This window comes from Streptomyces sp. NPDC031554, assembly GCF_055580685.1.
Genome location: NZ_JBVIKX010000022.1, coordinates 1 through 57,322, shown reverse-complemented (window position 1 = coordinate 57,322; position 57,322 = coordinate 1). Strand labels below are relative to the sequence as shown.

Here is a 57,322-nt window from a genome sequence, read left to right as displayed (position 1 = left end):
CGGCCGCCGTCACGCCCGGTCACCCGGAACTCCTGACCACGCTCAGTCTGCTCCACCAGCTGCGGTTCGATCTGCACGGGACCCCGACCGACCTGGACCTTTCCGTAAAGCTGTGCGAACGGGCCGTACGGACGCCGGCCGGCGATCCGATCCTTCACACCGCCGGCCTGCTGGCCCTGGCGGAAGCGCTGCAGACCCGATTCGGGCATCTGGGGGCGGTGACGGACCTCGACCGCGCCATCCACGTGGGAGAACAAGCAGTCGCGAGCGTGCCCGCCGGTCACGCCCAGCACGCCCTGTGCACGGCCGGCCTCGGCCTGGCCCGACTCCTGCGGTTCGAACACCTCGGGTCACCGACCGACCTCGACCAGAGCATCGCTCTCCTCCACGGCGCGTTGACCGGCACGCCGTCCGGGCACTCCTCCCGCCCGGTGCTCCAGGGCAACCTCGGCCTCGCCCTGCAGCTGCGGTTCGAAGCCGTGGGCGCGGCCACCGACCTCGACGCGAGTATCGAGCTGCTCGAGGAAGCCGTCACAGCGCCCGGGACCGCGGAACACACCGACCGCCCGAAACATCTGACCAACCTCGGCCTCGCCCTGCAGCTGCGGTTCGAACGCCTCGAGGATCCGGCTGACCTGGACCGCGCCGTCGAGGCGGGAGAGCGCGCGGTGGAGGCGATGCCCGTGGGCCGGCCTGACCGCCCGGCGTGTCTGCTCGCCCTCGCAGGCGCTTTGAGCGCGCGGTACACGCACACGAGTACGGCATCCGATCTGGACCGGAGCATCACCCGACTGCGCGAAGCAGTCGAAGCGCTCCCCGCCGATGCCGCGGGGCGGCCCAAAATCCTGGACAACCTCGCCGTGGCGCTGCGCGCGAGGTTCCGACGCGACGGCAGGCCGGCCGACCTGGACCGGGCCGTCACCCTGGGGCAGGAAGCCCTGCCGACCGCGCGGACCGATGATCCAAGCCGTCACCGACACCTGCGCAACCTCGGCGCCTCCTTCCACTCGCGGTTCGAGAGCAGGGGCGCCCGAGCGGACCTGGAGGCTGCGGCCGCGTGTTTCACCGAGGCGTCCGAGGTGACGGTGGCGACACCTTCCGATCGCATCGGTGCGGCGAGGGTCGCCGCGAAGCTGTGGGCACAGGCGGGCTCCGTCAGGTCGGCGGCGGACGTGGCGGAGTCGGCGGTCCTGCTCCTGCCGCACGTCGCGCCGCGCCGCCTGGAGCGTCACGACCAACAGCGCATGATCGGCAAGTTCGCGGGGCTGGCCGGCGAAGCCGCCGCACTGGCGCTCGCCGTACCGGACGCCAGCGCGCCCGACCGGGCGGAACGCGCCCTGCGACTACTGGAGTCGGGGCGTGCCGTCCTGCACGGTCAAGCCCTGGAGAGCCGCGGCGATCTCACCGATCTCCGAGCCCGTCACCCCGCGCTGGCACTCCGCTTCACCGACCTCCGCCGACGGCTCGACCGCCCCTGGGCCTCCTCCGGCCCGACCGACCACATCGACGGCCCTGTCACGGCGGTACCGGAGTCGGACCACCTGCATGAGCACCGGCGCCTGCTGTCCGAACAGTTCGCCGCGCTTCTCGCGCAGATCCGCGCTCTCGACGGTTTCGCCACCTTCGCCCTGCCCCCCGATCCGGCCGAGTTGCTCGCCGAGGCCGCCGACGGCCCCCTCGTCGTCCTCAACGTCGCCGAGACACGCGGCGACGCCCTGATCGTGCGCCCCGACGGCGTCGTCGCGGTCCGTCTGCCCGGCCTCACCACACAGAGCGTCGCCGAGCAGGTCGCCGCCTTCCACCAGGCACTGGACCGCTGCGGGCGCAAGGAGGAGGTGCTGCCGGCACAACGCGACCTCGAACGCGTCCTCCAGTGGTTGTGGGACACGGCCGCGGGGCCGGTCCTCGATGCCCTGAAGGCACCCGCTTCGGACCGGGAGGGTCCCGCCCTCAGGGTCTGGTGGGTGCCTTGTGGCCTGCTCGCCCTGCTGCCCGTGCACGCGGCGGGCCACCACTTCGCCCCGTCCGGCACACGTGGTCGCCGTACGGTGCTCGACCGCGTGGTCTCCTCCTACACCCCCACCATCCGCGCTCTGCGCCACGCCAGGCAACGTGCCGGTGCGGCCGGCGCGCCCTCGGGCTCCGCCACGGCCTCCGCTCTGGTGGTGGCGATGCCGACCACGCCCGGTCTGCCCGCGCACAAGAACCTCGACGGAGTGTGGGAGGAGGTGGCCGCGATCCGCTCGGCCTGGCCTGACGCCGAGGTCCTCGTCGAAGCGGCGGCGGACGTGACGGGGTCCGGCACACCACCGACTCGGGACACGCTCCTGGCACGGCTGCCCCACCACCCGGTCGTCCACTTCGCCTGTCACGGCGCCAGTGATCCCCTCGACCCGTCGCAGAGCGGCCTGCTCCTCCACGACCACGACCAGGGCAGGCTCACCGTGGCCGCCCTGGGCTCGGTCGACCTCGACAAGGCCCGACTGGCCTACCTGTCCGCCTGTCACACGGCGATCACCGGGGCCACCGAGCTGACGGACGAGTCCATCCACCTCGTGTCGGCCATGCAGCTGGCCGGCTTCCCCGAGGTGATCGGTACCTTGTGGCAGGTCGACGACACTGTCGCGGCGGCGATGGCGGCCGAATTCTACAAAAAGCGGACCGAAGGCCCCGCCGCCGCGGTCCTGCACCGCGCGACCCGACGCATCCGTGCCCGCTACCCCCGGTTCCCCTACCTGTGGGCAGCGTATGTGCACAGCGGGAGCTGAGAGCCGTCCGCACCGTACCGAGCGCAAACCTCGTGGCCCCTCAACCCCCGTGCGCGGGCCCACCGGGCCCCGTGCCCGGGCCCCGGTGCCCGCCCGGCTACCTCCAGTCGCCCACGGCGATGAAAGCGCCCCAGTGGAAGAAGTGCCGGCGGTCGGGTGACCGGCCCGCCACCGCCCGCGCCGCGCGGTGCAGCGCGTCGGCGCTGCCGTACCCGGCGGCGAGCCCGCGGTGGAAGACGGAGAACAGGGCGGCGGCGGAGCCGTCGGCCACCCGCCACAGACCGGCGATCACCGTCCGGCTCCCGCCCAGCAGCAGGGCCCGGGTCAGGCCGACCGGTTCGTCGCCCGCCCGGTACTCGTTCACGCCGGTCTCGCAGCCGCTGAGCACCACCAGGCCCGCGGCCACACGCCTGCCGATCAGGTCGGAGGCGCGCAGGGTCCCGTCGGCGAGTTCCATGCCGTGCTCGAAGCCGTCACCGGTGGACAGGCGCCCGTGCCCGGCGACATGGACCACGGAACGAGAGCCCAGCGCGTCGAGGACGCGATCGCCGGTGACCTCCGCTCCCGTCCTCGCTTCGACCGACAACAGGCCGGCGACGGCCCGCGCCTCGCCGAGAGCCATCGGCCGGTCCCCCAGGGAGTCGCCGAAGACGGCCGCGCCACCGGTGCGTGCGGCGGGGCCGCGAGCACCGCGCTTGAGCAGTTCCAGCAGGGCGGCCCCGCTCGGGCTGTAGACCACGGGGTTACGGAGCAGCAGCGGTTCACCGGCGACCGCAAGGGTGTGCAGGGGGAGGTCGTGCAGGGCCCCGTGCGGCACGAGGCAGACGAGATCCCCCGGTGCCGTCCACGCGGACAGCGGTGCGACGAGCGGCGCGAAGGAGTCCCAGACGCGGGTGCCGGCGCCGTCGGGATCCTGCGCCGGCGCCCGCACGCCACCGGGCCGGTGGACGTACTGGCCGGCGAACCGGCAGAGCGCCCCGTGATCGAGCGGCACGGCCGTCACCTTGGGCTCGTCCCAGTCCTCGCGCAGCCCGAACACCAGCGTCTCGGCGGGCGTGCACCGGTACTCGGCCACCACGAGCCGGCGTCCCCCCGTGTGCCGCCGCTCCTCCCGCAGCGCCGCCCGCAGCGCCGCGTACTTCGGCGGCTCGGCCAGCCTGACCCGTGCGTAGGCATCCAGGGGGCCGCCCCGCAAAGACGCGAGCAGCTGATCGATCTCCTTGCGCAGAGCCATTTCCCCGCGGGCCGTGGCCGCTGGCCGCTGTTGCAGTTCCCGCTCGCGGACGAGTTCCGGTGTCCGCTGCCCGGCTGTCCGCGTCAGGGCGGCGAGGCCGTCCAGCAGGGTGCGGGCCTTGGCCCTCTCCAGCCAGCGCAGCGCCTCGGACGAATCGGCCCTGCGGTGCCAGTGCAGTTCGAAGCCGAGCCGGTACACCTCGCTCTTGCCGCCGCCGGAGGCCATGCGCGTGACCTGGGTGCGCAGTGCGGGGGTCTCCGCCGTGGCGGACGCGGCCCTGAGCCGGTCGATCTCCCGCGCCGCCGCGAGGAGAAAGGCGGCGGCGCGTCCCCACAGACGGTCGCGTTCCTCGGGCGAGGACGCATGACGGTCCCCGCACTCCAGGGCACAGACGCCACGGTGGAACAGCAGGCGCCAGATCTCTCCGCGGACGCCCGCCGCCGCGTACCTGGTCTGCGCCTCGGCCAGCCGCCGGTCCGCCTCCTGGTAGAGGTGCCCGCCGCCGGTGCGGGCGACCTCCATCAGCACCAGCGCCTGGTAGCTCAGGGTGTAAGCGAGCTGGAACCCCAGTCCCAGGCCGCGGGCCAGCTCCTCGGACCGGGTGAGCCAGTGTCCGCACCGTTCCCGGTCGCCGTCGAAGAAGGCGGCCTGCCCCCGCTGCTGGAAAACCGAGATCAGATGCTCACGCGCTTCGAGGGTGCGCAGGGGCAGCAGCAGTTCCACGGCACGGTCGAACTGGCCGTCGGACTCGGCAGGGGACAGGGCGGGAGCGCCCCCCTGCCTGCGGGCGAGCACGGACACCCAGGCGCGCATGGCGAGGCATCTGGCCTCGTCGGCGGGTTCCCCCAGAAGACGCGCTGCATCGGCCCCGCGCACCAGCTCCGCGTCGGCCGCGCTGCTGTCGGTACGGGCGAGCAGGTTGGCGAGGGAGAGCGACACCTGCGGCGACAGCGTGCTGGGGGAGGGGTGTCCGCGCAGCTCGCGTGCGACCTCGCGCAGGAGGGCGATGGCCTCCTCGGTGAGTTCCATGGTGGCCAGCACCGAGGCGCGTACCACGGCCTGGCCGGGGAACATGCGGTCGGTCACCAGGTCCGTGCCGGCGGTGAGGGCCTCGGCCCGGCCCTGCCCACCGCCGCGGAAGGCACGGTCCACGTCACCGATCGCGAGGGCCTCGTCCGCCAGCGGATGCCCGATGCGCTCGGTGAGCGCGGCGCATTCGTTGCGGGCCCGCTCCCTGGCGGAGGCGTCGCCCCGGCGCAGGTGCCAGACCTCCAGTGCCTGCCACACCGCCAACTCCTGTCCGGCGGCCAGGCCCTGGCGGAAGTGCCCGGCGGCCTCCCCGGCGAGCGGTACGCCCTCGGGCACGCCGTACTCCAGGCACAGCCGGGCCACCGCCCACAGGGCCCGGCCTTCGGCGAGGCGTCCGCCGGCCTCCGCGAGGCCGGCGGCCGCCCTCTCGAGGGCCTCGGTGAACGGCAGCGCGTCGGCCTCCCGCTCGCCGAAGTCCCGGGCGAACCACATCTCCAGCTCCAGTTCGGCCGATGAGAAGGCCGTCTCGGCGCGGGAGAGGGCGTCGCCTCGCCGTCCGGCTTCCCCCGCCGCGGCGGCAAGCAGCCGGCGGGCGTGCGGCACGTCGCTGCCGGGGCCGCGGGCGACGAAGGAAGCCGCGCGCCGCAGGACGCGGTCCGCCTCCGACGGCAGGCCGGCGCGGCGAAAGCCGGCGGCCGCCGCTTCCCACACTCCGGCCACCGGCCCGCCGAAGTCGGTGGGCCGGCCACGCAGGACGCAGGCCAGAGCCAGGGCCTGTGCCCGCAGGTGGGTCGCGGTCACGCCCGTGGGGGAGTGCTCGCCGGCCTCGGCCGTACGGTGCTCGCAGTGCCGCAGGAACGCGTCGAGCACCGGCGGGGTCGGCACGGCGTCCGTCGCGTGCAGGGCGGCGAACCGGCACCACAGGTCGGCGACCCCGGCTTCCGGGAACCGCCGCCGGCCCGTTTCCGCCAGGGCGAGGGCATCGCGTACGAGCCCTTGTTCGAGGCGGCAGCGCAGGAGCAGGGTCCAGGTCTCCTCGTCCGCGGTGTCCGGATCCACCGCCTCCAGCACGTCGGCGTACCGCTGCCGCTCCAGCAGCCGACGGATCCGCTCCGCGCCGGAAGCCACCCCGTGTGCCATCCTCCACCCCCGGTGGGAAGCCAAGCACACGGGCGGCGAGGGCAGACCGGGTTCACGGGTTTTCCGGACCCGCGCCGGGTGCCCGGCGCGGGTCCGGTGAGGGCCCGGACCGCCGCCACCAGATCCTCACGCCGCCCCGTGCGCCCCCTCCGCACGGACCGCCTCCGGGCCTTCCGTCTCCACCGGCGCCGGGTGAGCCCCTGCGCCGTGATCCGCCCTGTGCCGTGGTCTGCCCTGAAGGCGGCGATCCCGCGGGACCTGTGACACCGGTTCCCGCAGCTGCGAGGCTGGCGGGATGCAGACCCCTTCCTCCGTCGAGCAGTTCGCCCTCCTGGTGCTTCTGGTCCTCCCGGGGGTCACGTACCAGTACCTGCGCGAGCGGTGGCGAGGCCCGGTGCCCGGTGAACGCCAGCTCGGTGAGCGGATCTTGAGAGCCGTCACGGCGAGCGTGGCCCTGGACGCCGTGTACGCGGTGGTCATCGGCCCGCACCTCGTCGCCACGTTCCGCCCCGAGAAGGACGGCGGCTCGCCCTTCACGGCGTTCGCCGAGCAGCTGCGGACGGCCGGGCTGTGGGCGCTGCTGCTGTTCCTCGTCGTGCCCGCCGCCGGCGCCGCGGCCGTCTCCTGGTGGCAACGGCGCCGCACGACGGCCGCCTTCCGCCCGGCCCCCACCGCCTGGGACCACGTCTTCGGCCATTCGGGCAACGGCAGGCCCTGCTTCGTCCGCGCCCGGCTCAAGGACGGCACGTGGGTGGGCGGCTGGTACGACAGCCGTTCGTACGCGTCCGGCTACCCCAACGCCTCGGACCTGTTCCTCCAGTGGTCCTACGAGATGGGCGGCGACGGCAGCTTCGGACCCCCGGTCACGGGAACCTCCGGCGTGTACCTGCGCGTTGAGAACATCGACGTACTGGAGCTGGTCGACGCGCCGTAGCCGTCCGGCCGCCCGTCCGCCGCCCCGTCGAGGAGGAGACCCGCCCATGTCCGATGGACGCACGCCGGACGAGGAGCTGACCGCGCAGGAGCGCGCCTGGCTCGAGGCTCCGGGAGACGACCGTGGCTTCCAGCCGACCGGCCCCGCGGCCGGGACGGCCACCACCCCGCCGACGCCACCCAGCGGCAGGGCGGGCGCCTCGCCCAAGCCGGAGGCGGAAGCCGAGCCGACGCCGGGAACGCCCCCGGCGAACGGCTCCGACACCCCGGCCACTCCGGCCGGGGGCCAGGACTGAACCCTCGCCCACCCCGCCCCGTACCCGTGCGCCCGCGCCCCTTCTCCTTCCGGAGCCGGGCCGCGCGAGGCGGAGGGCTGTTCGTTCTCAGCTCCAGCACCGCGACGGTTCGTGCCGCGAAGGTCGGCCGGGTCCGTTGTCGGCGCCGTCATGAGCGGGGACCCCGCACCGCTGCCGGCCCTCCACGCTCCGAGGCCGTCCATGGCCCCGCGCCTCGTGGTGCTTCCGTTCCTCACGGCGCTCCCGGACCGTACGGGCCACGGACGCGGGGCCGGCACCCCCGACCGTCCGCTGCGTCCTTCCCGCTCGCCGTGCCCGCCTTCGTGCGGGGCGCTCAGGCGGTGAACTCCGCCGTCGCGGGACCCGGGGTGCTGCTCACCGCAGGCACGGGTGCCACGGCCGGCGCGGAGGCCGCCGGACGTTCCTTCTGACGGCCCGCCACCGCGCGGCCCGTGCCTCCGCGGCGAGCGCCGCCGTCATCTGCCTCTCCCCGTTCTCTCGGCGCCCGCCCAGGGTGCCGCCCGTCCCGGGCGACGAGCCAGGACCGGGGAGGGCTTGCTCCTGACCGCGCGCGGTCGATGGCCGGGCAGTCCGCCGGGAACGGGTGCGGTGTGCCTGCGCGGGTGGGTTCAGGGCTTCAGGTGGTCGGGGCACTCCAGACGCAGTTCGCTGTCGCCGAAGGCGTTGTCGACGAAGGCGCAGTGGTGGGGTTTGTCGCTGCCGGGGTGTGCCCGGGGGCGGAAGTAGGAGCATGTCAGGCACATGCGGGTGACGGGGACGGCCTGTTGGTCCTGCAGTGATCTGATCATGTTGCTGATGCCGCGGAGCATGGCTGCGAGGTCTTCCGCTTCCAGGGACGCCATGGCCTCGGCGAACTCCGCCGGCAACCGGGCGAGGCGCTCGGCCTCGGCTTCACCGGCCTGCGTGAGGCTCAGCGAGACGGCGCGCGCGTCGGAGACGTCACGTCGCCGTTCGACGAGCGCCTTCGTGGTGAGGGTCTTCACCGCGTCGCTGACCGTCGGCGGGGTCGAGGCGAGGGAAGCGGCCAGGTCGCCGATCCGGTGAGGCCGAGGAGCCCCGGCCAGCAGCACGATGATGTCGGCCTGCAGCGGAGAGAGCCGGTGGGGCCCCGCGTTGCGGTAGCTGCTGATGCGGAGCGCCTGTCCGAGGCGCGTGATGCCCACCATCAGCTGTTCCTGGGGCGGTGCGCCCGGGACGTCTTCCATAGCACTCTCCGGCAAGGGGTTCGTGCTTGCCATACTAGGCACTGCCAACTATGTTGGCAGTGCCAATAAATGTTGGTGCAAGGACCCTGCCAGGTAAGGACCACCCATGACCCGCCTTTCCGTCGTGGACCCGGCGACCGCCGAGCCCACCGCCAAGTCGCTGCTGAACAAGGTCGAACGCGCTCTCGGCGTGACGCCGAACATGATGCGCGCCATGGCCGTCTCGCCCGCCGTCCTCGACGCCTACCTCTCCCAGAGCGGTGCCCTCTCCAAGGGGGCCCTGCCCGGCGCGGTCCGTGAGCAGATCGCCCTCGTCGCCGCGGTGGAGAACTCCTGCGAGTACTGCTACGCCGCCCACCACGTTCTCGGCGAGCGCGCCGGTGTGAACGGTGACGACCTCAAGACCGCGGGCCAGGGCCAGGCCGCCGACCCCAGGACGCAGGCGGCCCTGAAGTTCGCCAGGACCGTCCTGCAGACCCGCGGGTTCGTCTCCGACCAGGACCTCGAAGAGGTTCGCGCCGCCGGTCACGACGACGGCGAGATCGGCGAGATCGTCGCCAACGTCGCCCTGAACGTCTTCACGAACTACTTCAACTCCGTCGCCCGCACGGACATCGACTTCCCCGTCGTCGCCCTGCCCGGCAAGTAGCCCCGCGGCCCGAAGACCCCCCGGGGCGTGCATCTGTCCCGCACTCCCCGGGGGCCACCGGTACCGCCTGCCTGCCTTCACCTCTGGCCGGACAACGCGAGGGCCGGACACTGTCGTTCATCCCGGTGGTCTCCACTTTCCACCGCCGATGGACGCGACCGTCGCCGAGCCGGCCACCGAGACGTTCCTCCCGGCCGACCCGGCGACGGTCAAGTACCGGCACGAAAGGGTGGGTTGATGTACGTCAGTGCTGCCGGGTCTTCAGCGCTGTCGAGTCTTCAGCGCCAGGTGCTGGAGAGCCGCGAAGCCGGCCACCGTCAGCGCCTGCAGCACCGTCCACACGGCACCCGCCGCGGTCGGTGACAGCCAGAAGACGAGAGCAACGCAACTGACAGCCGCCCAGGCGAGGTTGGCCTCGATCACCCCGCGCACGGGCAGGGTGGCCGGGCGGGCACGGGAGGCGAGCAGGCCGACGCCGGCCGCGTACGCCGCGAGGAACGCGCCGAGGGCGAGCAGCAGGCCCGGGTCGACGCCGAGGAGACGGCCGAGCGGGCCGGAGGCGGTGAGGTAGGCCAGGCCGTTGACGCCGGTGACCACGGCGTCCAAGGCCAGGAAACGGCGCAGCGCGGTGTGCGGCTCGGCGGTGCGGGCAAGGGCGGTGAGTGCGGTGGGCTGGGTGGCGGACATGAGGAATCACCCTCCGTCGAAGTAGGAACGCGGCCTGGACGACGGCTGCGGACCGGAGTGCGCCGGCCCGGAACCCGTCGCCCCCACGATCTCGTCCGTGGGAGGCCGGGTCGATTACTCCTGGGGTAATGCACGGCGTCCGCGCTCCCCGGCGGCGATTGCGGGGCCTGCCCGGCGGATCCCGCCGGGCAGGCCCCGGTGCCGGTGGCTGGCCGGGGGGCGGAACAGGGTGGGCTTTCCGGCGGGCCGGCCCTTGCCGCCCTGCGGAGCGGCTGCATCCGTGCCAGGATGCGCGTTCTCCACCGCTGCGGCCAGCAGCCCGACGGTGGAGTTCAGCTGCGGATGGCGGCCTTGTCATGCCGGGAGGTGGATCAGGTCCGGGAGAGTCGGCAACAGCGGGTGAGCGCGGGACAGGTCGAGTTGGCAGGCCTCGCAGAACACTACGGTGACCGGGCCGTCCTCTCCGCTCCGGTCGACGCTGTCGGAGGCCTAGGCGCGTGCCCACCGCACGTCGGAAAGGCCGCCGGGACAGATGCCGCGTCCGGCCGTGTCCCAGATGCACTGCGGTCCGGTCACCCTGACGAGTGGTCGAAGGGCGTCGCTCCGGGGCGTGTGCCCGTTTGCGCGGGTGCGGGAGAGATCCCCCTGTGGAGTGGTGCCGGCTCGGAAGAGGTGTGACGCAGGCCACGGGAACCCCGGCGGGACTGCGGAGAGTACATGGTGTGAGAGACACAGATCGAGATGATGAGCTACGTGCGCGCACAAGAGCCGGGGACCGCGACGCGTTCGGCACGTTGTACGACGCACACGCGCGTGCGGTGTACAACCATGGGCTGCGGCTGACCGGGGACTGGTCGCTGGCGGAGGACATCATGTCCGAGACGTTCCTCGCCGCGTGGCGGACCCGAGCTTCCCTGAACCCCGAGGGCGGGTCGCTCAGACCGTGGCTCCTGGGGATCGCCACTCACAAGGCGCACAATGCCGCACGCCGCCTGCGCCGACAGCGCCTGTTCCTCTCACGCCAACCGGCTCCACCCGCGGTGACGGACTTCGCCGAGGAGAGCGCGGGCCGCATCGACGACGCCCGCAGGCTGGCCGTGGTCCGCAGCGCCCTGAGCGGACTGCGCAGTCAGGACCGTGAAGTTCTCGTCCTGTGCGTGTGGTCCGGCCTCACCTACCAGGAATGCGCCGAGGCACTGGACATTCCCCTGGGCACCGTGCGCTCCCGGCTCGCGCGCGCCCGCCGACGGCTCGATCGGCTCAGTGCGAAAAACCTGGAACCGCACGGCCCCCGCGGAGAGGTAAAGAAGCAGGCCGCATTCGCGGCCGCGTGCTCACAGGAGGAAAACCGATGACTGCCTCAAACCGCCATGACGGTTCCGGCGACGACGCCGCACACCTGCGCGGGCTGTTGCCGGACGCACCCGAATGGGACCTCCCACCCACCCGCCACCTCCACCACCGGAACGTGCTGCTGCGCGAGATCGACCAGGAGCAGACGGCCGCCCCCACCCCGGCGACGCCCGCGCTTCGGCGGCGGTGGCTGCGCCCGGTCTTCCTCCTGCCCGCCACGGCCATGGCCCTCGCCGGCGCTCTGATCCTCACGCTTCCCGGCACGGAGCAGGAACCTGGCGCCAAGGCGGAGGCGACCGACGCGAAGCGCGCCGCAGCGAACGGCGTGGTGCTCACGCTCGACCGCATCGCCGCCGCGTCCATGGAAGCCGACGTCGAACCGGTCCGCGACGACCAGTTCGTCTACGTCCGAAGCCTGGTCCGCAGCAACGAAGGCACCTTCGACGGCCCGGTGAAGCTCGGCGCTCCACACCGCCGCGAAATCTGGGTGTCGCAGGACTCCGCACCGATCACTCGCACCGGGGCGATCCGTGAGTCCGGAAAGGGCGTTCCCCTGTCCGGGCAGCGGATTCCCCTCGAGACGGCCGCCCCTGACGGCAGTGCCGAGCGGGGAGTCCCAGCCGGAATCGACCGGCCCACCTACCAGTGGCTGGCCAAGCTGCCCACCGACACCGACGCTCTGCGCAGACTGCTCTACGCCCAGACCCGCCCCCTCGAGAACGAATCGAAGGAACAGGCCGTCTTCAGGAAGATCGGCGATCTCCTGAACGAAACAGTCATGCCGCCGGCCAATGCCGCGGCCCTGTACAAGACCGTCGCCACGATCCCCGGCGTGAGCGTGACTCCCGACGCCACCGACGCCGCCGGCCGCCACGGGATCGGAATCACCCGAGAGGAGACCGGCACCGCAACTCGAGACGAGTGGATCTTCGACCGGCACAGTTTCACACTCCTCGGCTCGCGCTCCTACCTCACGCACACAGCCGGGACCAAGCCCTCCACCCTCTACAACAGCACCGCCATCATGGAAACCGGCGTCGTGGACCGGGACGACCGCGAACCCACGGACAAGCAGAAGACGGCCTGAACAACGGGACAGTGCACACCCTCGCCCCGACAGTGAGCGCTTTCAGCGTTGCCTCTCCAGGGTGAGAACGGCGGCGGCGATGGCGGTCATGCGGTGGGGACCGCAGCGGGCTCGGCGGAAGATGCACCAGGACTTCCGTCGCGCGACGCTTCGTTCGACGGGTGCCCGTGCCGCGGACAGGGCCCGGTTGGTCGTCCGCCGGGGCGGGTCGAGGTCCTGGTGCGGGAGCCGTCTGATCGGTGTGGTCACCCAGGGGCCGGCGCCGATGCGGGCGCGGCCGGCGAGGACGGACACGCCCTGGCGTTCGCGAATCCGGATGATGCGGTGGGCGCGGGCCGCGCCAGGATCATCGCGGCGACCGGTCTGCTGACGGCCCCGAAGCCTGCCGCAGCGCTCAGGCACAGCAAAAGGCCGTGCTGCGAAACTCCACCGAGAGGAGAAAACTGGGCCTGATTGGGGAAAACACCCGTCGGCCTTCGTGGCCCGCGACTCGGTCATGGGATGCCCGGCGACCCAGGTACACGCATCGAGTCCGTCCCGCACCGTCGGACCGGCCGGCGCGGCGCCCTCCCTGGAAGCGAGGCGGCACATGAACTTCGAGCTGACCTACGACATGCTCGGAAACCGTCTGCGCGCCATCGGCGATGTGCCGATCACCTACAGCCGTCTGGGCACCCAACCCCGCACCCTCGGCCCATGGACACTCGAATACGACCTGCTCGGCACACGGCTGCGCGCCGTGGGCTCCACCGAGATCACCTACAGCCGATGGAGCAACGTGCCGCGCACTGTCGGCCCATGGGACTGCACCTACAGGAAGTTCGGCACCCACCTGCTGAGCATGGGCCCCCATGAAATCGGATACGACATGCTCGGCAACCGCGTGCGCACCATCGGCCCCCTCGAGATCTTCTACGACCGACTCGGTAACCGCCCTCGCCGAGTGCAGCTACCGGGCGAAGGGGAGCCGCTGCCTCACGACCTCCTCCTCGCGCTCTTCCTCGTCCTGTACTGGAAAGAGGAGGAAGAAGAGGCGACTGCCCGACGCAGGCGAGGGTGAAGCGCCGTCGGTTTGCGCCGCGCGGTGCTGCTCAGTTCCTCGGCCATCCCTGAAGGCGGCCCGGCGGCCCGGCGGTGCGGGCGGTGCACCGGGCCCTGCCCGATCTGTTCGACCAGGGGGAGGTTCTGCGTCCCTCGTGGTTCATGCGGCACCAGGACCTCAACCCGACCCGGCGGACGGTCGACCGGGCCCGGTCAGTGGTCCGGGCACCGGTCGAACGAGGCACCGCGAGACTGAAGTCCTGGCGCGTCTTCCGCAGAGCACACTGCAGCCCCACCGTATGACGGTCATTGCCGCTGCCGTCCTCACCCCGGACCCTGGAGCGCCAACGCTGAAAACGCTCAATGGACGACGGGGCGGGACACCGACCGGGAGCGCGACGACAGCCCCGTGAGCATGTCCGTTCGTGGAGGCCGTCGAACGAGGTGGGGGAGACCCGACCGAAGCGATGGGGCCGTACGGCCGGGCGCGCGGTGGTCAGCCGTTGAGCGGGAGGTCGTAGCGGGCCCACGCAGACCAGTTGCCGTCGTGGTCACGGTTGCGGCCCCAGTACTCTGCGGCCTGGTCGTAGTAGAACACCCTGAAGGTCCAGGGGTCGCTGGTTTCGTAGTCGTAGGCGCGCGCCGTGCTCCACGCCTTTCCGCCCATGGACATCCATCCCGACCAGTCCCCGTCCGAGTCGGTCCAGCGGGTCCACACCGCACGGTCGGTACCGACGACGAATTCCTGCTTCGTACCGTCGGGCAGTTTGTAGCTGCTCACGCCGTATTCACAGATGTAGACGCCGCCCCCGCGCGAGCAGTTGCTCGCCTCGGCCGGCGTGGCCACCACCGAGACACTCGCGACCGCGGCGGCCGCGATCACGGCTGCCTTGAACTTACCGACCAGCATGACTCTCTCCTTCGGACGTGCGACCGGCCCGTTCGGGCAGGCACGCGGTGTGGACAGCAGACTCCCCGTCTCATGGCCGGCCTCGTCTGGACATGACGCCGGCCAGAGAGGCAGGACCTAGGCGCGCGGCGTCCGCCGGCCCATGCCCCACTCACCGAGCGGCGCGGCGAGGTCGGAATCGGACAGCTGGTGGCCGAGGACCACGGTCGCGTGCGGGGCGGGGGCGGAACCGGGCCGTCCGTGGTCCGCCTCGGACGCCTGGCCGGTGACCGCGGCCACGGCCGCGATGACGACGCCACCGGCCATGGCCATGGCACCGGCAAACGAAGTGATCTTCTGCTTCATGTCCGCTCCTGCCTTTCGCTCTGCTCGACATTTCCCGCTTTTCGTTCCCGGACCACCGGGAGGGGCCGGGCGGGGACGCTGTGCGTCGGCGGTGGGGTCGTCCGCCGGTGCGGGGCAGCGCCCCTGCGGCAGGCCCAGTCGATCACGGTGGACGGGTACGGTCCCAGGCAGTTCCACCTGCAGAAATACGGTCGGCGTTCTTCTGCCGGGCCTCGGACCCGCCGCACCGGCGCAGTTGCCGTCGTACCGTCGTGGCCGCGCTGCGATGCCGGGTCGTCCATCAGGGGCGACCGCGGGCGTTGAGCATGTCCGGGGCACCGTCACGTTGATCGACCCGGTGGATGATCTTCCCATCGGGCCGAGAACAGTCATCGGTCGACGAGACAGCGCGAACGCGCGATGAAGATCTTCCGCAGCGTGGGCGGGGCGCAGCGCTGCCTGTCCGCGCTCAGCGGCATCTCGGCCCGCCCCCGGCCTCGCCGTCACCCGGCGACAGCCTGCGACCACCGAGCCGGGAGGACCGTCCGCTTCGCCGTCCGGGAGCAGACACCTGCGCTGCCGGCTCGCCCACCACGGCCCGAAGTCCCCCCGGCCCAGGGCCCGTCATGCCCCAACGCGCCGTCAGGCACTCACGCACCCGACAACGTGACAGCGCCGGTGCGACGGTGGGACCGAGAGCACCACCGGGCAGGCCCTTCACCTCGAGGCGCTCCGCGTCCGGGCGAGCACCGGCACTTCGAGCCGACCTACGACTCAATGTCAGTGGCCTGCGACATGATGCGAAAACGTGACGGCCCGTCAGGCAGAGGGCCCCGAGGCCGTCGGTGACGAAGAGGAGGGGTGCTGTGCGCAGGCCGGTCACGGGCGAGGTGCATGTTCACTACGGTCAGATCCACGTCGAGAGCGATCCGGCCGGCACGACCCCGGGCCTCCCGGAGGCGTTCGCGGGCCAGGCCAACGGGTTGTGCGGGGCCGCGGTCCCGGGCGCGCTCTGGCTGAGCACCGGACTGCACACGGGCGACGTCGGCTTCGTCGTGGAGGTCCACGATGCGCCCCCTCCGTTGGATCCGGCGTGGGAGGACGTGGTGGAGGTGCCCTTCCGGCCGGTGTCGCAAGGCACCAGTCTGGTGCAGTGGGCGGGCGAGGCCGCCTGGGACCTGGACCTGCCGCGCACCGACTACCGGGTGCGCTACTGCGCCCGGGGGGCGGACCGGGGGCGGGAACTCGACACCAGGGTGGACGGGGAGCCGCGGGCGGACAGCTACCTCCTGCAGTTCTGGCCCGCGCCGCCCCGCCCGGACCGGGTGGTCCGCCAGACCTCCCGGCACGCCGCCCACCGGCATCGCTACGCGCGCGACCTTCCGCCCCCGCCCACCCCCGAGCAGCGCGCCGAGTCCGAGCGCCTGGCCCGCCGGGCGCGGGAGCGGGCCGCCGAGGAGCGGCGAGTGCACCACGAGCGGTGGCAGTGGGGCGGACGGCTGCCGAGCCGGGCACTGCGCGATGCCCGCGAGAGCAACGTCCTCGGCCTGCTCCGCTTCGACAGCGACCTGGTGCACGCCCTCGACGCCGCAGACCCGGGCGTCCAGCGTGCGGTGGCGCTGCTGGCCGCCCGGCGGGCCTGCGAAGCGGCCGGCCTGACCGATGTGCCGTGGGTCGCCGAGGCACTCACCGCGTTGGCGCACAAGCGTCCGCTGCCCCCGCCGTTCGACGACCGGGACCTGCTGTCGCAGACCCTGCGCTCCGATCCGCGCGTACCGGATCGGTCGGTGCTCGAGGCGACACCTCCGCAGCGAGCGCCGTACCGGCCGCCCACCCTCGCGGACCGACCGCTGCGCCAGCAGCAGGCCTCTCCGGCGAAGGCCGGAGGAAAGTGGGTCTCGGCCACGGAGCCGGGCCAGGACGCACCGAGCCGGCCGGGCCTCGGCCGGAGACTGGGCACGCTCGCACCGGCGGCGTCCGCCGACCGGAGCGCGACACCGACCACAGGCACGGGACACGATGCCGCCGTGGTGGTCCACACCTTCGGCACCCCGCGCGAACCCTCGTGGATCTCACAGCCGCACTTCGCGCTTCCCGCCGTGCTCGCCGCCGCCGGGCCCGCCCCGCTCAAGGCGGCACTGGACGCGGTGTGGCACGCCCTGAACACCTATGGCGAGCACTACCCGCAACTGCTGGAAGAGGTCCGCTCGGCGTGCGCCGACCGCACGGGGGAGTAGACCACTCTTTCTCGGGAACGACGAGACCCGGCCGGTGCCGGAACTGCGCCAGGACATCGCCCGGGACAAGACACCGGCGTGGCTGGAGGATTCGGTCGCACAGATCCGACGGAGGAGCGGCGGCAAGATCCGCAAACCGCTCCGGGACGGGCTGATCGTCGCAGTGTCCGACCGGCTCGGGCTCCGACCCCGCGGCCGCCCGGGCCGACCTCGCGGCGACCTTGCGCACCGCCCTGGCCATCACGGCGACCGGCCTGTCCTGAATCACCGGTGCCGGCCGGGATGTGCGGCGTGCCGCTTGACCCCGCGGCGACGGCGCCCCGGGTGCCGTCGGCGTGTCAGGTGCCGGTCCGGTGAGACCGCACCTGTGGTGTCATGTACGCACGTCATGCTTGAGGAGGACGGCCGGCTCGTCCGCCAAGACCACACGAGAGTCTCCTCTGGTGCCTGGCGACCAGGGAACATTGACGGCACTCGCACGATGACGCGAGCAGGCCCGCCGGGCGATCTTGGGATGCGTCCCCGAGATCCGACCTGGAGAACCTTCTTCGTGGCTACCTTCCTGTATCGCATGGGCCGTGCCGCTTTCCGGCGGCGATGGCTCGTGGTGCTGCTGTGGGCCGTGCTCCTCGGCGCCCTCGGCGCCGGCGCAGCCAAGGCGCCCGGCGCCGGTGACGACGACACTTCCTTCATGCCCGGCATCGAGGCCCAGAAGGCCTTCGACCTGATCGGCGAACGCTTCCCCGGCGCCGACGCGGACGGGGCCGGCGCCCGCATCGTCTTCATCGCGGCCGACGGGGAGAAGGTCACCGAGGCCGGCAACCGCGCTGCCATCGACGAACTGGTGGACGAGGCCCGCAGCGGAAGCCAGGTGGCCTCCGCCACCAGCCCCTTCCGGACGAAGGCGGTCAGCGAGGACGCCTCCACGGCGTACGCCACGATCGACTTCAAGGTCAAGGCCGACGACCTCACCGACTCCAGCAGGGCCACCCTGGAGAAGTCGATCGACAAGGCCCGCGACGCCGGCCTCACCGTCGAGGTGGGAGGCGACGCGCTCGCCTCGCAGCCCTCGGCGGGCGGCGCCGCCGAGGGCATCGGCTTCGCGCTGGCCGCCGTGGTCCTGCTGATCACCTTCGGATCGCTCGCGGCCGCCGGACTTCCGCTGCTGACCGCCGTCGTCGGCGTCGGCGTCACCATGGCGGCGATCATGGCCGTGGGCAGCCTCTTCGGCCTGACCGCGACCACCGGCACGCTCGCGTCGATGCTCGGCATCGCGGTCGGCATCGACTACGCCCTGTTCGTCGTCTCCCGCTACCGGGAGGAGCGGGCCAGGGGCCGTGACGCACAGGAAGCAACCGCTCTCGCGGTCGGCACAGCCGGCTCCGCGGTCGTCTTCGCCGGTCTGACGGTGGTGATCGCCCTGGTCGGCCTGACCGTGGTCGACGTCCCGATGCTCACCAAGATGGGCATGTGTGCCGCGGGGGCCGTCGTGGTCGCCGTACTCGTCGCCCTGACCCTGGTCCCGGCACTGCTCGGCATGTGGCCCGACGCGGTCCTTCCCCGACGGACGCGCAAGGCGGGCGAGGGCGCCAGGACGCGCACGCCGGCACACGACAACGGCGGAACGCGGTGGGCTCGCTTCGTGCTGCGCCGCCCCGTGGCGGTGCTGCTGGTCTGCGTGGCGGGCCTCGGGGCGCTCGCCCTGCCCACGGCCCAGCTCGAGATGGGCATGCCGGGCGCGGAGTCGAAACCGACCTCCACGACCGAGCGACGCGCCTACGACGCCCTCGCCGACGGCTTCGGCGCCGGCTTCAACGGCCCGCTGACCATCGTCGTCGACGCCCGGGACGCCGACGGGCCCGAGGCCGCGGTCGGGACCGTCGTCGAAGAGATCAAAAACACCGAAGGCGTCGTGTCCGTGTCTCCCGCCCGTTTCAACGAGGACGGCGACACCGCACTCGTCTCGGCCGTCCCCGCCACGGGCCCGAACGACGAGAGGACGAAGGACCTGGTCCAGTCCATCCGCGCGGAGCGCGCCGGGCTGGAGGCCGACACCGGCGCGACCTTCGAGGTGACCGGCAGCACCGCGATGGACATCGACGTCGCCCAGGCCCTGAAGGACGCCCTGGTGCCGTACCTGACGGTCATCGTCGGACTGGCCCTCGTCCTGCTGCTGGTGGTCTTCCGTTCGGTGCTCGTGCCCGTCAAGGCGGCCTTCGGCTTCCTGCTCTCGGTACTGGCGGCACTCGGTTCGGTGGTGGCCGTCTTCCAGTGGGGCTGGGGAGCGGAGCTGCTGGGCGTCGAGCAGACCGGCCCCGTCATGAGCCTGATGCCGATCTTCCTGGTGGGCATCGTCTTCGGGCTGGCCATGGACTACGAGGTCTTCCTCGTCTCCCGGATGCGGGAGGCGTACGTACACGGTGACCGTCCCGGGCAGGCGGTCGTCACGGGCTTCCGGCACAGCGCCCGCGTGGTCGTGGCCGCCGCGGCGATCATGATCGCGGTCTTCTCCGGCTTCATCGGGGCCGCCGAGTCCATGATCAAGACGATCGGCTTCGGGCTCGCGGTCGCGGTCCTCCTCGACGCCTTCGTGGTCCGCATGGCCCTGGTGCCGGCGGTGCTCGCCCTGCTGGGCGACAAGGCGTGGTGGCTGCCCCGTTGGCTCGACAGGCTGCTGCCCGACGTGGACATCGAGGGCGCCGGTCTCACCGCCGGCCCCTCGGCCCCCGCCGACCACGCGAGGCGGCACCCCGAAACGGCTCGCACCTGACGCGAGGACGAGGACCCGGGCCGCCGCCACCTCGGACACGACGCAGCGGCCCGGACCTGTCAGCATGTCCTTGATCCCCTGCTTGCCTCCGGAGAGATCGCACGATGAGAACCATCTGGCAGCGTTGGGCCGGCAGTAGGCCCGGGACCTCCGGCATCGTCGTGCCCGCCGTACTGTTCCTGGTGACGGCCGTCGGCTCCCTCGTCACCGGCTGGCTGCTCTCCGAGCCCCTTGCCCTGTGGCCTGCCGTCGTCCTGTCCTTCGTCGCCTGCGCGGCGGTGCGCTGGCGACACCGCCACACGTCCGCCGTCATGGCCGTGACCACCCTGTGCACGGTCGGGCTGGGCCTTCTCGGCTACCTGCTGACCCCGCTCCTGATGGGGCCGCTCCTGATCGCGCTGTACTCCGTCAGCCTGCGCACCGACCGCAGGGCCACCGGGATCAGCGTCTCGGCCGCCACCGCGGGCGTAGTGCTCGCCGGGTTGTGGGGCACCTCGTCCCTCCAGCACTCGATCATCCTCGCCGTCGTCAACCCGGCGGGGTGGGTGCTGCTGACCGCCGCCTTCGGGAGCTACGTCCGGGTGCGCCGGGAGTACGCCGCGGCCCGTGCCGAACACATCGAGCGTGAGCGGGAGGAACTGGCTCGCCACCGTGTTGTCCAGGAGCGCATGCGCATCGCCCGGGAACTGCACGACGTCGTCGCCCACCATCTCGCCCTGGCCAACGCGCAGGCCACGACCGCCGCTCACCTGGCCCGGTCGAACCCCCTCCAGGCCATCGACATGCTGGAGCACTTGTCCGCAACCACCGCCGAGGCGCTGCGTGAGATGAAGAGAACGGTGGGCCTCCTGCGCCAGGACACCGACACGTCCGACGACCTGACCCCCGCCCCCGGCCTCGGGCAACTGCCCGACCTGATCGCCACCTGCTCGGAAGCCGGTCTGGACGTGTCCGTCGAAGCGGAGGGCCGGCCACGCCCCCTGAACCCCGGACTGGACCTGACGGCGTACCGGATCATCCAGGAGGCATTGACCAACGCCACCAAGTACGCCGTCACTCCCACCGCTCGCGTCCGGCTGGTCTACACGCCCTACGGCCTGACCCTCCTCGTCGCCAACGACACCGCTCCGTACGGGGACGCGCCGGCACCCCCTTCCCCTCGTGGTTTCGGGCTGATCGGCATGCGCGAGCGCGCCCTTGCCGCGGGCGGCACCTTCCGCGCCGGCCACAGCGGGCGGGGCGGGTTCGAGGTGTTCTGCTCCCTTCCGCTCGACAACGACGACGAACGGCCCGCCCCATGACGATCCGCGTCCTGCTCGCCGACGACCAGGCCCTGCTCAGGGCCACCTTCCGCATCCTGATCGACTCCGACCCGGACATGACGGTCGTCGCCGAGGCCCCGGACGGCCGGCAGGCCGTCGAACTCACCCGTGCCCACCGTCCGGACGTCGTCCTCATGGACATCAGGATGCCGCTGACCGACGGGATCGCCGCCACCGCCGACATCTGCGAACGGCAGGAGCTGTCCACAACCCGCGTCCTGGTGCTCACCACCTTCGAGAACGACGAGAACGTGGCTCGCGCCCTGCGCGCCGGCGCCAGCGGTTTCCTGGGCAAGGACGTCAGCGCGGACGTTCTTCTGGCAGGCATCAGAACCGTGGCCGCGGGCGACTCGCTGCTTTCCCCCGCGGCCACCAGAGCCCTCATCACCCGCTTCCTGGCCACACCGGACGCGGACGAACGACCGGCACCGCCCGAACGCCTCGCCGCCCTCACCCCTCGCGAGCGCGAGGTCGTCGCGCTCGCCGCGCTCGGCAAGTCCAACGCCGAGATCGCCGACACCCTCTTCCTGAGCCCGCTGACCGTCCGCAGTCACCTCTCCCGCTCCATGGCGAAACTACGGGCCCGTGACCGTGCGCAACTGGTGGTGATCGCCTATCAGAGCGGACTGGTGCGCGCCCGCCCCCCGCACGCCGATTGAGCGCTTCCGGGCGTCGGCACGGTCATCGGCACCGCCCTGGAAGCCGCCCGGAACGCGAGCTGATTATGATCTTGGCCATGTCCGTGCAGAGCTTTGACAAGACCCTTTCCCGCAAGCAGAGGCTCCAGGAGAAGCAGCGCCGTCAGCTGGCGGTGGTCGACACCGTGGACAAGGCCGAGGCCAAGGTCCGCAGGGCAGAGCTCGAACTGGCCGGAGCCGTCACCGAGGCCGTGCAGGTGTTCGGCGACGAGCAGTCCGCTTCGGAAGGGCTCGACATGCCGGTCGAAGCGATCCGGCGCTTCCTCGGCATGGTGCGGGAGGAAACGGCCGGCTCCGGCGACCACGCCGACACACCCTGAGTTCGGCGGTCCCCGGGCGTGCGGCCGGGCGCCGGCACGGTGGAAGGCGGGGGCCGTCGGGTTCGACACCGTGCGGCCGCTGCTTTCGCCGTACGGGACCGGTGCGGTGACGGGGGCGACCCAGCACCGCGTTCTCGTGCCGCGGGACCGCGAGTCCGGCGTCCTCGGCCACCTGCCGGCACAGGAGCACAGCCGGGACCGACAGGGGCTTCCTCGTCACCTGCCACACCGGCGGGACGAGCACCCACGGCATCGTCCCGGGCGGCCCTGGGCACCACCGGACCTCCACGACCCGCAGCGACACGTTTGCGAACGGCACAGGCACGAGGGAAGGGCCTCCCGGCGGGGAGGCCCCTGCTGCCCCGGAGGCCCGGCCGGACAGCGTCAGGGCCGCGGGGCGGTCTCCAGACGCGCGAGGGACTTCTCGATGCGGTTCCTCCGGCTGGTCCCGCTCGCCGCGGTGACCACCTGACGGATGATGCTGTAGCGCTGCGCGCGGCTCAGTGCGGCGAAGCGGACCGCCGCCGTGGGCGACGCGGCAAGTGCCCGGGTGAGGTCGGAGGGTGCTTCGGCCTCGGCCTGCCCGGCGTAGGCGCGGTCCCAGCGCCCGTCCGCCCTCGCCCGCTCGATCTCCGCGAGACCCCGTGGCCGCATGCGCCCCTGCTCGATCAGGGTGGCGACGATGGTGACGTTTCGCCGGGACCACGTCGACGCGGTTCGACGCGGGGTGAAGCACTGTTGGAACACGCGTGCGTCGACGGCGTTGCGGCGGCCGTCGATCCAGCCGCTGCAGAGAGCCTCTTCGAGGGCCTCTCCGTAGGTCAGGGAGGTCGGTTCCGTGGTGTCCTTCTTCGCGAGGATCAGCTGCACCCCGGCGGACGAGTTCTCCTGGGCGTCGAGCCACGTCCGCCAGGCCCGCGCGTCGGCCACGACCAACCGGCCTGCCGGATTCTCTTTCGCCGTGTTCGCTGTGTTCGTCATGAAGCGATCCTCGCGCGCCGAACGGTCACCCTGTGTCCTGTACTCTCCCGCGTCCTGACGCGTTTCCCCGCGCTTGCGGCGCGCACGGGATCCTCCTGCCCGACGGCCGGCCCTTCGGCGCCGGCGGACGGACCGAGTCCTGCAACCGTTCGGCGAGCTGCGCCGCGGCCCGGGCCAAGGCGTCCGGGCCGACCACGGTGAAGGGGGCGTCGTACCGGGCCACACGGGCGAGCAGACCGGCCCAGGACCACGAGCCGATCGTGACACGACAGGACCGCTCGGTGAGTTCCTCGACCTCACCGTCGTCGGTCCAGGGGATGACCTCACGCGCGGGAAGCTCGACGACGACCTCGCCCACGCAGGGCCAGCGCTCCCCGCTCCCCGATCCCCTGGACCGGGCGGCGAGGAAGGAGCGCGCATCGGCTGCGGGAAGCGCGCGGGGCGTGAAGACCGGGCCCGTCGGGGTGCGCGGCGCCATGCGGTCCATGCGGAAGACGCGCCAGTCGTCACGGTCCAGATCCCATGCGATCAGATACCACCGGCTCTTGCGGGCGACGATCGCGTGCGGCTGCACACGCCGTGCGGGGACGTCGCCCCCGCCGTAGCCGAACCGGAGCGTGTGCCGGTCCCGGACGGCGGCGCTGATGGTCTCGAGCACCGAGGGACCGACACGGCAGGAGGCCTCGGTCCCGGTGAAGCGGATGCCGTCGACGCGATGGCGGAGCCTGGACGGCATCACCTGACGGACCGTGGCCAACGCGCGGACCGCCGCCTCGTCGATGTCGACCCCGGTGGAGGACACGCCCTGGAGCGCGACCGCGATCGCGACCGCCTGTTCGTCGTCGAACAGCAGCGGCGGCAGCTCGGAGCCGGCCTCGAGCCGGTACCCGCCGTCGGGTCCCTTCACCGACCCGATCCGGTAACCGAGTTCCCGCAGGCGGCCCACGTCGCGGCGGACCGTGCGCGGGCTCACGTCCAAACGCTCCGCGAGGACCTGCCCCGGCCAGTCGCGCCGCGTCTGCAGGAGCGAGAGCAGGGCGAGCATCCGCGAAGTGCTTCCGATCATGAGGCCAGTGTGCTCCGAGTGGAGGACCGTCCCTGACCTCTTCTGCCGTGATGCTCGTCCCGGACGGCACACCTGCCGCTCGAACCCCCCGAGGAGAAGAGCAGACCATGACGATCAGGACGACCACCCACCTGAACTTCCGCGGCACCGCCCGCCAGGCACTCGAGTTCTACGCGACCGTGTTCGAGGGCCGGCTCACCGTCACCACCTACGGCGACGTCGGCATGCCGAAAGAGGTTCCCGGCGCCGACAAGGTCGTGTTCGGACAGGTCGAGAGCCGGGACGGGTTCCGCGTCATGGCCTACGACATCCCCGGCCAGGACGACACCGGCATCACGGTGACGGCCGGCTCCACCCACCGGGAGAACGGTGCCACGATCACCGACCGGACGTTCTTCCAGTCCGTCCGCGCCGACACCCTCGACGAGATCACCGGCTACTGGAACGCCCTCGCCGAGGGCGGCACCGTCATCGAGCCGCTCGCCGCGTCGGCGTGGACCCCGGGTTTCGGCATGCTCACCGACCGGTTCGGCGTCACCTGGGTCCTCGACGTCCAGACCCCCCACGCCGCCTGAACCGGACGGCACCGGGGCAGGGACGACGCGTCACAGTGTCACACGGGCCCTGCCCCGGTGCGGCTCACCCGCCCCTCCTCGCCGCACCGGCACCGGGCCACGAAGCATCACCTCGTCCCCGGCAGCTTCGCGCGTCCACCGGCGGGCCCGCTCCCGCGTCTGCCGGCGCGGGAGCGGGCCGGGACCGGCAACGGCTTCCTCGGCACCTGCTGCACCGGCCGGACCGTCATCCGCGGCATCGTCCCGGGCGGCCCTGAGCACCTCCGGACCTCCACGCCCCCCACCCCCACCGGCGGGGAGCCGGCTGCCGCACGACCGGGTCGTCCGCACACCGGGAGCGCGCGGAGCCCCGCCGGGGCAGGGCGACCCGATGCGTCCCCTGCCCCGACGGAGCTCGGTCGGCCCGGCGGCGGGCCACCGGCGCCCGGCCGGGGCCGGTGCCGTGCGCGGCGCCCTCCGGACGGCTCAGCCGAAGTTCACGTCGCTGCACCACATGTAGGCCTGGTCGAGGTGCGAGGCCTGCCAGATCACGAACAGGACGTGGTGTCCGCTGTAACCCGAGGTGCTGACGTTGAACCTGATGTCCTGTGCCGGGGCGAAACGTCCGGTCTGCGTGATGAAGTCGAGGTTGTTCCAGCCCAGGGTCTGGGTCTTGGGGTTGAAGCCCTGCTTGCTCACGTAGACCTTGAAGTAGTCGGCACCGTGGGACGCCTGGTCGTACAGCTGGACCGTGAAGTTGTTGCCGACGTTGGTCGTCCTCCACGGCCCGGGCCTGTCCAGACTGGCGTTCCTGGAGAGGTTGTTGCTGCAGAGCGTCCCGTCGGGAGTCCGCGCCTGGAACTGGCCGCCGAGGCCGTCGCGGAGCGCGCTCATCCAGTTCCACATGGTGTCGGCGTTGGCCTGGAACGCCTGATAGCACATGGGGTCTTCGGTCTGCATGGCCGGGCTCGTGTGGTTGCTGCCCCACGTCTTCCAGCACTGGTACGCGCGGGTGGCGGGGCTGACGATGGTGCCGTGGGCCTGGGCGGGGGCCGACCAGGCCAGCGCACCGACCACCACGGCGAACACCATGACGAGCGCCTGGAGAGGTCGGCGGGGGGACAGCCGGGAACGCCCGGTCGACGGGCTCTGTCGGTGCATGTGGGGGGACTCCTTCCAGTTGCGAGACTGTGATGGGAGCGCTCCCAACGGTACGTCCTCCGAAAGAAATGTCAATGAAACGAACGCGGTTGACGACACGGGCGGGCGGCGGACAGGGAACTCGCCGCGAACCGGGAGGCGGAACTGTTCCCGGGGCGTCGGCCGAGCCGGACCGTGTGGCCGGATGCGTGACCACCGGCCACGGACACCCGTGAGAACGGGTCGCGTCATGTGCCGATCAGGAACCCATGGGGTTCTCGTCCAGGACATGGAGGAGGGGGCGGCCGCAGCGGCCGCGGACGACGTGCGATCGCCGCCTGAGTCCGCGCGGGAAGAGGCGGGCCGCGGCGGCGAGTTCGTCCCGCTTCCGGACCGCCGCTGATCCCGCCACGGCAGTGCCCCGAACACATCGCCGGCGAACCCCGCCGACCCGCCCCGGAGCCGTTCCGTCTCCCCCGGCCCCGTACCGGGGGAGACGCCCACCACCAGGAAGGATCACCCAAGGCGACGAAGCACTGCTAGAAGGTCAGGTTCCAGGCGTCGATCTTGCCCATGTCGGAGGCGGCGTTGTCGTCGACGCGCAGCTTCCAGGTGCCGTTCGCGACCTCCGAGGAGGCGTTCACGGTGTAGGTCCGGGCGATGTCGTCGGCGCTGCCGCCGGTGCGGTTGTGCAGGGTGTGGACGGTGCCGTCCGGCGCCACCAGGTCGACCTTCAGGTCACCGATGTAGGTGTGCTTGATGTCCACCCCCACCATGAGGGCGGCCGGGGCGTTGCCGCTCACGCCGGTGACGGCGATCGGGCTCTCCACGGTCGCGTTGTCGTTGACGGTGAAGTCCGCCAGGTTCTCGAAGTACTTGCCGGGCGGCGGGGTGGTCCCGACGGCCTTGAGGGCGTCGGCCTGTCCTTCGCCGAAGAACGAGTTGTTCGCCGTCGTGCCCGTGCAGCGGCTGTCCGAGGGGCAGGCGATGTCGTTGGCCTGGGCGGCCAGCCTGGCGCGGATCTGCGCCGGGGTGATGCCCGGCTCGGCGCTGGCGATGAGCGCCGCCACACCGGCCACGTGCGGGGTGGCCATCGAGGTGCCGCTCTTGCTGCCGTAGCGGCCGCCGGGGACGGTGGAGTACACGCTGCTGCCCGGCGCCGCGACGTCGATGACGTTCTGCCCGTAGTTGGAGAACGAGGCCTTGGTGACGCCCGTGCCGTTGGCCGCGACCGTGACCACGCCCGGCAGTTCGGTCGGGATGTCGAGGCAGGCGTTGGTGATGGTGCGGGTGACCGGCGTCGAGTCGTTCGGGCTCGCGGAGTCGGTCGTCTTGTGGGCGAGGTCGTAGTTCTCGTTGCCCGCCGCGGCGATCTGGAGGGAGCCCTTGCTCTCGGCGTACTCCTGGGCGCGCTTGACGCCCTCGATGATGGCGGCCTGGTCGATGTCGTCGGGGCAGTTGAACTGCCACGGGTCCGTGTAATAGCTGTTGTTGGTGACCTTGAAGCCGTGGTCACCGGCCCAGACGAAGCCGCAGACGGTGTTCTCGGCGAAGAAGAAGGAGTTGCCCGGCTCGGCGACCCGGACCGCGGCGATCCTCACCCCGGGGGCCACGCCGACGACGCCCTTGCCGTTCTTGGCCGCGGCGACGGTGCCCGCCACGTGGGTGCCGTGCGTGTCCACGTCGCGCCAGGCACCGGCCCGGGTGTCGGGCTTGCCGTAGGCGCAGGAGACCGAGTCGGCCGCGTCGAAGTTGGGCGCCAGGTCCTGGTGCCGGTCGTCCACACCGGTGTCCAGGATGCCGACGGTGACGGAGGCGGAGCCCGGGTTCACGGCCCAGGCCTGGTCGGCCTTGATCTGGCTCATGTCGGCCCGGACCGGTTCCCCGGCCGGGGTCGAGGCCTGAGCCGGATCGGCCGGGAGCGCCGGGTCGTAGGCGGCGGCCGGGACGTCCGAGGTGCGCGTGGCGCCGACCTGCTGCACGCCCGCGACGCCGCGCAGGGTCGCGGCGAACCCACTGGACGCCGAGTGGGCGACGATCACGCCGATGGCGTCGAAGGCCGAGAAGACGGTGCCGCCGTTGGCCGCGATCGCGGAGCGCACCGCCGAACTGTCACCGGGGGCGGTGATCACGAGGTAGGCGCGCGTGCCGGCCACCCAGGCCGCACTCCCGGAAGCCGGTGCGGCGACCGGAGCGTGGGCCTCGGCGGCCGGAGCGTGGGCCTCGGCGGCGGGCGCGGTGGAGGAGGCGACGGGCAGCGTGCCCGCGAGGGCGCCCGGGGCGCCGAACGCGAGGACGGCGCCGAGCGTGGCCGCCAGCACCGGCGTGCGTCCGGGCCGGCTGGATATGCGGAGTGTCAATGCGTCCTCCGGAGACGGCCCGATCGTGGTGAGGACACCGGCCGGGCCATACGAAACGAGTGGTGGACGCAAGATGTCAGGCACATGCTCCTGTGCGGAAGTACCTTTCCGCCATGCCGTCATGACGGCATGGCGGAAAAGACACCTGCCCTGGGCATCCGGGGGAGGAGGGATCCACCGGGAGCCCGGCGACGCCGACCGCGCCCCGGCGTGCGCCGCAGACCGGCTGGTCGTTCCGCAACGCCGTCCCGCGGAGACGCCGGCGGCTCATGGAACGATCCCTTCAGCCACGGGCTCAGCGGGTGCCGCCGTAGGAACGGATCGTGGCCGGGCGGGACCTCGCGCTCGGTCACGTCCGTTTTCGCGCCTTGCGCGACAAGTCGCGGTGAGTGGCTCAGCGGTGCTCAGGCCGGTCACACCATGGTCGACTCCTTCGTGTCCGCCCGAGCCGCTGCCGCCGATCCGGCGGCGGACGCCGGCTCGGGACCACCTTCGCTCAGGCCGTACCGCGCGTGGAACGCGCGGAGAAAGCCGGGCGCGTACCAGGCCGAGTTCCCCAGCAGACGCATCGCGGCGGGGACGAGCACGCCGCGGACGGCGAGGGCATCGATGAGGACGGCCAGTCCGCTGCCGAGGCCGAACATCTGCATGAAGCTGAGTTTGGCGGTGCCGAAGGCGAAGAAGCTCACCGCGAGCAGGAAGGCGGCCGCGCTGACGATGCGCCCGGTGTGGCCGAGGCCGTCGACCACGGCGGTCTCGTTGTCCGCTCCCCGGTCGTGGAGTTCCTTGATCCGGCTGGTGACGAAGACCTCGTAGTCCATCGAGAGGCCGAAGCCGATGCAGAACATCAGCACGGTCATCGCCAGCTCCATCGGCTGGGCGGTGAAGCCGAGCAGTGAGGAGAGGTTGCCGTCCTGGAAGATCCAGGTCATCACACCGAGGGTGGCACCCAGGCTGATCAGGTTGAGGACCAGCGCGCGCAGCGGCTGCACGACGCTGCCGGTGAACAGGAAGAGCAGCAGGAAGGTGCTGAGGACGACCAGGGTCACGGCCAGCGGGAGTTCGCCGGCGATGGATTCCTTGGCGTCGACCAGCACGGCGTCGTTCCCGCCGACCAAGGGTTCCGTCCCCGGGGGCGGAGTCACCGACCGCACCTGCTCGACCAGGCTCTCGGCCGCCTCGGACTTCGGCGTCAGACCGCTCACCACACTGATCCGCTGTGCGTCGGGCCGGCCGAGGGCGGAGTCGGCCGGGCCGGTCGCGACGGGCCGCCCCGCGCTGTAGGTGCCCGCGCTGGTCTCGACACGCTCGACTCCCTCGAGCGCGGCCAGTCGCCCCGCATACGAGGCCAGCGGGGCTTCGGCCACGGAGCTGTCGATGGCGATGAGGACGGCCGAGTCCTCGCCGCCGCCGAACTCCTCCCGCAGGATCTGCGAGACCTGGCGGCTCTCGGCGTCCTCGGGCAGCACGCGTTCGTCCGGCGTTCCGAAGGTGACGTTCAGCAGAGGACTCGCCGCCAGCAGCAGCACGGCGAGGACGGGCACCGCCGTGAGCACGGGCCGCCGCATGACGGTGCGCGCCAGCCGCCCCCACACCGGCGCCTGAGCCTCGGAGCGCCGCGACTTCGCCCACGGCATCCGCCCGCCGTCGACCCGGTGCCCCAGGACCTTCAGCAGGGCCGGCATCACGAACAGGGTGCTCAGGGCGGCGACGGCGACGACGCCGACCCCGGCGAAGCCGAACGAGCGCAGGAAGTACTGCGGGAACACCATGAGGGCTGCCAGTGCCGCCGCGACGGTCGCCGCGGAGAAGGCGACGGTGCGACCCGCGGTGTGCACCGTCCGTCGGACGGCGTCGTCCACGCTCACCCCGGCCGCGATCTGCTCCCGGAAGCGGCTGACCATCAACAGGGCGTAGTCGATGCCCAGTCCGAGACCCAGGGCGGTGGTGAGGTTGGTCGCGGTGTCGGCCACGTCGGTGACGCTGCCGAGCAGGAAGAGCTGGGCGAACGAGCCGACGACGGCGATGACGGCGATGACGAGCGGCAACAGCGCCGCGACGACGCCGCCGAAGACGACCAGGAGCAGCACAAGGGTCAGCGGTATCGCGATCGCCTCGGCGAGGACCAGATCCTCGACCACCTGGTTCGACAGGCCGGCTCCCACAGCGGCCCCTCCTCCGGCCCGGACGGTGAGAGTGTCCTTGTAGGAGCCGCCGTAGGCGTCCAGGATCGCGACGGTGCTTTCCCGCTGCTCGGTGGTGTCGCCTTTCACGTGGGCGAGGACCAGGGCCTCACGGCCGTCCTCGGAACGCAGGTCCGCACTGTTCGTCTCCCAGAAGGAGACGAGGTTGCCGAGCCGCTCGTCCTTCCGGAGAGCGGCCACCAGTTCCCGGCCGCTCTCCTCGGCGGCGGGGGTGTCGATGCGGCCGCCGGGGGAGCGGACCAGCAGGACGAGGTTGGTCTCGCCGCCGAACTTGTCGGCGATGACGTTCGCCGCCCGCGTGGAGGGGGAGGCGGGGTCGTCGAAGCCGCCTCCCTTCAGCTTGTCGAAGGCGCCGGCGCCCACCACCCCCATCAGTGCCACGGCCAGGGCGGCCACGGCCAGCACCAGTCGGGACCGGCGGATCGCCAGGCCGGCCATACGTTCGAACACGAGGGGATCTCCTTCGGGGTTCTTCGGAAAAGACGAGAGGCGACGACCGGGCGAGAAGCCGGCGGAACGCGTCGCAGAGCCCACCTCGCCCCGGTGGAGGGTGCGCGATGCCGCGTCCGCCGCCGCCGGGAACGACGCTAATGAGGCGGCGCGTTCTTGAGCAGAAGGAGATTTACCTGACACTGTCAGGTTTTCCGAGCAGCGGAGTTCCCTGACGACCCGTCCCGTCAACCGCCTTAGGATCGCCGCATGTTCGCCGAAGAGCCCGCGACGGTCCTGCCGTCCCTGCGCCAGCGACGCCGAGCCGTCGCCATGCGAGAGATCGTGGACGCTGCCGAGCGCCAGATCGCCGAGCAGGGCCCGCACGCCCTGTCCCTGCGAGCAGTCGCCCGCGACCTCGGCATGACCGTGCAAGGGCTCTACCACTACTTCCCGAACAGGGACGCCCTCGTCACGGCACTGGTGGCCAAGGCGTACGACGACCTGGCCGACGCCGTGACGGCAGCCGTCGACGCAGCGGCCCACGAACCGGCCGCACGGCGGTTCCTGGCCGCCGCCGAGGGCTACCGCCGCTGGGCCGTCACCCACGTCGAACGATTCCAGCTGCTCTACGGCGCACCGCTGCGCCACTACGAGGCACCTGCCGAGGGCCCGACCACCCAGGCGATGCGCCGGCTGAGCGCGGTCTTCCAGCGGGAGATGTTCGACGGGTTCACCACCGCACAACTCGCCGCGGCCGACACCCGGACGCTCTCACCGGCTCTGCAGGCGCACCTGGAACCCCTGTTCCCGCACGGTCCGGAAACCCTGCCGCCTTCCGCGACCGCTCTCCTCCTCGGCGCCTGGGGGCACATGCACGGCATGGTCGTCCTGGAGGCCTTCGGACACACCTCCTTCATCGGCGAACACCAAGCGGAGATCTTCCGCATGGCCATGCGCGACCTGCTGCAGGACATCCATCGGCGCATCCCCCCGCAGCCCCCGGGGACCCCGGCCGCCCCTTGAGGGACCGCGCCGGACGCACGGCGGCCGTACGAGCGGCTGACCCGGCTCCGCACCGAACCGGGCTCCGACGGGACGAACGCTCTCGGTGCCGCCACCCTCTCGACCCAGGCACGCGCAGGCGCAGACGACGCAGGCACGCGCAGGCGCAGACGACGGCCGGTCAGGCACTGCCGCCCCTATGGACACGCTGTGACCTGCCGCCCCTCGCACCGGCCGGGACAGGCGCCGTCGGCGTTCCGCCGAAGCCGTGAGCGCCGCCATGAGACAGCCGTCGGCGAACGGACTGACTCACGTACGAAACGCGTGCTGAGCCGATGCCGCAGTTCTGCCGGCCCGCAGCAGCCGGGGGTTCTCAGGTCCTGGGCGTGACGATGATCCCCGGCCGGACTTGATCAAGGCATTCGAACGAGAACGGCGGGAACCCGCACTCCATGACGAACTCCGATGACGAAGCGCAGACGCCCCACACACCGGGATCCCAGCCGAGTGTCCGCCCGGGTTCCGACGAACCCCAGACGATCACGGCTCCGACACCGCCCGTCGCGTGGAACAGTGGCGCTCCGGACCAAGCCGACCTGGCCGAGGAAGAGGAGGAAGAGGAGCATCGGGCGAGCCGTCAGGCGGGTGCCGGTGGGGGAGCGGCAGGCCTGCCGACGGAGCCCGGCGCCTGAGCTGCCGTCCGTCGCCGAGCGGGCCGAGGAAGTGAACCCACGACCCGGTGGATCCCGTGCCCACCACCGGCGGCGCGCCAGTGTCCTGCGCCGGAAGCTCCCAGGTGGTTCCGGATGAGCCGTGGCCGGTCGACACGCCCGGTCGGCGGCGGGACTCCGACCGCCTGGACGGGACGGATCCACCGACGTGTTCCCGGCGCAGGACACCAGGGACGAGCGAAGAGTTCCGTCCCGGGCCGCCGCTGGAGCGGACGGCCGTGGAAAGACGCGCGAGGGCGTCCTGGTCCTCACCACCGAACCGCTCGCGGAGCACCTCGGGGCGGCCGACCGCGTCAGGACGATGCTCCCCGCTGCCACCGACGGGTCCTCGACCGGCTGGGTGGCCTGCGACGAGACGGCGTCTCCCGCAATGCGACCGACAGCATCGCGCGGTGCGCACGACACCGGGTGAGCCCGCAGCACGTTGGGGATCCGTGGTCGACCAGCACCGTCTTCAGGGCGGGACACCACATCCGAGTCCGGGCCGCCTCCAGCGGCTTCCGCGCGGGGACTGCCGCCCCAGGGCCGGAGAACCCGAGCGGAGGGCGACCACCGCACGAGCGGTCCGACAGCAGGTCTTCCGCATCCTGTCCGGCCGTCCCGGACCGTCTGCCCACGCTCCCTCCGGCCTGAGCGCGAGCGACCGGTCGCCGGTGCCGTCCATGGTCGCCGGCACAGCCGGCAGTCCTCACTCGGGGGTGTCGACAACCCCGAGTGACCCTCTGGAAGAAATCGTGGCCGTAAGGATCAACCGGCGGAATCCGAACGAGTACGCGGATTCCCTGCCGGAGATATGCGTTCGCGGTGCCGGTGGTCATGGTCATGGTGCGCCTGTGTCTGATGATCACCTTGACGACGGCCCGGGCACTGAGCCGACAGGGCCGGTGCGTATGCGGTGGGCGGGGGCAGTGGGTTACTCGCGGATCCGGGCGTTCACCGGGGCACGTGCAGTGCCGTTGTCCGCGCCCAGGTCGGCGAGCAGGCGTAGTGCGTCCTCGGCGGGGCTGGCCGGGGCCGCGAACAGCACCAGCAGCTCGATGCCTGGTTCGTTCGGCAGCGCGAAGTTCTCATGGTGCAGTTCCAGCGGTCCGACCAAAGGGTGCCGGTACGCCTTGCGTCCATGGGTGCGGGCGCGCACGTCCGCCCGGGCCCAGAGACGACGGAAGCGTTCACTGCCCATCGCCAGCTCGCCGACGAGTGAGGCCAGGCGGGGATCCTCGGGGTATTTACCAGCGGCCAGGCGCAAGTGCCCGACCGCGTCGAGGGTGCAGTTCTCCCAGCCCGCGTACAGGCCGCGCTCGGCTTCCTCGAGGAAGATGTGCCGGGCGGTGTTCAGGCCCGGCATCGGGCGGCCGTAGAGGAGTTCGGCGAGACGGTTCCCGGCGAGTACGTCCATGCGATGGTTCATGATCAGTGCGGGTGCGTCGCCCACCAGGTCCAGGACGCGCAGCAGCTCCGGCCGGACCCGCCCGCTCGGTGCCTTCCCACGGTGGCGGCGCTGTCGGGCAAGCCGGTAGAGGTGTCCGCGTTCGGTTTCGTCGAGGTCGAGGACGCGGGCGAGGGCGTCGAGGACCTGCTCGGAGGGCTGGGTCGCGCGGCCCTGCTCCAGGCGTACGTAGTAGTCGACGCTGACTCCGGACAGGTGCGCCACCTCTTCGCGGCGCAGCCCCTCGACCCGGCGGCGGCTGTCGGTGGGGATGCCGACGGCCGCCGGGTCGACCCGGGAACGCCGGGTCCGCAGGAAGCCCGCGAGATCGTCCATGCGCCCAGTATGGCTTCGGCGGGGGCCCGTGAGAGTGGTCCTGCCATTACCAGGAAGTCCCCTCCGTCGGACGGGGAGCCCCTGGATGCCGGACGGCGGGACGTCCAGGATCGGAGGCATCCGATCCGAAGGAGTTCCCATGAGGACGCTGATCGTCTACGCCCATCCGGAGCCGAAGTCGCTCAACGGCTCGCTGAAGGATCTCGCGGTGTCCACACTGCAGGGCGCCGGGCACGAGGTGCGGGTGAGCGATCTGTACGCGATGAACTGGAAGGCCGTCGTGGACGCCACGGACTACGGCCCCGACGCTTCGATCCCGCTGAAGGTCGCCCGGGACTCGGGCCGGGCCTTCGACGCCGGGACGCTCACGCCCGACGTCCGCGCCGAGCAGGAGAAGCTGCTGTGGGCCGACACGATCATCTTCCAGTTCCCGCTGTGGTGGTACACGATGCCCGCGATCCTCAAGGGATGGGTGGACCGGGTGTTCACCTTCCACTTCGCGTACGGCGTCGGCGAGCACAGCGACACGAAGTACGGCGAGCGCTTCGGCGAGGGCACTCTCGCGGGCCGGAAGGCCGTGCTGTCGGTCACCGTCGGCGGCCTGGAGCCGCACTACGCCGCTCGCGGGATCGGCGGGCCCATCGACGATCTGCTGTTCCCCATCCAGCACGGCATCCTCTACTACCCGGGTATCGAGGTGCTGCCGCCGTTCGTCCTGTACGGCGCCGACCGGACGACCACCGAGGACTACCCGGACGTCGCCAAGGCCTGGGAGCAGCGCCTGCTGACCCTGGAGTCGACCGAGCCGATCGCGTTCCGGCGGCAGAACTCCGGCGACTACGAGATCCCCTCGCTGCACCTGAAGGAGGGACTGGAACCCGCGGGCCGCACGGGCTTCGGGCTGCACGTGCGCGGCTGACCGCCGGCGAGGGAACAGGACGGGCCGACGAGTGGGTGCGTGACAACGGGTGAGGCGTCGTGCCAGGCCGGTGGCATGATCCGGGTGCGGCGATCACGGCTGATCGGACGGTCCTGACGCGTCGGCTGTTCACCGGCGTCCCTCGACAGCATCTCGCCTGCCCGGTCATCGAAATCAGCTTCGTCATCGACACGGAACTGCCCGCTGGAGATCTCCTCCTCACACGTCCCACACACAACCCTCCGGGGCGGACCGCCGCGCGGCTGCGGTCCTCGGGGCTCCGCAGGCCCGCCGCGACGCGTCACGGATGTGCCGGACCTCGGCGACCGGCTCGTCCTCCTGGCGGGCCTGCTCCTCGGCTGCCGGACGGGTGGCGAGGCGGGCCGTACGTACCGGCCGCTCTGCGGCCGTCGTTCCCGAACGGTCCTCGGCCGACGGTCCCTCACTCGCACCTGAGACAATGGCGATCGGTCACAGCGGGGGAGACGCGATCGGGTCGAAGCCGTTCTTGCCGAGGCCGGCGAGACGGTGCTCGGCGACGGTGTGACTGAGGGCGGCGATGCCGTCGCAAGACGGACCGAGGATACGGAGCGCTGCTGTTCATGCGGTTTCGAAGGAGCGCCGTCGTCGCGGTGGTGTGCGCCTTGGCCGCCGGTGTCCCGGGGGACCGCGCCGGCACCTCCGCGCCCGCGGGGGGACCGGTGGAGGACCTCCTGGACGGCAGGGACTGGGCTCACTTCGCCGGCGCGAAGCCCACACACGCGGGGATACGGATCACCTCCCTCGACCGGCGCATCACACGCCAGGACGGTACCGGCGGACAGCCGAACCCACCGGTGAACCTGCGCGGTCCCCACATGGTGTTCCGAGGGGATGTCCGGATCGAGGCCGGCCTGCGGCGCACGGACGACACGGATGCCTACCTGCATCTGTACGGTGAGACGCCGGTCGTCTACGACGAATGGCGCTACGAACGGCGCGGCGTGCGCATCGGCGTGGTCGGCGGGAGGCTCCGGGTCGACCGCTGGGACGGGGACTCCGACGGACCCGCGCTGACCCGGACCTTCGGCAGCGGCCTGGGGCCCGACGTCCGCCTCGCCGTCGAAGTCCGCGCGAACAGGCTGGTGCTGGAGGCCGACGGCAGGGTCGTGGGAACCGTTCCCGCGCGGGACGTCTTCGGCCACGGCCGCATCTGGTTCGGCGCGGACGCGGGAGCCCGCGGGAAGGGCTGGACCCTCAGCGATCTCCACGCACGGTCACTGGGCCGGGGCCGGATGTCCGTCGTGGACGCGCCCGGCCTGCGAGTGCCCCGGTCCAGCGATGCGATGCGTGATCTGGCGGCGGCTCTCCCACGCCCGATCCGTATGGGAACAGCCCTGGCCGCGGGCCCCTTGCTGACGGACAGCGCCTACCGCCGGACGGCGGGTGAGGAGTTCTCCATGCTGACGCCGGAGAACGACTTCAAGCCGCAGTTCGTCCAGCCTCGACGCGGCGTGTTCGCGTTCGCGGAAGGCGATGCCCTGGTGGACTTCGCCGAGGCCAACAGGATGAAGGTGCACGCCCACACCCTCGTCTGGTTCGAGGCCCTGCCCGCATGGATGCGCGCCGAGATGACGCACGAGCAGCGCAGGCGCGTCATGGTGGAGCACATACGCGCGGTGGCCGGCCACTTCCGGGGGAAGGTGGCGGAATGGGACGTGGTGAACGAGCCCATGTCCGACGAGGACGAGGACTACTCCAACGGCAACCGGGGCGTACGGCCGCAATTGTGGTTCGAAGCGATGGGTGAGCAGTACATCGACATCGCCTTCCATGCCGCCCGCGAGGCCGACCCGCACGCGGTGCTGTACCTCAACGAGTACGGGGTGGAGGAGGACGGTCCCCGCTGGGACGCCCTCCACGCACTGCTGATCCGGCTGAAGGAGCGGGGCGTTCCCATCGACGGCGTCGGTTTCCAGGACCACGAATACGCCGTCGGCGACCGTACCGACCCCGAGGTCTTCCGACGCAAGGTCCGGGCCTTGGCCGAACTCGGCCTGAAGGCCCGGGTCTCGGAGGCGGACGTCCTCGTCGACGAGGACGAAGAGGACATCCAGGCCCGCCAGCTGGCGGGGAAACTCGCCGTCTGCAGCGAGGAACCCAACTGCACCTCGTTCTCGACCTGGGGTTTCACCGACAAGTACGGCTCCACGGCTGACCTGCGGCACTATCCCCCCAGTCCGGGAAACGCCCTTCCCTGGGACGCGGCGTACGAGGCGAAACCCGCCTACTGGGCCCTGCGTGACGTCCTGGACGACGCTCGCCGCTCAGACACCGGATAGGCACGGCGACCACCGCCAACCGGCCCCGAAAGCGGACCAGCCGCGTCAGCAAGGACGGCTCCGGCAACGTCCTCGCCGTCGCTGGGCAGGAACGACGCCTGGAAGTTCTCCATGCGGACCCGATACCAGCGCTCGTCCCACCCCCGCCCGATCGATTCAGACGATGTACTGGGGCTCATCGCGTGAATGTCCCTGCTCGGGTCATCGGTCTCAACCGGGATCCTCTGTCCCGTTGCCGCTGCCTGCGGCCAGACCTGGGGACGTTCGTCCGTACGCATCTGGGGAGGAAAGTCCGTACGCCGGCACGGTGGGCCCGAGCGATCACCATGCCCGCCCGGGCCCACCGCATCAACGTCCATGGGGCACTTGCCTGTCGCGCGGACGCCGCCGCGCCTGCGGAGGACCTACTTGGTTTTGACTCCTCCGACCGCGGCGGGATCGGACGCGAGGGCCTCGCACGCGGTTCGCCAGGCATGGTCACCGGGGTGCAGTCGGCTGCGGAGGTAGGCCGAGGTGAGCTGTCCGACGGCGGCGACCCGCTCGGGGCTCTCGTCGGTGGTCTCATCGGCGTCGTATCCGGGGATCCCTCCCAGTGCGTGCCCCGCGCCGAACAGCGTGAGCAGGGACTTGGGGCCGGGGCTGAGGGTGTAGGAGTCGGCGTGCCAGTCCGGTCCCATGTCCGTGAAGTGCTGGGAGTCGTCCTCGTCGCCGGTGACGATCAGAGCGGGGGTGGTCATCGTGGAGAAGTCGATGGTCTTGAAGACCGGCAGCGCGTCACCCATGGGTCCGTTGATGGCGTCGCCCCTGCCAGGTGCGGCCAGCAACACGCCCGTTTTGATGCGGGGTTCGAGGAAGCCGGCTTCCTCCCCGGTGTCGGGGTCGGTGACCTTGGCTCCGAGCAGGGTGCTGGAGGTGAAGCCGCCGAAGGAGTGTCCGGCGACGGCGACCTTGGTGTGGTCGATCCGCCCGGCGAGCAGCGGCACCGACTTCTCGATCTCGTCGAGCCGGTCGAGGATGTGGACCATGTCCTGGGCGCGCGAGCGCCAGAAGTAGGGGGCTCCGGGGGCGTCGGTGACCAGGTGGCTCAGGGTCCTGGAGCCGAGATGGGTGGGCTGGATGACGACGAATCCGTGGGCGGCCCAGAAGCTGACCAGCGGTCCGTAGCCGTTGAGGGAGGAGAGGTTGTTCGAGGGGCCCTGGCCGTGGGAGAACAGGATGACGGGAAGGCCGGCTCCCCTCTCGGGCGCGGAGACCCGGACCTGGAGGTCCACGGGCCGCCCGGGTACGGGCAGTACCACCGGGCTGTAGGACAGGACGGGGGCCGGTGTGCCCAGGGTGTCGGCAAGGGATGTGGTCATGGTGCGTGGTTGCCCTTCTGTGGTGTGTGCCGTCCGGCGGATCGGTTCGACCCGCGGGCGGTGAGGCGGCCGTGAGTTGCCCGCTGGGCGGGGCGTCGGACCGCGGCGAGCGAATCCGCGTGGCTGTGTGATCAGCAGGAGGTGCTCGCGGTGGAACTCATCGAGGAGATCGGTGATCTTGTCGGTGGTCGCCGTCCGCGGGGCCAGGGGTATCTGCCGGGGGCCGATGGTGGTGAGCCTGACGCTCACGGTCTGCGTGGCCGAGGGGCGGCGGACGTGCGGTGATGCGGGGGTTGACCGGGTGGGAGGTCGAGGCCGGTATGTATCAGCCGGACTTCGCCGACGACGGGCCGGGGTGCTGAGCGCGCCTGGCGTCCTCGGTCATGATCAGGGCCCCGGGTCCGGCCCGGTGGCAGGCGTCAGGTGTGACTCAGGCGGGAGAGGCAGCGGAGGTGAGGACGACGACCTTGCCGCAGACCGCGCCTTCGGCGGCCTCGGCATGCAGGGCCGCAAGGCCGGTCAGCGGCACCCGCCGGGCGATGTCGACGCGTAGCGCCCCGGAGTCGACCAGCGTCACCAGTCGCGCCAGTTGTGCGGCATCACTCTTGACGAAGAGGTCGACACCGCGCACGCCGCGTTCCTCGTCGGACGGTGCGGGCATCCATACCGTCGTGTTCACCACGACACCGCCGTCGCACACCACGGAGGTCAGCGCGGCCAGTTCCACCGGGTCGACGGGGGCGAGGTTGAGCACGACATCGACGAGTGCCGACAGCTCGGGGACCCCGTGGCCGAACACCTCATCGGCGCCGGCGGCCCTGGCCCGTTCGCTGCTGCGCGGCCCCGCCGTGGCGATCACGTGGGCGCCGGCGTGCTTGGCCAGTTGTACGGCGTAGCCGCCGACCGCGCCGCCCGCACCGTGGATCAGCACGCGCTGGCCGGCGGTCAGCCCGGCATGGTCGAAGAGGGCCTGCCAGGCGGTGAGGCCCACCAGCGGCAGCCCGGCCGCATCAGCCAGCGCGATGCTCGCGGGCGCCGACGTCAGCAGCCGGGCCGGAGCGAGGACGTATTCCGCCGCCGCGCCGGCGCCGGTCATCGGCAGGAAGCCGACGACCGGGTCGCCTGCCCTGACGTTGTGCACGCTCTCACCCAGCGCGTCGACCGTGCCCGCGACGTCGATGCCGGGAGTGTGCGGCAAGGCCACCGGAACGGGGCCCTGCATGAAACCGGCACGGATGGTGCCGTCGACCGGGTTGAACGAGGTCGCGGCGACCCGGATCCGAACCTCCCCCGCGGCCGGCACCGGCCGTTCCACGTCCTCGTAACGCAGCACATCCGCGCCGCCGTACTCGTGGAAACGAACTGCCTTCATGGCAGACCTCGACTTTCATGGCAGTTTTCTCATGACGCTCATGACGGGAACATGCTTCGAGGGGACATGTGCCTCGCCTTGAAGCATGAGGAGATCGGGGGGCATGCCGCTGCTGCGGGGCGGCGCCGCCGAGTGTGCGGAGCCGACGGTCGCCTACCGCCGGCTGTCGCCGGTGCTAGTTGGCGACAGCGGTCAGGAGCGCAAGCTTGTCGTGGCTGGGCGAGCCTGGTTCGGCGGTGAAGACCAGGAGCGTGTGATATTGCTCGGGATCCAGCAGCAGTTCGGCGTAGAGCTCCAGTTCCCCAAGCTCAGGGTGCAGGTAGCGCTTGAGGTCGTGGTGGTGGGTCACGCCCACCTCGTGCAGCCGCCAGATGTTCGCGAACTCGGGGCTGACCTTCAAGAGCGCGTCGACGATCTCAGCGGCCTTCCCGGTGGGGTCGGCCGTGTACGCCTCCCGGATCTCCGCGGCGAAGACCCTGCCCCGCAGCGGATGGTCCTCGATGGGATACAGACCACGCACCCGCGGCTCACCGGTGAACCAGCGGTAGACGAGGTAGCGGGACAGACCCGAGTACCGGGTGAAATCACCGAGCAGGGCGATGGCCGGACGCGTCTGCAACAACGCCTCGCCGAACCGTGACAGCACGATGGCGGGCACGTCCGAGAGCCCGGCGACGATCCGCGTCATCGTGGGACCGGCGTGATCGTCGCGCAAGACCCGCCGTGGCGTCGCCAGACCGCCGATGGCGAACAGGTGGTCACGCTCGCTCCCATTCAAGCGCAACGCCCCGGCGAGCGCGACGAGCATCCGCTCCGACGGCACCGGACCACGCTGCTGCTCGATCCTGCCGTAATAGTCGGCCGACATGCCGGCCAGCGCGGCCACCTCCTCGCGCCGCAACCCACCAGTGCGGCGTCGCTCCCCACGGGGCAGCCCGACCTCCTCCGGCTGCAGCGTCTCACGACGCGCACGGAGAAAATCTGCAAGCAACGCCCGGTCCATCGCCCGGCCTCCTTTGTTCGACAGGGCAATCATGACGTGCGCCGGAAAACGCGTGAAGGGTGACTTCATCCGGGGACAAGTCGTCCCTGGCTGACGCGGCGGGGTCTGTCGAACGAGCGGTGCAACTACGGGGTCGGGGTTACTGACGGGCTGCTGGGAGTCGGCCGTCGAAGGTGATGCCGAAGGCGTTCAGGGCGGTCTTCCAGCGCATGGTCCAGCGGGCCTGGCCACGGCCGGTGGGGTCCAGCGACATGATGACCATGTAGACACATTTCAAGGCGGCGGTCTCGTTCGGGAAGTGCCCGCGGGCCTTGACCGCCCGCCGAATCCTGGCGTTCACCGACTCGATGGCGTTCATGGTGCAGACGATGCGGCGGATCCCGGTGTCGAACCGCAGGAACGGCGTGAACTCCTCCCACGCGTTCTCCCAGAGCCTGACGATCGCCGGATACTTCTTGCCCCACGCGTCGGCGAACTCCGCGAACCGCTCGAATGCGGCTTCCTCGGTCGCGGCTGTGCAGACGGGCTTGAGGACACGAGCGATCTTGTCCCAGTCCTGGCGGGCGGCACAGCGGAAGGAGTTCCGCAGCAGATGGACCACACAGGTCTGGACGGTGGTGCGGGGCCAGACGGTCTCCACCGCGTCGGGCAGGCCCTCGAGACCCTCGCAGACGAGCATGAGGACGTCGTCGACGCCGCGATTCTTGATCTCGGTGAGGATGCGCATCCAGCCACGACGAGGCGGACACACCGCTCGGCGACATGCTGCGGCGCGTGCGCGGCGATCCCGAACCGTCCGGGCCGCGACAGCCTCCTCGACACCGCCCCGACCGCTCGGTGTGCCACGCTGGATCTGCCGTGCCGGCACAGGCCCCCGCCGACGGCGCACCACGTTGGACCGTTCGCCAAGAAGTCACATGCCCACCCCCGACGCAACGGCCCCCACGAGCCTCACGGAGGCCCATCGCGCCTTCCTGGACGCCATGGTCGAAGGTGACACCACCACTCTCGACGGCCTGCTCGCCAAGGACTTCACCCTCACCCACATGACCGGCTATGTGCAGCCGAAGGCCGAGTGGCCGGCGCAGATGCGTCAGGGACGGTTCGTCCACCACTCCATCGAGGAGAAGGACACCGCGCTCGACGTCGATGACGACGGCACGGCCCACCGGAGGGTCCGGACCCTGACCGATGCCACCGTGTACGGCACCCGCGCCGACTGGCGCCTGCGCCTGGCGACCGCCTACGCCCTTCATGACGACGGGTGGACCGCGCAACGGACCGTCGCCACCACCTGGTGAACCGGGCCGCCGGCCCCGTGGGTGCCTGACCTCCTTGTCCCCTGGACCGCACTGGTGCAGGGGCCCGGACTCACGGCCGGCTGACGGTGAGGAGCGCCTTGATCGCGCGGCGCTCGTCCATGGCGGCGTAGGCGTCGGCGACGTGGTCGAGGTCGGTGGAGTAGTCGAAGACGAGTCCGGGGTTGATCGTTTTGTCCAGGACGTGCTGCAGCAGCTCCGGGATGTAGTGGTGGGCGGGGGCGACGCCCCCCTTGATCCCGATGTTCTTCCAGAACAGCGTCTTGTACTCGAACTTCTCGTAGAGCGGGACGCCGACAGCGCCGATCATGCCGCCGGCGCGGACGATGCCGGCGGCGGTCTCGATGGACTGGTCGGTGCCGACGCATTCGAGCGCGGCGTCGACGCCGGCTCCGTCGGTGAGGCCGAGGACGGCCCCGACGGCTTCGTCTCCGCGCTCGGCGACGATGTCGGTGGCGCCGAACTCCTTCGCCAGGGCCTGCCGGTCGGCGTGACGGCTGAGCGCGATGATCCGGCCCGCGCCCAGGAGCCTGGCGGCCAGCACGGCCGACAGGCCCACGGCGCCGTCACCGACGACGGCGACGGTGTCGCCCTGCTTCACGCCCGCGCTGACGGCGGCGTGGTAGCCGGTGCACATGACGTCGGAGAGCGCGGTGAAGGAGGCGAGCTGGGCGTCGGTGAACCCGTCGGCCGGCGCGGGGACCTTCACCAGGGTCGCGTCGGCGTAGGGCGCGCGGACCTTCTCGCCCTGGCCGCCGTCACTGTCGCCGTCGCCGAAGGCGCCTCCGCGCTCGCAGTTGGACTCGAACCCGGCCCGGCAGGCGGGGCAGGTGCCGTCGTTGTAGGTGAAGGGGGCGATGACGAAGTCGCCGACCGCGAGGTCCGTCACGCCCTCGCCGACCGCCTCGACGACGCCGACGTACTCGTGGCCGATGCTGCCGACCTTGTGGGGGTTGATGCCGCGGTAGTACCAGAGGTCGGAACCGCACACGCAGCCGCGCACGACACGGACGACGGCGTCGGTCGCCTTCCGGATGGTGGGGTTTGGGCGCCGGCCGAGCTCGATGTGCTTCTCGCCTCGGAAGATGGCTGCCTTCATGACTGTCTCCTCAGATGGGGGGTGTCAGGCGGTGTGGGCGTGACGCTGCAGGTCGACGCGGACACGCTCGGGTTCTGCCTCCGGACGTGGTCCGGGCCGGTCGCGGGCGCCGTCGAGGTCGCCCGGCCGGTCGGGTTCGGCTGCGAGGAACGCGCCGGGCCAGTCGGTGATGGCCGGGCCGTCGACCGAGAAGACCTCCACGGTCCGGACCCTCGCCGACTCGGTCAGCAGGGCCTTGACGATCGTCTCTGCGACGTGGTCGCGGCGGACGGGCCCGTACTCGGTCAGGTCCCCCTGACACAGGTCCACCTGCTGGTGGGAGGTGCTGCCGGCGTCGAACCAGCCGGGCCGGACAATCGTGTACGGCAGTCCGCTGACCCGCAGGAGTCGCTCACCGCGTCGCTTCCAGTCCAGCAGCTCCCGCGACTGCCCGCCGGTCGCCGTGACCCCGATCGAACTCATCAGCACCACGGGCACGCGATGTCCGTCCAGCGCGTCGAGTACCGCGGGTACGGCGCCGTAGTCGACCGCGGCGTAGTCGCCGGACCCGTAGGGTGCTCCGTGGGTCATCACGACGGCGTCGACGCCGGCGACGGCGGCGCGCACGGCCGCCTGATCGGCCAGTTCGCCTGCCACCACCTCGACGCCATCGGGCAGCGAGCGCCGGGCGCGGTCGGGGCCGCGGCTGAGCACGCGCGGCAGGCGACCCAGCTCGAGCAGGCGGGCGGCGACGAGGCGGCCGATGCTGCCCGTCCCGCCGACGACCAGGACGCGGTTAATGCTCGGGCGGGTTGGCTGCGTCATGCCGTCAGCCCCTTGAAGGTCGAGCCGTCGATCACGAACCGGTAGCGGACGTCGGAGGCGTTGATCCGCTCGTAGGCGGTGTTGATGTCCTGTGCGCCGATCAGCTCGATGTCGGCGGTGACCTGGTGCTCGGCGGCGAAGTCGAGCATTTCCTGCGTCTCGGCGATACCGCCGAACAGGGAGCCGGCGTAGGAGCGCCCGTTCTGCAGCAGGGGGAAGACGTCCAGTGGCATCGGCTGTGTGGTGACACCCACGCTGATCATGGTGCCGTGCAGACGCAGAAGGCCGAGGTAGTCCGCCAGATTGATGGGTGCGCTGACGGTGTTGAGGATGAGGTTGAAGGTGTTGGCCAGCTCGGTGAAGGCGGTGCCGTCGCCGGTCGCGGCGTAGTGGTCGGCGCCGAGGGCAGTGGCGGCTTCTCGCTTGCTGTCCGACCGGGACAGCACGGTGACGTCGGCGCCCATGGCCTTGGCCATCTTCACGCCGAGGTGGCCAAGGCCGCCGAGGCCGACGACCGCGACCTTGGTACCGGGACCGGCGGCGAACCGCTTGAGGGGCGCGTAGACGGTGATGCCCGCGCACAGCAGGGGAGCCGCGGCGGCCGGGTCGAGGGTCTCGGGGACGCGGACGACGAAGTCCTCGGGGGCGACGATCGCCTCGGAGTAGCCGCCCTGGGTGCGGGCGCCGGGCTCGGCGGGGTCGGGGCTGCCGAAGACGAGGGTGTGGCCGTTCAGGCAGTACTGTTCCTGCCCCGCCTGGCAGTTGTCGCACTCGCGGCAGGAGTTGGCCATGCAGCCGATGCCGACCAGGTCACCGACCTGGTGGCGGGTGACGGCGGAGCCGGTCTCGGTGACACGGCCGACGATCTCGTGGCCGGGCACGAGCGGGCTGACCGGGAGGGGGCCGAAGGAGCCGTCGACGAAGTTCATGTCGGAGTGGCAGATCCCGCAGAACAGGATGCCGATCTTGACGTCGTGGGGGCCGACGTCGCGGCGCTCGATGGTGACGGGGGCGAGGGGCTGGCCGGCCTCGTGGGCGCCGAACGCGTGGACGGTGGTGGGCACGGTGGTTCCTTTGCAGGTCGTACGGGGTGAAGGTCAGGCTTCGGGGATGGCGCGGCCGTAGGCGGCGAGGGTGATGTTCTCCGGCTCGGGACCGCCGCGCCGGCCGGTCTCCAGCGCGTCCAGCGCGGTGAGTTCATCTGCCGTGAGTTCGAAGTCGAAGACGTCGATGTTCTCGGCGATGCGGTGGCGCTTGGTGGACTTGGGGATGACCGAGCGGCCCTGCTGCAGGCCCCAGCGCAGCAGCACCTGGGCGGGACTCTTGCCGTGCCTCTCGGCGATGGCGGTGACGGCCGGGTCCTGAAGGACGCTTCGGCGGTCCTCGCCGTAGCCCGGGTAGAAAGTGATCCCTCCGATGGGGGACCACGCCTGGCTGAGGATGCCGTGGGCGGTGTCGAAGTTGAGAACGGAGCGCTGCTGGAAGTAAGGGTGGATCTCCAGCTGGTTGACGGCCGGGACGACATCGGTGGCGTCGAGCAGACGGGTGAGGTGGTCGACCATGAAGTTGCTGACGCCGATCGCGCGGACCTTGCCATCGGCCAGGAGCTTCTCCAGAGCACGGTAGGCGTCGAGGGTCTTGTCGAACTCGGACGGCAGCGCCTGGTGCAGGATCAGCAGGTCGATCCGGTCGACGCCGAGCTTGGCGGCGCTCTTGTCGAATCCGTGCAGGGTCTCGTCGTAGCCGTAGTCGCTGATCCAGATCTTGGTTTCGATGAAAATCTCGCTGCGCGGGACGTCGGAGTTACGGATGGCCTCACCGACCTCGCGCTCGTTGCCGTAGGCGGCGGCGGTGTCGATGTGCCGGTAGCCCAGCTCCAGCGCGGCCGTGACCGCGGCGACCGTCTCGTCCGGCGGGGTCTGGAACACGCCGAGCCCGAGAGCGGGCATCTCGACGCCGTTGTTGAGGGTGAGGGTCTGCATCACATCAGTCCTTTACTTGCGGGACGCCCGTGCGGGCACGATCAGGGTGAGAACGGCGACGACGGCCGGCGCGAGCAGGACGGCGGAGCCCGTCAGCGCGGTGCCGGAGCGGGCCGCGATGTCTGCGGCCGCGTGAGCGGTGGAGACGGTGGCGGCCACGGCCGTCAGGATGCTCAAGGCCAGCGCGCTGCCGATCTGGTGCACGGTGTTGACCAGACCCGAACCGGCCCCCGCGTCCTCGGGTGCGACACCGTCGACTCCGCTGGAGGTCATCGGGGCCAGCGCCAGGCCCTGCCCGGCGCCGATGACCACCATCGGCAGGGCCACCCCGGTCAGGTAGGGGGTGTGCAGGTCCAGGCGGCTCAGCCAGGCCATGCCCACAGTCGTCAACGCGACCCCCGCGGCCAGGACCCGAGGCCTGCCGAACCGCTCCAGCAGCCGGGGCACGCGGACCGCGAAGACGAAGTTGACCAGCGTCATCGGCAGGAACGCCAGACCCGCCTGCAAAGGCGTCCAGCCGTAGACGCTCTGCACGAACTGCGCGGTGAAGAAGAAGAACCCCATCATCGCGCCCATGTAGAGCATCCGGATGACGTAGGCGCCGGACCGCTCCCGGCTCGCGAACAGCCGCAGCGGCACGATCGGCTGCGCGGCCCGCCGCTCCACCGCGACGAACACCACCAGCAGCACCACGCCCGCCCCGAGGGGCAGCAGCGTGGCCGGCGCCGTCCAGCCGTGGTCGGCCGCGTCGACGATGCCCAGCACCAGCGCGGTCGAGCCCACGGTCGCCAGCAACGCTCCGGCCACGTCGAACCGGCCGCCGCGACGCTCGGTCTCGGGCAAGAAACGCACCGCCAGCCCCATCATCACGATGCCGACGGGAACGTTCAGGAAGAACCCCGCCCGCCACGAGACGAGGTCCGCGACCAGACCTCCGACGACCAGCCCGAACGCCGCGCCGAGACCGGCCACGGCACTGTAGGCGGCCATCGCCCGGTTGCACGCCTCGCCCTCCGCGAAGCTGCGCGTGAGCAAGGAGAGCGCGGAGGGGGCCAGCACGGCAGCGCCGACGCCCTGCAACGCCCGGGCCGCGATCAGCCACCAGGCGCTCTGCGCGGCACCCACCAGCAGCGAGGCCAGCGAGAAGACCACCAGCGAGTACAGGAAGACCTTGCGGTGACCGAAGAGATCACCGGCGCGCGCCCCCAGGAGCAGCAGCCCGCCGAAGACCAGCACGTAGGCATTGGTGATCCACGACAGGCCCGTCTCGGAGAAGCCCATGTCGGAGCGGATCTGCGGCAGCCCGGTGAACACGATCGAGTTGTCCAGGATGACCATGAAGCAGCTGACGCAGATGATGGCGAGGATCAGCGTCGAACGGGCCGGCCCCCTGGAGGAACGCCGCACCGGGCGACACGATTCGGTGCCCCTGCCACCGCTCGGCCCGCCCGGACGGCTCAAGTCGGCGACCGGCCCGGCGAGGGCGTCGCCGGTGTCCTGGGTGGCTGCTGTGCGCACGGTCTTCCTTCACGTCGATCGGGAGCGCGGCCCGATCCCGGGCCGCCCGTCTGTGCCTTCTTCCAGGTAACGGCACCTTGAGGGGGCGGTGGGAGTCACTGCTCTTCCAGGTACCGGCAGTACCTCGCAGGCTTGTCCGGGCCGACCTACCGTGGAGGAGCCGACACACCGCGCCAGCCGATCGAGAGGAGCCCCCCCGAGCCCCTCGACCCAAGGCCAGGTCCGACAGGCGGCCGCCGCCACCGGCCCGGTCAGAATCGGGCACCCCGTCCCGGACCGCTGGGCCAGCCGACGTCCGGACGACACCCGCGATGAACGTCCTCCGGACGGCTCGCGCCGGAAACCGACCGCCCAGGCGCGACAGACGAAGACACCAGGAAATGAGCATGACCGACCACACCAAGAAGGACGTGGCCGCCGAGGTACGCGAGTTCCTCAGCACCCGGCGGGCCCGCATCACCCCCGAGCAGGCCGGACTACCGCTGTACGGCGCAAACCGCCGCGTCGCGGGACTGCGCCGCGAAGAGGTCGCCCTGCTCGCGGGCATGAGCGTGGACTACTACGTCCGCCTGGAGCGCGGCAACCTCGCCGGCGCCTCCGACTCGGTCCTCGAAGCCCTCACCCACGCCCTGCAGCTCAACGAGGCCGAACGCACCCACCTCTACGACCTCGCCCGCGCCTCCACCCCCTCGGGCCGCCGCCCCGCGGCGACCTCCTCCCGGGTACGCCCGACGATCCTGCGGCTGCTCGACTCCATGGCCGGGGTACCGGCGTACGTCCGCAACGCCCGCTTCGACATCGTGGCCACCAACGCCCTGGGCCGTGCGCTGTACGCACCGCTGTTCGACTCCCCGCTGTTCGCGCAGCGCGGCCCGGTCAACAGCGCCCGCTTCATGTTCCTCGACCCCGCCGGCCAGGACTTCTGGGTCGACTGGGACAAAGGCGCCAACGACGCCGTCGCCTTCCTGCGCACCGAGACCGGCCGCGCCCTCCACGACAAGGCACTGACCGACCTGATCGGCGAACTGACCACCAGAAGCAGCGAGTTCGCCGACCGCTGGGCACGTCACGACGTGAAGTTCCACCGCTCCGGCGTGAAAAGGCTGCACCACCCGCTGGTCGGGGACCTCGCCCTGCCCTACGAGGCGATGGAGCTGCCGTCCGACCCCGGCCTGCGCCTCAACTTCTACACCCCCGAACCCGACTCCCCCGAGCAGCAGGCCCTCGGCCTCCTCGCCAGCTGGACGACCACCGGCACAGCCGTGCCCTCCGGCAACAACTGACCCCCCACGAAACAGGGAGAACCACTTCATGCAGTACCGACCGCTCGGCCGTACCGGCGTCCAGGTCAGCCCGCTCTGCCTGGGCGCGATGATGTTCGGCCCCTGGGGCAACGAGGACGAGACCGACTCCATCCGGATCATCCACCGCGCCCTCGACGCGGGCATCAACTTCGTGGACACCGCAGACGTGTACTCGGCCGGCGTCTCGGAGGAGATCGTCGGCAAGGCCCTCCAGGGCCGCCGCGAAGACGTCTTCCTCGCGACCAAGTTCTTCATGCCGATGGACCAGGACGACCCCAACCAGCGAGGCGGCTCACGGCGCTGGATCATCCGCGCGGTCGAGAACTCCCTGCGCCGCCTGGGCACCGACCACATCGACCTCTACCAGGTCCACCGCCCCAGCCCCGACACGGACGTCGCGGAGACCCTCGGCGCCCTGTCCGACCTCGTCCACCAGGGCAAGATCCGCTACATCGGCTCCTCGTCCTACTCCGGCTCGCAGATCGTCGAAGCCCAGTGGACCGCGCGCGAGCGGAACCTGGAGCGGTTCGTGACCGAGCAGCCGCCGTACTCCCTCCTGGTCCGCGGCATCGAGGAAGACGTCCTGCCCACCGTGCGCCGCCACGGCATGGGCACCCTCACCTACAGCCCGCTCTCCGGCGGCTGGCTCTCGGGCCGCTACCGCAAGAGCGCGACCGAGGGCCCCGCCTCCTCGGCACGCCCCACGGCCCGGTTCGACATGAACACCCCGGCCAACCAGCGCAAGCTCGACGCCGTCGAACAGCTCGCCCTCCTCGCCGAGAAGGCGGGCCTCACCCTGATCGAGCTGGCCGTCGCCTTCGTCATCAACCACCCAGGCGTCACCTCGGCGATCATCGGACCGCGGACCATGGAGCAGCTGGAGGCGTTCCTGCCCGCCGCCGACGTCACGCTGTCGTCCGACATCCTCGACGCCATCGACGAGATCGTCGCACCGGGCGTCACCGTCAACCCGGTCGACAACAGCTACGGCGACTTCGAACTCCGGGCCGACCAACGACGCCGCTGACATGAGCCGGCTCGGCCGGTCACGGTCGGCCGAACCGGAGCACCATCACGGCCCACCGGCGAACAGCCGCCCCGCGCCTGCGATCTTTCGGCGTTGCGTCGGTGATGAGGTTCTGGAGCGGGGTATTACAGGGCTGGTCAGCGGATGTTGTGATGGGATAGGTCCCTGTCATGAGGTGAGAGACCGATGGACGGGCAGGCCGACCGTCATATCCAGATTGTCAGGCTGGCTCGGCACCGCTGCGGCCTTTGCCCAAGGCACGCCCAGGGCTGCGAGGGCTGACTGCTGCTCGGGAGAGAGCTTGTCCCACCTCGCGCGGGCGTTGGAGACCCACACACCCAGTTTCACAGCCACCGACTCCCCCTCGCCGTCAACCGTGATCTGCTCGCCGTGCCCGCGCGGCACCGCCCGGTCGGCCCCCTCCCGCTCGACCCACTGAGCAAGGGCCGCCAGACCGCGCTGGAACGCCTGTTCCGCCCTGCCCGCGCCGTTCGTCGCACGCGTGGCGGCCGGAGCGGGAGACGACACCTCGGCGGGCTGCACGCCCAGCTTCGACAGCCGCTCCTGCTGTTCGGTCGACAGTTGCGCCCAGCTAGCCGGCTGCCGCTGTCGCTGGAGCCACTTGCCCAGGTCGTCGCCCTCGAACAGCACCCCGGGCGCGATGGCCGGCAGGGCGCCGTCGGCGTCGACCAGGTCCGCGAGGACGCGGTAATGCCGCTGCCAGTCCAACGGCCATGGGCAGTCCCAGTCCGGGTCGATCGCGGCCAACTGCTCCGCGCGCTCCCGGGCCCGCTCCGGGTCCTTTCCGAGGCCGCCCTTCCTGCGGAGATTGGCCATGTGCTGCCCTACAGGCATCATCACCTCGCCCTCGCCCCACACCTGGTCCTGGCGCGGGGCGAGGTGCCCGGTGGCCCGGTGGTAGGACCGGAGTGCGGCGAGTTTGTTCTCCCACGCCTCTTCTCCCGGCTCCCACACCATGCCGGCCTCCGGCGCGTCCAGGAGAACCTTGCGCCGCTCCTCCAGCTCCCCGGCCCGCAGCGTCTTCCTCTGCTGGTGCACCCACCTCCCCAGGGGAAAGGACTTCGTCGTGCCGACCTCGGTCTCCGTGTCGTAGGGAACGGCGAAGAGACCGGTGATCTCGTTCTCCTTCCGCCACCGCAGCAGCGCCTGGTAGCCCTCCAGCCACACCAGGGACTCCGGCCGGTACACCCGGGTGCGCAGGAAGGCCGCGATGGTCGCGGCGTCGCGTGGGCTGGAGAAGCACAGCAGCGCGGACTCGGCAGCGGCGTCGGTGTCGTCCTCTTGGACCTCGCCGTCGCCCGGGCCGCCGGCCCCGATGATCTGCCCGTCCTCGTCACGCCGGACGTGAACCTTGCGCTTCCCGCTGGTGAGCGCCCGGGAAGCGAGCTGTTCGACCAGACGTTCGTCATGCGAGCGCAGGCCCTGGAGCACCGCGACCAGGGGGCGGTAGCTGCCGGAGGCGACCATGTCGGTGGGGCCCTCGCCGGGCTGGAGGAAGACCGGGACGACGATCCTGGCGACCTTGGTGGAGCCGTCCTTGTTGAGCCGGAGCGCGCGGCCGATGTTCTGGACGATCTCTACCTGGGAGCCGCGGGTGTCCGCGAAGCAGATGGCCTCGACTCCTCGTTCGCCGGTGATGTCGACGCCTTCGCCGAGGACGCGGCAGCTTGCAAGGAACGCGCGGTGCACCCGCCGCCCCGTGGCATCGACGCCGTTTGCGAACTGCTGCAGGACCTCGCGTCGTTCGGTGACGAGGTGGTCGCCGCACAGCCAGGCGGACCACACTCGGCCATGGGGTACGTGGCGGCCGGCCTCGAGCTCATAGAAGGCCGCGTCGATCGACGACGCGGGAAGTCGGTCCGCGGCCGTCAGGCCCTCACCCGAGGCGTCGTTCATGTACAGCGCGGCTGCGGTCGTGGGCAGCTTTTCCGCGAACGCGGCGGCTTCCTCGACCTTCTGGTGGAAGGTCATGACCGTGCGGAGATTGTACGCGGCGGCGTGTTCCAGGAGGGCGGTCTGCAGGAGCGCCAGACGCCGGCCGCGCCGTGCCTCTTCCGATTCCCCGAGGACGGGGGAGGGGTCGCGGATCTCGAGCACGTCGATCTCGAACCCGGCGAGGATCTCGCGTTCGATCGCCTCCGAGAGCCCGAGCTCGGCGATCCACGCGCCGTAGGCGCCCTCCGGGTCGTCGGCCATGGTCGCGATCTCCGCCTCCTGGCCGTCCGCGCCCTTCTGCGGGCGGGCCGCGGCGAGGATGCGCGGGGTGGCGGTGAGGTAGAGCCGGAAGTCCGCCGGGATGCGGGCATTGTCGTGGATCGCCGCCCAGGGCCGACCAAGATCACCGGCGGTTCCGTGGGCCTCATCCACGATCGCGAGGTCGAAGCCAGCCATCTGCTGCCCGTAGAGGCGCTTTCCGCCCGCCAGAGCTGCCTCCAGCGGCCCGCGAACCTTCCGCTGCTCCTCGGGTGCGTCGATGTCCTCGCGGTCCACGAGAGAGGCGTACGTGGCGAACACGATGACCGGCCCGTGCCCGGCCCACAGGGCCAACTGGATCGGGTTCGTAGTGGTGCCCACCCCCAGCTCGTTCAGCACCGGGTCATTCTCCAGCGAGCACACGGCGACCATGGGGGAGAGGTGGCCCACCGCCCGCCACGCCTGGGCGGTCTGCACGAGCAGGTCCAGGGTCGGCACCGTCACGAGGATCCGGCTCTCGGGGAAGCACTCCAGAGCGCTCGCAGCAGCCATGATCGTTTTGCCGGAGCCGGTCGCTGACACGATCGTGCCACGGGCACCCTGAGGCGGCACAGATGACCTTGCAGGGAATCCGACCCACTTTCGGAAACTCGACTTCTGGTCCACCTGGTGCTCCTTGAGCTGAATCACAGACCTCCCCTTACCTCTCCAACCTCGACAATGACGAAGACCCAACAGAACGTCAGATGCGATTACGGTGGAGGATGGCACGAACAGCAGCTTCGAACTCACGCACCGCCAAACCGTGTTCATCACGAGCTGCCACCCAGACCGAATCCTGCCCGTATGAATCCCGAAGCCCGTAGTACGCATCCGTCAGACGGGAAGCCTGAGAGCGGAGCTGCTCACTACCAGGAGTCATGAAGAACTGGGTGGTTACTTCATATCGGAGAGGATCCGCAGCGGCCAGCTCCGACACCGCTACACCAGCTACAGAAGCGTCAATTATCTCCCCACACATCCGGTTATACATAGAGGAGAGCCGCGCACTTACTTCTACGAGTCGATTCACTTCCTCCTTGCGCCTTTCGACTCCACGCCGAATGAAATCACCCAAAAGAACCAGAACTCCACCGAGAACTGCTCCAAGCAGCGCCAGCACACTTTGCACTTCTTCGCTCCGCAACATAGGGCCCTTCACTATTTCGCCAACACTACATGTTGCATCTAACTGATATTGATCCGAAACGGTTTGGGTTCTGGATCGTTGGTGGGGTGTGAGCGATTTGGTGGGGGACGCCCGGCATCTGTCGCCGTCGGCGCAGGAGGCCCTGCGGTTGCGGGCGGTGGCCGCGTTGGTGGCGGGCCAGGACCGTGAGGACGTGGCGGCAGTCTTCGGCGTGTCACTGAAGGCGGTTGACAAGTGGTGGGCGAAGTGGCAGGCCGGTGGCCGGGAGGCGCTGGTCATGCAGTCGCGCGGTAAGCCGGTGGGGGTGCACCAGGTGCTCGGGGAGGCTGAGCAGGGCGCCGTGCGGCAGGCGGTCCTTGATCACCGTCCCTGTGACGTGGGGCTTTCCGGTCAGCTGTGGACGCGGCGGCTGATCGGTGACCTGATCGCGAAGCTGTACCGGGTGGGCTGACCGAACCGGGGGTGGGCAAGTACCTGAAGCGGTGGGGGTTGTCCTTCCAGCGCCCGGACAAACGGGCCGTCGAACAGGACCCCGAGGCCGTGGCGCGCTGGCATCAGGAAACCTGGCCGAAGATCCGCGCGAAGGCGAAGGCCGAAGGTGGTGAGGTCCTCTTCGCCGATCAGGTCGGCATCCGGTCCGACCAGGTCACCGGCCGTACCTGGGGCGAGAAAGGGAAGACGCCCGTCGTGCGGCGGAGCGGGAACCGGTTCTCGGTGAACGCGATGCCGGCGATCAGTACCAAGGGCCGGATGCACTTCATGGTCTTCACCGAGTCCTTCACCGCTGAAGCGATGTGCCGCTCCCTGGACCGGCTGGCCGGCCACTTCGACCACAAGGTCCATCTCGTGGTCGACGGGCACTCCGCGCACCGCTCGAAGAAGGTCCGTGACTGGCTCGCCGCCCACCCCGAGGCTGCCGAGCTGCACTTCCTGCCCCCGTACTCGCCCGAGCTGAACCCCGACGAGTTGGTCAACGCTGACCTCAAGCACAGCCTGCCCCGGCAGCACCGGGCCTGCGACCAGGCCGAACTCGCCGCGGAGACCCGCTGCTTCTTCCGCCGACGCCAGCGCCAACCGCACATCGTCCGCGGCTACTTTGGCGGCCCGCACGTCCGCTACGTCCTGGACGAGAACCCAATAAGCTTCTGATCAATATTTATTTCCTGTCATCATCCGGGCTACATGATCGACGCTTCCGGAGACCGGAGAGAGCGCTGCGAAATCGATGCCGAATGAAAAAATGATGAAGAACGCGAAGGTGGTCGCAGCGCACAGGTGATTGATTTTTTCGGTGTCGTCCAGTAGACAAGAAATGCCGAGATGGCAGTGAGCAGTACACAGCCCATAAAGCATGCGCCATAGTTAGGATCACTTCGGATCCCTGCACTCAGAATGAAATGAGTGAGGAGTCCCGCAAATCCGACGGATTGGATTCCCAGGAAAGGGAGTCCAATCTTGTGCGCATACCGGATGGATTTTTTCACAGTATTCTGAAGCTTTTGCTTTCTGTCGGCCTCGCGCTGTGCTTTCTCGCAGACTATCCGTGCCTCCTTATGTGTCTCTGCAAGAGCGTCAGACGGCAGTGAGGGGAGTGTCTGACTTTTTCCTCCCTGAAACGCCGGCAGATCGGCTAGGGGTGAAGGTACCGCGTGCCGTCCTTCATAGCTGCCACCATGTCGAGCAGCGCTGCGGCCATTATTTATGGGTTGCGGAGGCTTTGGCCGGTGCGTGCTTGCACCGCGCTGGTTCTTCGGTACCAGAGAGGAACTGGTGACGGGTGGGGGTGGTGGCCGGTAGTGGCCTGCAGGCGTGGGACAGGGCAGACGCCCAGAAGACGGACCGACCGTCTTTCCCACCCCTTTCCCAGCGGGCCGCGCCGACGTACCGTCCGCCTCGCGCTGAGGCATCTTCTGAGTCGCGCCAGAGTCTGCGCATGCCGCTCTCTGCTGCTCCGCCCGAGCCCTCCAACGCTCCATTCCACGAGGGGGACGGCCATCGCCCACAGAAATACTGCTGACCTGCGTTGCGACGTCCGCAACGGGCACGGACGCGGCCTGAGCGGCTCCTTCGGAGAGCTGGCGGGCCTGGCGGCGCTGTTCTTCATGCCCTCTGAAACGCGTAGCGGTCTCATCGGCTCCCCGCACGGTCCGCGAGACCTGTCCCTTGGCCTCCTCCAGGCTCCGTGCCTGACCACGGAATGTTCCCGCCCGCGCCTCGACATCGTCGAGCTGCTGCTGCTGCAGATCCTTCAGCTGCTCTTTAAGCAGCAGGACACGGTCCTGCTGGCTAGGGCTGGCAGCCTGGGCTGCTCGGCGCAGTTCATGCAGCCCGGCGACCTCAAGGTCGGTGACCGTGGCGCCGAAGCCACGCACGACACGGATCAGTCCGTCGGCTTGCTGCTGGTTGGCGATCGTCTTTCCGGAGAAGTACCGACTGAGCTGGGAAGCATGGACGGGAATTCCCGCCGCGACCTGATTCTGCGAAGCAGACTGCTTCGCGAAGATCTTTTTCAGTTCCCGACCGTAGGCCAAAGCTTCTGGCCCCGGCTCGATCTTTTTCCGCTTGCCTGTGCCCATCAACCCACCCCCTCACAAAGGGATGGTACCGCGCAGCGGGAAGCTGGTGTCGTACCTCGCACTGTTGCGTACCGCTGCGCAATGCCCCTGCGGGCTTCCTTGCGCATTCCGCAATGGAGACCGTCTTTTCCAAGACGCCCGTGCGAGGACTTGGAGAGTGGGACATGAAGGCCGGACTTGGATCCGTTGTCACTGTGGCAGGAAAGGTGGCAGAGAGTGCGGGCGGCCCGCGTGGGCTGCATATTGCGATTTCCCTGACGGTGGGTGTGCTTGTGGCACTCACTGCTGGATTGCTTCACCGCTCTGACCGTCCCGATCCGGCCGTCGCGGTGACGTACTCTCCGTATGCAGCGGTCATGAGGGCCAGCCTTGCCCTGTTCGGCACCGCCTCTCTGACGCTGGCCATCCTGATGTCCCCTCAGCAGGGTGTCAGCTTCCTGGTCTTGCTCCTTTCTGCAGTGGCGGGAGTCATCTATGGCCTGCTGGCCCACTACGACAGCACAACGCTCCAGGCAGCGATCTGGAAGGGAGCCACGGTGACGGCCTCCGCAGCCGCCCTCGGCCAGGCATTCCTGGCCCTCTACGGCAGGTGAGCACACCCAGACAAGAAAGAGGTTCATGCCCCACGGGGGCGCCTCAACCTCCCAAGGCAGGGGCCCGGCAACGCCGAATTGTTGAGCCCCTGCCCTGCCCCATGGGGTGGCACAAATCCACCAAACCTACATGGTGCATCACCTGATGCAGGCTCACCCACCCGGGCCACCCCTTCCCCCTTGCTGCCCGGGCCGTAGGCCCGTTGGCCGGTCTCGCGCAGCGGGGCCGGCCGTTGGGGCGCGCAGCGTCCTGGGTGGCTGGAGCGCAGCGGAGGCCACCTCGCGGGGCTGCAGGCCCCGCAGCTCCGGGAGCGCGGCGGACGGAGCGTCACCGGCCCGGCGCAGCCGGGCCGGTGAGCTGCTCGCGCAGCGAGCAGCAGCGCTCCCGCGGCGCGGGAGCGCAACACCCGGGCTGCGCCCGGGTGTTCGTTGCCCATCGCGCAGCGATGGGTTACCCGCTCCGCGGGG

At 70.7% G+C, this 57,322-nt stretch carries 44 protein-coding genes and 5 pseudogenes (1 of these 49 cut by a window edge); 25 read left to right on the top strand and 24 right to left on the bottom strand.

What is annotated here, in order from left to right:
- On the top strand, positions 1-2,768 hold the 3' portion of the coding sequence (locus tag ACZ5FU_RS34470) for a CHAT domain-containing protein (protein ID WP_469047882.1). Its footprint begins 700 nt before the window's first position; 2,768 of the gene's 3,468 nt are visible here — the last part of the coding sequence; the start codon falls outside the window, past its left edge; it ends in the stop codon at positions 2,766-2,768.
- A gap of 97 nt (positions 2,769-2,865) precedes the next feature.
- Here the strand turns inward: ACZ5FU_RS34470 and ACZ5FU_RS34465 are convergent, their stop codons facing one another.
- Positions 2,866-6,159: a CHAT domain-containing protein gene (locus ACZ5FU_RS34465; RefSeq protein WP_469047880.1), complete on the bottom strand. Its 3,294-nt coding sequence runs from the start codon at positions 6,157-6,159 to the stop codon at positions 2,866-2,868.
- Between the two features lie 307 nt (positions 6,160-6,466).
- On the opposite strand from ACZ5FU_RS34465, the gene ACZ5FU_RS34460 reads away from it, so the two are divergent.
- Both ACZ5FU_RS34460 and ACZ5FU_RS34455 read left to right on the top strand, forming a co-directional pair.
- Complete coding sequence (locus ACZ5FU_RS34460; RefSeq protein WP_451780324.1) at positions 6,467-7,105, top strand: DUF6338 family protein; 639 nt, start codon at positions 6,467-6,469, stop codon at positions 7,103-7,105.
- A 46-nt stretch (positions 7,106-7,151) separates the two neighbouring features.
- Positions 7,152-7,400 carry a hypothetical protein gene (locus tag ACZ5FU_RS34455; protein ID WP_451528149.1) on the top strand — a complete coding sequence of 83 codons (249 nt, stop codon included), beginning with the start codon at positions 7,152-7,154 and terminating at the stop codon, positions 7,398-7,400.
- Between the two features lie 629 nt (positions 7,401-8,029).
- On the opposite strand, the gene ACZ5FU_RS34450 is transcribed toward ACZ5FU_RS34455, so the two are convergent.
- Positions 8,030-8,626, bottom strand: coding sequence for a MarR family winged helix-turn-helix transcriptional regulator (locus ACZ5FU_RS34450; RefSeq protein ID WP_451528150.1), 597 nt, complete (start codon positions 8,624-8,626; stop codon positions 8,030-8,032).
- A 106-nt stretch (positions 8,627-8,732) separates the two neighbouring features.
- Here ACZ5FU_RS34450 and ACZ5FU_RS34445 point away from each other — a divergent pair, with 106 nt between their 5' ends.
- Entirely contained in the window at positions 8,733-9,275 is a 543-nt protein-coding gene (locus ACZ5FU_RS34445) for a carboxymuconolactone decarboxylase family protein (RefSeq protein WP_451528151.1), read from the top strand.
- A 261-nt stretch (positions 9,276-9,536) separates the two neighbouring features.
- On the opposite strand, the gene ACZ5FU_RS34440 is transcribed toward ACZ5FU_RS34445, so the two are convergent.
- Positions 9,537-9,962, bottom strand: coding sequence for a hypothetical protein (locus ACZ5FU_RS34440; protein WP_469047878.1), 426 nt, complete (start codon positions 9,960-9,962; stop codon positions 9,537-9,539).
- Positions 9,963-10,684: 722 nt separating this feature from the next.
- Between ACZ5FU_RS34440 and ACZ5FU_RS34435 the strand changes: the two genes are divergently transcribed.
- The gene (locus tag ACZ5FU_RS34435; RefSeq protein ID WP_451528153.1) at positions 10,685-11,317 is read left to right on the top strand and encodes an RNA polymerase sigma factor; all 633 of its coding nucleotides are present in this window, start codon (positions 10,685-10,687) and stop codon (positions 11,315-11,317) included.
- Positions 11,314-12,402: a CU044_5270 family protein gene (locus ACZ5FU_RS34430; RefSeq protein ID WP_451528154.1), complete on the top strand. Its 1,089-nt coding sequence runs from the start codon at positions 11,314-11,316 to the stop codon at positions 12,400-12,402. The genes ACZ5FU_RS34435 and ACZ5FU_RS34430 overlap by 4 nt, the downstream gene beginning before the upstream one ends.
- A 42-nt stretch (positions 12,403-12,444) precedes the next feature.
- Here ACZ5FU_RS34430 and ACZ5FU_RS34425 read toward each other — a convergent pair.
- Positions 12,445-12,762, bottom strand: a pseudogene (locus ACZ5FU_RS34425) (transposase family protein); the annotation flags it as partial.
- 229 nt (positions 12,763-12,991) lie between these two features.
- Here ACZ5FU_RS34425 and ACZ5FU_RS34420 point away from each other — a divergent pair.
- The 3 genes and pseudogenes from ACZ5FU_RS34420 to ACZ5FU_RS34410 form a co-directional block, all read left to right on the top strand.
- Positions 12,992-13,462 (top strand): hypothetical protein, encoded by a 471-nt coding sequence (locus tag ACZ5FU_RS34420; protein WP_468646564.1) that lies wholly within the window; start codon positions 12,992-12,994, stop codon positions 13,460-13,462.
- Positions 13,463-13,465: 3 nt separating this feature from the next.
- Positions 13,466-13,614: pseudogene (locus ACZ5FU_RS34415) on the top strand (ergot alkaloid biosynthesis protein); the annotation flags it as partial.
- A pseudogene (locus ACZ5FU_RS34410) lies at positions 13,615-13,772 on the top strand (IS5/IS1182 family transposase); the annotation flags it as partial.
- 167 nt (positions 13,773-13,939) lie between these two features.
- Here the strand turns inward: ACZ5FU_RS34410 and ACZ5FU_RS34405 are convergent.
- Together ACZ5FU_RS34405 and ACZ5FU_RS34400 are read right to left on the bottom strand one after the other, a co-directional pair.
- Positions 13,940-14,353: a hypothetical protein gene (locus ACZ5FU_RS34405; RefSeq protein WP_451528156.1), complete on the bottom strand. Its 414-nt coding sequence runs from the start codon at positions 14,351-14,353 to the stop codon at positions 13,940-13,942.
- Between the two features lie 117 nt (positions 14,354-14,470).
- A complete protein-coding gene (locus tag ACZ5FU_RS34400; protein ID WP_469047877.1) occupies positions 14,471-14,698 on the bottom strand; it encodes a hypothetical protein in 228 nt (75 codons plus the stop codon).
- 348 nt (positions 14,699-15,046) lie between these two features.
- Between ACZ5FU_RS34400 and ACZ5FU_RS34395 the strand changes: the two are divergent.
- The 6 genes and pseudogenes from ACZ5FU_RS34395 to ACZ5FU_RS34370 all read left to right on the top strand — a co-directional run.
- A pseudogene (locus tag ACZ5FU_RS34395) lies at positions 15,047-15,268 on the top strand (IS6 family transposase); the annotation flags it as partial.
- A gap of 275 nt (positions 15,269-15,543) precedes the next feature.
- Positions 15,544-16,914, top strand: coding sequence for a hypothetical protein (locus ACZ5FU_RS34390; protein ID WP_469047875.1), 1,371 nt, complete (start codon positions 15,544-15,546; stop codon positions 16,912-16,914).
- Between the two features lie 550 nt (positions 16,915-17,464).
- Positions 17,465-19,684, top strand: a complete 2,220-nt coding sequence (locus ACZ5FU_RS34385; protein ID WP_469047874.1) for an MMPL family transporter — start codon at positions 17,465-17,467, stop codon at positions 19,682-19,684.
- A 104-nt stretch (positions 19,685-19,788) separates the two neighbouring features.
- Positions 19,789-20,985, top strand: coding sequence for a sensor histidine kinase (locus ACZ5FU_RS34380; protein WP_469047872.1), 1,197 nt, complete (start codon positions 19,789-19,791; stop codon positions 20,983-20,985).
- Entirely contained in the window at positions 20,982-21,665 is a 684-nt protein-coding gene (locus tag ACZ5FU_RS34375; RefSeq protein WP_468840034.1) for a response regulator transcription factor, read from the top strand. The genes ACZ5FU_RS34380 and ACZ5FU_RS34375 overlap by 4 nt, the downstream gene beginning before the upstream one ends.
- Before the next feature lie 77 nt (positions 21,666-21,742).
- Entirely contained in the window at positions 21,743-22,024 is a 282-nt protein-coding gene (locus tag ACZ5FU_RS34370) for a hypothetical protein (RefSeq protein WP_451528162.1), read from the top strand.
- A 384-nt stretch (positions 22,025-22,408) separates the two neighbouring features.
- Here the strand turns inward: ACZ5FU_RS34370 and ACZ5FU_RS34365 are convergent, their stop codons facing one another.
- Together ACZ5FU_RS34365 and ACZ5FU_RS34360 are read right to left on the bottom strand one after the other, a co-directional pair.
- On the bottom strand, positions 22,409-23,005 hold the full coding sequence (locus tag ACZ5FU_RS34365; RefSeq protein WP_451528163.1) for a YdeI/OmpD-associated family protein: 597 nt from the start codon (positions 23,003-23,005) through the stop codon (positions 22,409-22,411).
- Positions 23,006-23,030: 25 nt separating this feature from the next.
- Positions 23,031-24,071 carry a helix-turn-helix transcriptional regulator gene (locus ACZ5FU_RS34360; RefSeq protein ID WP_469047870.1) on the bottom strand — a complete coding sequence of 347 codons (1,041 nt, stop codon included), beginning with the start codon at positions 24,069-24,071 and terminating at the stop codon, positions 23,031-23,033.
- Positions 24,072-24,178: 107 nt separating this feature from the next.
- Here ACZ5FU_RS34360 and ACZ5FU_RS34355 point away from each other — a divergent pair, with 107 nt between their 5' ends.
- On the top strand, positions 24,179-24,646 hold the full coding sequence (locus ACZ5FU_RS34355; RefSeq protein WP_468646559.1) for a VOC family protein: 468 nt from the start codon (positions 24,179-24,181) through the stop codon (positions 24,644-24,646).
- Between the two features lie 465 nt (positions 24,647-25,111).
- Here the strand turns inward: ACZ5FU_RS34355 and ACZ5FU_RS34350 are convergent, their stop codons facing one another.
- The 3 genes from ACZ5FU_RS34350 to ACZ5FU_RS34340 form a co-directional block, all read right to left on the bottom strand.
- The gene (locus ACZ5FU_RS34350; RefSeq protein WP_468646558.1) at positions 25,112-25,786 is read right to left on the bottom strand and encodes a lytic polysaccharide monooxygenase auxiliary activity family 9 protein; all 675 of its coding nucleotides are present in this window, start codon (positions 25,784-25,786) and stop codon (positions 25,112-25,114) included.
- A 518-nt stretch (positions 25,787-26,304) separates the two neighbouring features.
- Entirely contained in the window at positions 26,305-28,086 is a 1,782-nt protein-coding gene (locus ACZ5FU_RS34345; protein WP_469047897.1) for a S8 family peptidase, read from the bottom strand.
- 452 nt (positions 28,087-28,538) lie between these two features.
- Positions 28,539-30,779, bottom strand: coding sequence for an MMPL family transporter (locus ACZ5FU_RS34340; RefSeq protein WP_469047868.1), 2,241 nt, complete (start codon positions 30,777-30,779; stop codon positions 28,539-28,541).
- 249 nt (positions 30,780-31,028) lie between these two features.
- On the opposite strand from ACZ5FU_RS34340, the gene ACZ5FU_RS34335 reads away from it, so the two are divergent.
- Entirely contained in the window at positions 31,029-31,784 is a 756-nt protein-coding gene (locus ACZ5FU_RS34335; protein WP_451528167.1) for a TetR/AcrR family transcriptional regulator, read from the top strand.
- Positions 31,785-33,407: 1,623 nt separating this feature from the next.
- On the opposite strand, the gene ACZ5FU_RS34330 is transcribed toward ACZ5FU_RS34335, so the two are convergent.
- Entirely contained in the window at positions 33,408-34,256 is an 849-nt protein-coding gene (locus ACZ5FU_RS34330; protein ID WP_468646557.1) for a helix-turn-helix transcriptional regulator, read from the bottom strand.
- A 139-nt stretch (positions 34,257-34,395) separates the two neighbouring features.
- Here ACZ5FU_RS34330 and ACZ5FU_RS34325 point away from each other — a divergent pair, with 139 nt between their 5' ends.
- Positions 34,396-35,175, top strand: a complete 780-nt coding sequence (locus ACZ5FU_RS34325) for an NAD(P)H-dependent oxidoreductase (protein WP_469047866.1) — start codon at positions 34,396-34,398, stop codon at positions 35,173-35,175.
- Positions 35,176-35,777: 602 nt separating this feature from the next.
- The gene (locus ACZ5FU_RS34320; protein WP_451528170.1) at positions 35,778-37,496 is read left to right on the top strand and encodes an endo-1,4-beta-xylanase; all 1,719 of its coding nucleotides are present in this window, start codon (positions 35,778-35,780) and stop codon (positions 37,494-37,496) included.
- Positions 37,497-37,900: 404 nt separating this feature from the next.
- On the opposite strand, the gene ACZ5FU_RS34315 is transcribed toward ACZ5FU_RS34320, so the two are convergent.
- The 4 genes and pseudogenes from ACZ5FU_RS34315 to ACZ5FU_RS34300 form a co-directional block, all read right to left on the bottom strand.
- Positions 37,901-38,854 (bottom strand): alpha/beta hydrolase family protein, encoded by a 954-nt coding sequence (locus tag ACZ5FU_RS34315; RefSeq protein WP_451528171.1) that lies wholly within the window; start codon positions 38,852-38,854, stop codon positions 37,901-37,903.
- Between the two features lie 430 nt (positions 38,855-39,284).
- On the bottom strand, positions 39,285-40,226 hold the full coding sequence (locus ACZ5FU_RS34310) for an NADP-dependent oxidoreductase (protein ID WP_451528172.1): 942 nt from the start codon (positions 40,224-40,226) through the stop codon (positions 39,285-39,287).
- Between the two features lie 175 nt (positions 40,227-40,401).
- Complete coding sequence (locus tag ACZ5FU_RS34305) at positions 40,402-41,229, bottom strand: helix-turn-helix transcriptional regulator (protein ID WP_451528187.1); 828 nt, start codon at positions 41,227-41,229, stop codon at positions 40,402-40,404.
- Between the two features lie 139 nt (positions 41,230-41,368).
- Positions 41,369-41,959: pseudogene (locus ACZ5FU_RS34300) on the bottom strand (IS256 family transposase); the annotation flags it as partial.
- Positions 41,960-42,146: 187 nt separating this feature from the next.
- Between ACZ5FU_RS34300 and ACZ5FU_RS34295 the strand changes: the two are divergent.
- Positions 42,147-42,530, top strand: coding sequence for a nuclear transport factor 2 family protein (locus tag ACZ5FU_RS34295; protein WP_469047864.1), 384 nt, complete (start codon positions 42,147-42,149; stop codon positions 42,528-42,530).
- Between the two features lie 70 nt (positions 42,531-42,600).
- Here ACZ5FU_RS34295 and ACZ5FU_RS34290 read toward each other — a convergent pair whose 3' ends face one another.
- Genes ACZ5FU_RS34290 through ACZ5FU_RS34270 form a run of 5 tightly spaced genes read right to left on the bottom strand, consistent with a single transcriptional unit; the run spans position 42,601 to position 47,951 of the window.
- Complete coding sequence (locus ACZ5FU_RS34290) at positions 42,601-43,647, bottom strand: zinc-binding dehydrogenase (protein WP_469047862.1); 1,047 nt, start codon at positions 43,645-43,647, stop codon at positions 42,601-42,603.
- A gap of 24 nt (positions 43,648-43,671) precedes the next feature.
- Complete coding sequence (locus tag ACZ5FU_RS34285; RefSeq protein ID WP_469047861.1) at positions 43,672-44,451, bottom strand: NAD(P)H-binding protein; 780 nt, start codon at positions 44,449-44,451, stop codon at positions 43,672-43,674.
- Positions 44,448-45,515, bottom strand: a complete 1,068-nt coding sequence (locus ACZ5FU_RS34280; protein WP_469047859.1) for an NAD(P)-dependent alcohol dehydrogenase — start codon at positions 45,513-45,515, stop codon at positions 44,448-44,450. Before ACZ5FU_RS34280 ends, ACZ5FU_RS34285 begins: the two co-directional genes overlap by 4 nt.
- Before the next feature lie 33 nt (positions 45,516-45,548).
- Positions 45,549-46,433: an aldo/keto reductase gene (locus ACZ5FU_RS34275; RefSeq protein WP_469047857.1), complete on the bottom strand. Its 885-nt coding sequence runs from the start codon at positions 46,431-46,433 to the stop codon at positions 45,549-45,551.
- A gap of 12 nt (positions 46,434-46,445) precedes the next feature.
- Positions 46,446-47,951, bottom strand: a complete 1,506-nt coding sequence (locus ACZ5FU_RS34270) for an MFS transporter (RefSeq protein ID WP_469047856.1) — start codon at positions 47,949-47,951, stop codon at positions 46,446-46,448.
- A 386-nt stretch (positions 47,952-48,337) separates the two neighbouring features.
- Here ACZ5FU_RS34270 and ACZ5FU_RS34265 point away from each other — a divergent pair, with 386 nt between their 5' ends.
- On the top strand, positions 48,338-49,234 hold the full coding sequence (locus tag ACZ5FU_RS34265) for a helix-turn-helix transcriptional regulator (protein WP_469047854.1): 897 nt from the start codon (positions 48,338-48,340) through the stop codon (positions 49,232-49,234).
- Between the two features lie 28 nt (positions 49,235-49,262).
- A complete protein-coding gene (locus ACZ5FU_RS34260) occupies positions 49,263-50,282 on the top strand; it encodes an aldo/keto reductase (RefSeq protein ID WP_469047853.1) in 1,020 nt (339 codons plus the stop codon).
- 168 nt (positions 50,283-50,450) lie between these two features.
- Here ACZ5FU_RS34260 and ACZ5FU_RS34255 read toward each other — a convergent pair whose 3' ends face one another.
- Positions 50,451-53,186: a helicase associated domain-containing protein gene (locus ACZ5FU_RS34255; protein ID WP_469047852.1), complete on the bottom strand. Its 2,736-nt coding sequence runs from the start codon at positions 53,184-53,186 to the stop codon at positions 50,451-50,453.
- A 52-nt stretch (positions 53,187-53,238) separates the two neighbouring features.
- Positions 53,239-53,658 (bottom strand): hypothetical protein, encoded by a 420-nt coding sequence (locus tag ACZ5FU_RS34250; RefSeq protein ID WP_468646547.1) that lies wholly within the window; start codon positions 53,656-53,658, stop codon positions 53,239-53,241.
- Positions 53,659-53,773: 115 nt separating this feature from the next.
- Here ACZ5FU_RS34250 and ACZ5FU_RS34245 point away from each other — a divergent pair, with 115 nt between their 5' ends.
- Together ACZ5FU_RS34245 and ACZ5FU_RS34240 are read left to right on the top strand one after the other, a co-directional pair.
- Positions 53,774-54,136: a helix-turn-helix domain-containing protein gene (locus ACZ5FU_RS34245; protein WP_469047850.1), complete on the top strand. Its 363-nt coding sequence runs from the start codon at positions 53,774-53,776 to the stop codon at positions 54,134-54,136.
- Between the two features lie 11 nt (positions 54,137-54,147).
- Positions 54,148-54,834, top strand: coding sequence for an IS630 family transposase (locus ACZ5FU_RS34240; protein WP_468840076.1), 687 nt, complete (start codon positions 54,148-54,150; stop codon positions 54,832-54,834).
- A gap of 29 nt (positions 54,835-54,863) precedes the next feature.
- On the opposite strand, the gene ACZ5FU_RS34235 is transcribed toward ACZ5FU_RS34240, so the two are convergent.
- Positions 54,864-56,261 carry a helix-turn-helix domain-containing protein gene (locus ACZ5FU_RS34235; protein ID WP_469047849.1) on the bottom strand — a complete coding sequence of 466 codons (1,398 nt, stop codon included), beginning with the start codon at positions 56,259-56,261 and terminating at the stop codon, positions 54,864-54,866.
- 113 nt (positions 56,262-56,374) lie between these two features.
- On the opposite strand from ACZ5FU_RS34235, the gene ACZ5FU_RS34230 reads away from it, so the two are divergent.
- A complete protein-coding gene (locus tag ACZ5FU_RS34230) occupies positions 56,375-56,854 on the top strand; it encodes a hypothetical protein (RefSeq protein WP_469047847.1) in 480 nt (159 codons plus the stop codon).
- Positions 56,855-57,322: the final 468 nt, after the last annotated feature.

Bases quoted from the DNA above. Each gene is read 5' to 3' on its own strand.
- ACZ5FU_RS34460 (WP_451780324.1), top strand. From the start codon at position 6,467: ATGCAGACCCCTTCCTCCGTCGAGCAGTTCGCCCTCCTGGTGCTTCTG.
- ACZ5FU_RS34455 (WP_451528149.1), top strand. From the start codon at position 7,152: ATGTCCGATGGACGCACGCCGGACGAGGAGCTGACCGCGCAGGAGCGC.
- ACZ5FU_RS34450 (WP_451528150.1), bottom strand. From the start codon at position 8,626: ATGGAAGACGTCCCGGGCGCACCGCCCCAGGAACAGCTGATGGTGGGC.
- ACZ5FU_RS34445 (WP_451528151.1), top strand. From the start codon at position 8,733: ATGACCCGCCTTTCCGTCGTGGACCCGGCGACCGCCGAGCCCACCGCC.
- ACZ5FU_RS34440 (WP_469047878.1), bottom strand. From the start codon at position 9,962: ATGTCCGCCACCCAGCCCACCGCACTCACCGCCCTTGCCCGCACCGCC.
- ACZ5FU_RS34430 (WP_451528154.1), top strand. From the start codon at position 11,314: ATGACTGCCTCAAACCGCCATGACGGTTCCGGCGACGACGCCGCACAC.
- ACZ5FU_RS34420 (WP_468646564.1), top strand. From the start codon at position 12,992: ATGAACTTCGAGCTGACCTACGACATGCTCGGAAACCGTCTGCGCGCC.
- ACZ5FU_RS34405 (WP_451528156.1), bottom strand. From the start codon at position 14,353: ATGCTGGTCGGTAAGTTCAAGGCAGCCGTGATCGCGGCCGCCGCGGTC.
- ACZ5FU_RS34400 (WP_469047877.1), bottom strand. From the start codon at position 14,698: ATGAAGCAGAAGATCACTTCGTTTGCCGGTGCCATGGCCATGGCCGGT.
- ACZ5FU_RS34380 (WP_469047872.1), top strand. From the start codon at position 19,789: ATGAGAACCATCTGGCAGCGTTGGGCCGGCAGTAGGCCCGGGACCTCC.
- ACZ5FU_RS34375 (WP_468840034.1), top strand. From the start codon at position 20,982: ATGACGATCCGCGTCCTGCTCGCCGACGACCAGGCCCTGCTCAGGGCC.
- ACZ5FU_RS34370 (WP_451528162.1), top strand. From the start codon at position 21,743: ATGTCCGTGCAGAGCTTTGACAAGACCCTTTCCCGCAAGCAGAGGCTC.
- ACZ5FU_RS34365 (WP_451528163.1), bottom strand. From the start codon at position 23,005: ATGACGAACACAGCGAACACGGCGAAAGAGAATCCGGCAGGCCGGTTG.
- ACZ5FU_RS34360 (WP_469047870.1), bottom strand. From the start codon at position 24,071: ATGATCGGAAGCACTTCGCGGATGCTCGCCCTGCTCTCGCTCCTGCAG.
- ACZ5FU_RS34355 (WP_468646559.1), top strand. From the start codon at position 24,179: ATGACGATCAGGACGACCACCCACCTGAACTTCCGCGGCACCGCCCGC.
- ACZ5FU_RS34350 (WP_468646558.1), bottom strand. From the start codon at position 25,786: ATGCACCGACAGAGCCCGTCGACCGGGCGTTCCCGGCTGTCCCCCCGC.
- ACZ5FU_RS34335 (WP_451528167.1), top strand. From the start codon at position 31,029: ATGTTCGCCGAAGAGCCCGCGACGGTCCTGCCGTCCCTGCGCCAGCGA.
- ACZ5FU_RS34330 (WP_468646557.1), bottom strand. From the start codon at position 34,256: ATGGACGATCTCGCGGGCTTCCTGCGGACCCGGCGTTCCCGGGTCGAC.
- ACZ5FU_RS34325 (WP_469047866.1), top strand. From the start codon at position 34,396: ATGAGGACGCTGATCGTCTACGCCCATCCGGAGCCGAAGTCGCTCAAC.
- ACZ5FU_RS34320 (WP_451528170.1), top strand. From the start codon at position 35,778: ATGCGGTTTCGAAGGAGCGCCGTCGTCGCGGTGGTGTGCGCCTTGGCC.
- ACZ5FU_RS34315 (WP_451528171.1), bottom strand. From the start codon at position 38,854: ATGACCACATCCCTTGCCGACACCCTGGGCACACCGGCCCCCGTCCTG.
- ACZ5FU_RS34310 (WP_451528172.1), bottom strand. From the start codon at position 40,226: ATGAAGGCAGTTCGTTTCCACGAGTACGGCGGCGCGGATGTGCTGCGT.
- ACZ5FU_RS34305 (WP_451528187.1), bottom strand. From the start codon at position 41,229: ATGGACCGGGCGTTGCTTGCAGATTTTCTCCGTGCGCGTCGTGAGACG.
- ACZ5FU_RS34295 (WP_469047864.1), top strand. From the start codon at position 42,147: ATGCCCACCCCCGACGCAACGGCCCCCACGAGCCTCACGGAGGCCCAT.
- ACZ5FU_RS34290 (WP_469047862.1), bottom strand. From the start codon at position 43,647: ATGAAGGCAGCCATCTTCCGAGGCGAGAAGCACATCGAGCTCGGCCGG.
- ACZ5FU_RS34285 (WP_469047861.1), bottom strand. From the start codon at position 44,451: ATGACGCAGCCAACCCGCCCGAGCATTAACCGCGTCCTGGTCGTCGGC.
- ACZ5FU_RS34275 (WP_469047857.1), bottom strand. From the start codon at position 46,433: ATGCAGACCCTCACCCTCAACAACGGCGTCGAGATGCCCGCTCTCGGG.
- ACZ5FU_RS34265 (WP_469047854.1), top strand. From the start codon at position 48,338: ATGACCGACCACACCAAGAAGGACGTGGCCGCCGAGGTACGCGAGTTC.
- ACZ5FU_RS34260 (WP_469047853.1), top strand. From the start codon at position 49,263: ATGCAGTACCGACCGCTCGGCCGTACCGGCGTCCAGGTCAGCCCGCTC.
- ACZ5FU_RS34235 (WP_469047849.1), bottom strand. From the start codon at position 56,261: ATGGGCACAGGCAAGCGGAAAAAGATCGAGCCGGGGCCAGAAGCTTTG.
- ACZ5FU_RS34230 (WP_469047847.1), top strand. From the start codon at position 56,375: ATGGAGACCGTCTTTTCCAAGACGCCCGTGCGAGGACTTGGAGAGTGG.